The sequence below is a fragment of the Pyxidicoccus trucidator genome (assembly GCF_010894435.1).
GTDB classification, from domain to species: domain Bacteria; phylum Myxococcota; class Myxococcia; order Myxococcales; family Myxococcaceae; genus Myxococcus; species Myxococcus trucidator.
The window spans coordinates 57,672-115,042 of sequence record NZ_JAAIXZ010000027.1 but is presented as its reverse complement, the minus strand read 5'-3'; the positions used below and the strand labels follow the sequence as shown (position 1 = coordinate 115,042).

The window sequence follows — 57,371 nt, the reverse complement described above, 5'->3', positions numbered from 1 at the left end:
AGGCATGGTCACGCTTGATCGCCCGGGGGGCGACTGGTACTCCTGCTGATCGTTCCGGAGCCGAGTTTTCGGCCTCGCGCTCGTTTTATTCCCCCGTACTCCGTGCGTCTCCCAGGAGCCCGCTGGCATGCGAATCAAGCGGTTGGACATCACCGGCTTCAAGTCCTTCATGGAACGGAGCGTCTTCACGTTCGACGAAGGCGTGACGGGCATCGTCGGCCCCAACGGCTGCGGCAAGTCCAACGTCGTGGACGCCATCCGCTGGGTGATGGGTGAGCAGAGCGCGAAGAACCTCCGTGGCCGCGGCATGGAGGACGTCATCTTCAACGGCTCGGAGAACAAGCAGCCCCTGTCCATGGCGGAGGTGTCGCTCACCTTCCTGGTGGACGACACGGACCAGCTCGCGCCCCAGTACCAGGGCTTCTCCGAAGTCACGGTGACGCGGCGCCTGTTCCGCAACGGCGACTCCGAGTACCTCATCAACAAGACGCTGTGCCGCCTGCTGGACATCACCGAGCTGTTCCTCGGCACCGGCGTGGGCACCAAGGCCTACTCCATCATCGAGCAGGGCCGCGTCGGCCTCATCGTCTCCAGCAAGCCGGAGGACCGGCGCCACCTGCTGGAGGAGGCCGCGGGCGTCACCAAGTACAAGGCGCGCCGCAAGGCCGCCGAGCGGAAGATGGAGGCGACCGACGCCAACCTCCTCCGCGTCACGGACATCACCAACGAACTGGAGAAGCGGCTCGACGCGCTGTCCCGCCAGGCGAAGAAGGCGGAGAAGTACAAGAAGCTCAAGGCGCGCATGCGGGACATCGACCTGCACGCGGCCAGCCACCGCCACCTGGAGCTGCTGGCGGAGAAGCAGGTCCTCAAGTCCCGCCTGGAGAACCTGGGCACGGAGGAGCGCGAGAGCCTGGACCGGGTGAAGGACCTGGAAGAGGGGATTACGCGCCGCCGCGCCGAGCTGGAGGCCGAGGCCGCCGCCCTCCAGGCGCTCGCCGCCGAGGTGCACGCGCTGGAGAGCAGCGTGCAGCGCGACACGCAGGAGCTGTCGTACGGCAAGCGCGACATGGAGGAGACGCGCGCCCGCGTGGACGCGGCGAAGGTGGAGCTGGACGGGCTGCTGGCGCGGCAGACGGAGATGGCCGAGGCCATGGCCGCGCGCGAGGCGGAGCTGTCGGGCATCGCCGGCTCGTGGAAGGAAGACGAGGTGGCGATGCAGGTGGCGCAGGAGGAGCTGCGCCGCGTGTCCCAGCTCCAGACGGAGGTGGCGCTGCGCCTGGAGCAGGAGCGCGCCGGGCTGGTGGCCGTGGCGGGCCGCCTGGCCAACCACGAGAGCAACCTGGTCAACCTCGCCCGCCAGCGCACGGATTTGGAGGCCCGCCGGGCGAAGCTCCAGGGCGAGCTGGAGACGCTGCGCGCGCAGGAGTCGCAGCTGGAGGCGGTGCGCGGTGACGTGGCGAAGCGGGTGGAGGACACCCGCCACCTCGCGGCGGAGCTGGCCGAGCGCAAGGGGCAGGAGGAGGACGCCCTCAGCCGCACCCGGGCCGACTTCACGGAGAACGAAATCCAGGTCATCGCCCTGCGCGAGGAGCTGAGCGACAAGCGCAGCCGCCTGTCGTCCCTGGAGGACATCCAGAAGAACTACGACGGCTTCGACCGGGGCGTGCGCGCCGTCATGATGCGCGCCGGCACGGTGGCCCGGGAGCAGGGCATCTTCGGTCTGGTGGCCGACGTCCTCTCCGTCACCCAGCGCTACGAGCGCGCGGTGGAGGCCGCCCTGGGCGAGCGCCTCCAGCACGTCATCGTGGAGAGCCGCGACAAGGGCGTGGAGCTGGTGGAGTACCTCAAGGGTCACGCGGAAGGGCGGGGCAGCTTCCTGCCCGTGCCCGCGCTGGACTCGCTGCCGCCCGCGCTGGAGCCGGACTTCAGCCGCCCCGGCGTGCTGGCCCACGCCCCACGCGAGGTGACGTGCGAGGATTCGCTGCGGCCCCTGGTGCAGCTGCTGCTGGGCGACGTGGTCATCGTCCAGGACCTCGCCGTGGCGCGGGCGTACTCGGAGGCCGGTGGCCCCGCGTGCACGCTCGTCACGCAGGAGGGCGAGGTGTTCCGGCCGGACGGCACCATCGTCGGTGGTGAGCGCGAGGGCGCGGCGGTGGGCGCGCTCCAGAAGAAGCGCGAAATCGCCGAGCTGGCCACCGAGGTGGCCCGGGTGGAGGAGCGCTACAACGAAATCCTCACCCGGCACTACACGCTCCAGAAGCAGATGGGGCACACCGAGAGCGTCCTCAAGGGGCTGGCGAAGAACCAGCACGCCGAGGAGGTGAATCTCGCCAGCCAGGAGAAGGACCTGCACAAGGCGGGCGAGGACCTGGCCCGGGTGCGCGAGCGCGTGCGGGCGCTGGAGTCCGAGGACGCGCAGCTGGCGCAGAGCCACAGCGCGCTGGCCCACGAGGAGGAGACGAGCCGCGGCGAGGTGGCGCACGGCCAGGCGGACCGCGAGGGCCGCGAGGAGCGCGTGAAGCAGCTGGCGGGGGAGCAGGAGTCCCTGCGCCAGCGCTCGGAGACGGCCAACGGCGAGCTGACGGGCCTGCGCATCAAGGTGGCGGCCGGCAGCGAGCGCGGCGAGTCCGCGCGCAAGGAGCTGGAGAGCCTCGTCACCCAGCGCAAGGACATGGAGACGCGCATCACCCGCCTCCAGGCCACCGTGCTGGAGGGCGGCTCGCGCTCCGAGGAGCTGGAGCGGCGAATCACGGACACCGAGGGTGGCCTGGCGAAGCGCGCCGACGAGCACCGGCTGGCCGCCGAGGGCCTGGAGTCCCGCCGGGCCGCGCACACCACGGCCTCCGCCGAGGTGCGTGAGCAGGACGCGCAGTTCCGCGAGCTGCGCGGGCGCGTGGACGAGCTGATGCAGGGGCTGTCGCAGATTTCGCTGCGCGAGCGCGAGATTGCCCTGGAGCTGGAGCACCTGTCCGCGGGCATCCGCGAGCGGCACCAGGTGGACCTGGCGCTGGAGCTGCACAACTTCCACCTGCTGCCGGCGCTGGCTCCGGAGACCGAGGCCGAGCTGAAGGATTTGCGCGCCCAGGTGGAGAAGATGGGGGAGATCAACCTCACCGCCATCGACGAGCACGCGGAGCTCTCCAAGCGCTACGACTTCCTCGACGCGCAGAAGAAGGACCTGCAGGCGTCCATCGAGCAGCTCAAGGAGGCCATCCAGCGCATCGACGCCGCCAGCCGCGAGCGCTTCAAGCAGACCTTCGACGTGGTGAACGAGAAGTTCCAGGCCATCTTCCCGCGCCTGTTCGGCGGCGGGCGGGCCAGCCTCGTCCTCACCAGCGAGGGGCCCAACGCGGAGCCGGGCGTGGAAATCGTCGCCCAGCCGCCCGGAAAGAAGCTGCAGAGCATGAACCTGCTCTCCGGTGGCGAGAAGGCCCTCACCGCCGTGGGCCTCATCTTCGGCATCTTCCTCATCAAGCCCACGCCCTTCTGCCTCCTGGACGAGGTCGACGCGCCGCTGGATGAGGGCAACGTGGGCCGCTACAACGAGATGGTGAAGGAGATGAGCAAGCAGTCGCAGTTCATCCTCATCACCCACAACAAGCGGACCATGGAGATCTCCAACACCCTCTATGGCGTCACCATGGAGGAGCCGGGCATCTCCAAGCTCGTCAGCGTGCGCATGCGCGAGGCCGGCGCCGCCAACGACGACAAGGTCTCCGCGGCCTGAAGTCCCGGGGGCCCTTCGCGGGCCCCCTCCGGCGGGAGACAGCACCCCTGAAACACAGAAGGCGTGGGCGCCGGAATCCGGGCACCCACGCCTTCGTGCTTCTCCAGGCCGCGGTCCTGCCGCGGGCCCTGGCTACTTCTTGTAGCTCTTCTTCGGGCAGGCGCCCTTGTCCTGCGTGGCGATCTTCTGCGCCTCGGCGAGCTCCTTCTGCGTCTCGTCCAGGTTCTTCTGGGTGGCGGCCTCCGCCTCGGACCAGCCCTCCGCGTCCTTCACCTTCATCTCCTGGGCGATGGTCAGCGCGGCCTGCTCCGTCGTCAGGCGGCCCTGGGTGGCCTCGGTGACGCGGGTGTCCGCCGCCACCAGGGCGTTGCACGTGCGCTCGAGCTCGTCGAAGAGCTTCCAGTCCTTGGTCTTCTGGTAGCGGTCCACCACCGTGGCGAACGCCTGCGCCGCGGGGCCGCGGGCGCCGTCGGCCATGGCCTGGTCCGCCGCGCGCTGCGTGCGAACCAGGTCCAGCTGCAGGAAGCGCAGCTCGGGGGCCAGGGTGGCCGAGGACTCCTCGGAGGCCTGCGAGTTGAAGTGGACGAAGCGATAGCTGAAGCTCAGCTCGTCGGAGGACAGCTTCGCGGGCAGCGCGGCAATCTTCGGCTGGAGGCAGGCGGCCAGCTGGTCGCCCTCGGTGACTCCGGAGGGCTCGAAGGTGACTTCGGCCGGCGTCTGCTGCGCCTTCACCAGCTTCACCTTGGCCGTCAGCGTCGGGGGCACCTTGTCCTTGAAGTTGGCGTAGCACTCACACCAGCCCGGCTGCGCCAGGCGCACCGCGCCGGTGAAGTCCGAGCCCTCGTTGATGCCGAAGGTGACGGAGTTCAGGCCGCTGGCGGAGTGCTCGAAGGGGATGGTGGCCTCCACCGGCTGAGCGCCCTTGGCGAGCGCCGCTGGCTGTACCTGCGTGTCCAGCACCTTCTGGATACAGGCCTGACCCTCGGGGGTGAGGTTCTCCCCGGTGAGGGCGTGCGTGGCGCCCTGGTCGGTGAGGGTGGTCTTCACGCTCAGCTTCGTCGCCGCCGCGGGGCCGCGATTCTTCGGGTCGACCAGGCACTCCTGCACCTGCGGGCGCGCGGACAGCAGCGCGCCGAGCACCACGCCCTGGCTGCTCTGCTCCGGCATCTTCAGCTCGCGCGGGAAGCAGGAGACGAGGTCGAACGGCGGCTGGTTGGTGATTTTGACCCTCTCCTCCTTGGTCATGGGCTGCCCGTCCGCGCCGGTGACGGCGGCATCGGTCTTCTGCGTTCCGGCACAGGCGGCGGTGAGAGCGAAGGAGGCTACGGCAAGACGACGCAACATGCGGTTGTTCTCCCTGGGGGTGGGGACTGCGTCCGGGCTTCTACTTCTCCAGGCCCTCGGCGTTCTTGAGGTCCTTGAGGCGAAGCCCGTTTTTCTTCAAGAGTCGGTAGAGGCTCTGCATGGACAGGCCGGTGCGCTGCTCGGCGGCCTTCATGTCGAAGCCCACCGTGCGCATCACCTCGGCGAAGTACAAGCGCTCGAAGTCGGCGAGCACCCGGTCCTTGGCCTCGTGGTACGGCATGTTGGTGACGATGGCGGACACGTTGGTGGCGGGGGCCTGGCCCTCCTCCCGGCGCGACGGCTGCGCGAGGAAGTCCAGCCAGCTGCTGTTGCCCGTCTCCTCCATGAGGGCGCCGCGCTCCAGCACGTTGCGCAGCTCGCGCACGTTGCCCGGCCAGTCGTAGCCCTCGAAGAGGGCCAGCGTCTGCGGGGTGAGCGTCACGCTGGCGCGCAGCGTCTGGGACAGGGCCTGGGCCAGGGCGGGCAGGTCTTCCCGCCGGGTGCGCAGGGGCGGCAGGCGCACCCGCGCCACCGCCAGCCGGAAGTAGAGGTCCGCGCGGAAGCGGCCCTGGCGCACGTCCTCCTCCAGGTTGCGGTGCGTGGAGGCGATGACGCGCACGTCCACCGCCACCGGCTGCCCGTCCAGCGAGGGCACCTCGCGCGTCTCAAGCACGCGCAGCAGCTTGCCCTGCACCTGCAGCGGCAGCTCGCCCACCTCGTCGAGGAAGAGGGTGCCGCCCCGGGCCGCCTCGAAGACGCCGCGCGCCTCGCGGTCCTCGTTCTCCCCCGCGCGCAGGCCGCCGAACAGCTCGCGCTCGGCCTTCTCCTCGGAGATGAGGTTGCAGTCCACCACCTTGAAGGGGCCGTGCCGCCGCACCGAGTGCTGGTGCACCGCGCGCGCCGCCAGCTCCTTGCCGGTGCCCGTCTCACCCTCGATGAGCAGGCTCATGTCCTCGCGGGCGATGCGGCGCAGCTCCGCGAAGACCCAGCGCATCTTCTCCGAGGCGCCCACCAGCGTGCCGAAGGACTCGGCGCCGGCCACCTCCACCTCGGTGGGGCGGGGCGCCACCTTCACGGACAGCTTCGTCTTGCCCAGCTCCACCTTGTCTCCGCTGGACAGGTACGCCTGCACCACCTGCCGTCCGTCGAGGAAGGTGCCGTTGCGGCTGCCGGTGTCGCGCAGCAGCAGCCCCCGTGAGGTGCGCTCCACCTCCAGGTGGCGGCGGCTCACCGTGCTGTCGGTGAGCACCAGGTCGCTGGCGGGGTCCGAGCCCACGCGTACCAGCCCGTCCTGGCTGGTGACCTTCTTGCCTTTATCCGGACCGGCCACCACCTCCACGGTCCACTCGTGGATGGGAATGCGGGTGGTGCGGCCGTCCTGTTCCGTCTGGGCGGTCTGGGTGACCTCGGGCCTGGGTTCCATCATGGGTCCTCTTTAGGTGCGAGGGGACCAGGGGGGCAAGCACGACTCGCACCACGAAGTTTCAAGGCAGCAAGAGTGAAACAATCTGCCCGGAGGCCTTTCTTACCCGCGCTTCCACCGGGAGGGGGGCCAGCCGCGTCCGGGCGAGGGCCTGGGGTGGGGCGGGGCGGCCGTCGAGGGACAGCACCTGGTCCCCCGCCGCCAGCTTCGCGCCCGGGGGGGCCTCGCGGACGTACAGGCCGGCGGGCTGCCGGGCCAGGGCATCCAGGAGGGCGGGTTCCAGGCCCGGGTTGGCGAAGCGCAGGCGCTGCTGGCGAAGCACCTCCGCGTCGAGGACATCCCTCCCGGCAAGCTCGGGCCCCAGCTCCAGCGTCTCCCAGGGCAGCCACGCCACGGACGTGGCCACGGGCGGCGAGGGGGCGCGCGGCGGCTTCAGCGTGCCGGACAGCCCCTTCAGGGCCTCGCGGGTGAGCGTCTCCAGCAGTCCGGTCAGCTCCGGGGTGGGGTCCGCGCCGTCGTCGGTGGCTACCGCGAAGGGGTCCGCCGGGGCCTCGCCGGACACCTCCAGCACCACCGTCCGGCTGGCGGGGTGCAGCACCTCCACCGTGCCCAGGTACACCACCGCCTCGTTGACACTCTGGCCCACGCTGCGGCCGCGACTGTCCAGCATTTCACGTTGTCCGGCCTGGACGCGCCGCTCCGCCCGGGCGCGCAGCACCAGCGCCCCCTCCGGCCGCACGCCATACGGGGCCAGCACCGCCACCGCGTCGCTGGCGGCCCAGGCGTCGTCCGCTTCCGGGCTGTACACGCGCACCTCCGTGGGGCCGAAGAAGAGGGCCTCGGCGCTGGCCTCGGCCAGCGCCACGTCCACCAGCCGCTGGGACACCTCCACCGCGCGCCATGCGGGGGCCTCCCAGCGCAGGACTACCGGGTACACCACCACCGCGGCCACGCCGAGGTCCGCGGGCACGTCATGCTTCACCTGGAGGGACGGGCCCCGGCAGGCCAGGGCCACCAGGGCCACCAGCCCCAGGGCCGTGCGTGCGAGGAGGGACGTGCGAGTCACAGCCTCCATCCAAGACGAACGGCCCCGTCGAATCCAGAAACCGGCGCGGCCCTCATGCCCGGGGCCGCGCCGCCGAGGGCGCGCCGCCGCTCAATAGCGCGCGGGCGAGTCGCTGGCGGGGAAGGACTCCTTGGACTCCTCGTCCACGATGTCGTCCGTGGCGTTGCCGCCGGACTGGACGCCCGCGTTGCTCTGGGCCCTCGCCGAGCGCGTGGGGACACTCTTTCCGGTGCCCGCCCTGGCCTTGCGGCCGGTGCCGGCCTTCTCGCCGCCCAGCATCCGGGTCCCGAGCAGGTTCTTCGCGCGCTCGGAGAGGTTGCGCTGCTCCTCCTGCCAGTCGCGGAAGAACTGGGCGAGCTCCTGGTCGCCGGCTTCCTCGGCGTCGGCGATGTATTGCTCACCCGTCGAGGCGCCCTTGAGGAGGTGATACAGGGCGCTGATGAGGTTGTAGTGCTCGTCACGGGTGCCCGTCTGCGCTGCTTCGCCTGCCATTGCTACCTCCCGCGGAAAGGGGATGTGCCACGGGAGGGAAGGTAGGCACGGCACTTCGGGGCAGGCGGAGCATGGCGCCCGCCTGCCTGGCCGCCGGCTCAGGCCAGCATCGGGTCCAGCCGGCCCTCGGTGTCCAGCCGGGACAGGTCCGAGTAGCCCCCCACGTGCGTGTCGCCGATGAAGATCTGCGGCACGGTGCGCTGGCCGCCGCTCATCTCCACCAGCTTCGAGCGCATGGAGTCGTCTCCGGTGACGTCCACCTCTTCGTAGTCCACGCCCTTGCGCTTGAGCAGGTCCTTCGCGCGGACGCAGTACCCACAGTAGGTCGTCGTGTAGATCTTCACGGGCTTCACGGGCAGCACCTCCTTCTTGCCTACCAAACTAAGGGCCGGGAGCCCCCGCCGCCACCTTGCCTGGAAAACACAACGGCCCCCGGCTCCCTTGGGGAACCGGAGGCCGCTGTCAGGCAGTCACCCCGGCATGGGAGCCGGGGTGGGGGGCGACTACATGCCCATGCCGCCCATACCGCCCATGCCGCCCATGCCGCCACCGCCGGCGGGGGCATCCTTCTCCTCCTTCGGACGCTCCGCCACCATGGCCTCGGTGGTGAGCATGAGGGAGGCCACGGACGCCGCGTTCTGCAGCGCGCTGCGGCTCACCTTGGCCGGGTCGATGACGCCCGCGGCCAGCAGGTCCTCATAGGCGCCGGTGGCGGCGTTGAAGCCGAACGAGCCCGTGCCCTCCTTGACCTTGTTCACCACCACGCTGCCCTCGAGGCCGCCGTTGCCGACAATCTGGCGCAGGGGCTCCTCGACGGAGCGGCGGATGATGTCCACGCCGAACTTCTCGCCGGCGGTGAACTCATGGCCTTCCAGCGCCTTGAGGCACCGGATGAAGGCCACGCCGCCGCCGGGCACCACGCCCTCTTCGACGGCCGCGCGAGTCGCGTTGAGCGCGTCCTCCACGCGGGCCTTCTTCTCCTTCATCTCCGTCTCGGTGGCGGCACCGACGTTGATGACGGCCACGCCGCCCACCAGCTTCGCCAGCCGCTCCTGGAGCTTCTCGCGGTCGTAGTCGCTGGAGGTCTCCTCGATCTGCGCGCGGATCTGCTTCACGCGCGCCTCGATGTCCTTCTGGCCGCCGGCACCGTCGACGATGGTGGTGTTGTCCTTGTCGATGGTGATGCGCTTGGCGCGGCCCAGGTCCTGGAGCGTCAGCGTGTCCAGCTTGATGCCCAGGTCCTCGGCGATGAGCCGGCCGCCCGTCAGGGTGGCGATGTCCTCGAGCATGGCCTTGCGGCGGTCACCGAAGCCCGGCGCCTTCACCGCGCACACGTTCAGCACGCCGCGGATCTTGTTCACCACCAGGGTGGCCAGGGCCTCGCCCTCGACCTCCTCGGCGATGATGAGCAGCGGCTTCCCGGCGCGCGCCACCTGCTCCAGGATGGGCAGCAGGTCCTTCATCGACGAGATCTTCTTCTCGTGGATGAGGATGAGGACGTCGTTGAGGACGGCCTCCATGCGCTCCGGGTCCGTCACGAAGTACGGGGAGAGGTAGCCGCGGTCGAACTGCATGCCCTCGACCACGTCCAGGGTGGTCTCCAGGCCCTTGGCCTCCTCCACCGTGATGACGCCCTCCTTGCCGACCTTCTCCATCGCGTCCGCGATGATCTGGCCGATGGTGGCATCGCCGTTAGCGGAGATGGTGCCGACCTGGGCAACTTCCTTCTGGCCCTTGGTGGGCTTCGCCAGCTTCTTCAGCTCGGCGACGATGATGGCCACGGCCTTGTCGATGCCGCGCTTGATCTCCATCGGGTTGTGACCCGCGGCGACCAGCTTCGCGCCCTCGCGGAAGATGGCCTGCGCCAGCACGGTGGCCGTCGTGGTGCCGTCACCGGCGACGTCAGACGTCTTGGAGGCGACCTCCTTGACCATCTGCGCGCCCATGTTCTCGAACCGGTTCTCCAGCTCGATTTCCTTGGCGACCGTCACACCGTCCTTGGTGATGGTGGGCGAGCCAAAGCTCTTCTCGATGACCACGTTGCGGCCCTTGGGGCCGAGGGTGACCTTGACCGCGTCAGCCAGGATGTTGACGCCACGGAGGATGGCCTCGCGGGCGCGTACGTCGAACAGAATGTCCTTCGCCATGGGGATGGTTCCTTGAAGGAAAGAGGTGGGAAGGAAGGCGATTACTTCTCGAGCACGCCGAGCACATCCTCCTCACGGAGGATCAGGTGCTCTTCGCCGTCGAGCTTGATCTCGGTGCCGGCGTACTTGCTGAACAGGATGGTGTCACCGGCCTTGATGTCCATCGGACGGACCTTGCCGTCCTCGAGCACCTTGCCGTTGCCCACGGCGATGACCTTGCCCTCGAGGGGCTTCTCCTTCGCCGTGTCGGGGATGAAGAGACCGCCCTTGGTCTTGGTCTCCTCGGCGACGCGCTTGACGATGAGCCGATCCTGCAGGGGACGAATCTTCATGGTCGCTCCTTTATGTGGCGCCCGGCCTTGAGGTGACTGCCGGCCGGGACGCCGCTTGGGGGTTAATGGGTCGTGACGACCCGCGGCATTAGCACTCGCACCTCGCGAGTGCTAACGCCTAGGCGCGGCGGATAATAACCAGGGAAGTCGACCCGTCAAGCGATGCCGGACTGACGTCGCATTGGCTGCCAAATCCCTGGCATTGCTGTGCTTTTTCTATTCCCGACGTTGATTATTCCCGCCGGTCCGGCCGTGTGGCCGGTGGGCCCGGATTAGCACTCGCGGGGGGCGAGTGCTAACGCAAGTGCCTGGAATCATTGGAACTCACCTTTGCGAGCGTCGGGGCCCATTGGTACCCTTTCCTTGTCCTCCCGGGGGCACAGTGGCCCCCGGGTCAGGCGGGAGGTGTCAATGAGTGAACTGGTGGCGTCCCTGTCGCTGACGGAGTTCTTCAAGTCGCTCCTGGACGAGGTCATCGGGCGGCAGCGGGTGGTCATCACCGAGGTGACGGAGTTCTACCTGGTGAACCTGCTGTCGGAGTTCGCGCTCACCGACAAGCTGTTCTCCCGCGAGGAGGACGGCCGCAAGGGGCACGAGCCGCTGGCGGTGCTCTACCACCAGGCGCTGCAGCAGGAGCGCAACGAGCGCATCCGCACGCTGCGGCGGCTGGGGGACGTCTCGCTGTACACGGCGGGCTTCTTCTCCGGCGCGCTGCAGAGCGGGGTGGTGGGGCCCGACTACTACATCCAGATGGGCGGCACGGCGTACGGGCAGGTGGCGGAGCTGTCCCCGGCGGCGCAGGTGTACCGCGAGCTGCGCGACAAGTTCCGGGAGCTGGTGGAGGTCCTGGAGGAGATTGCCGCGCGCGGCATGGTGAAGGCCGGGCCGAGCGGCGCCCTGAAGGTCTACGAGTCCTGGTCTCGCACCGGGAATGACCGGCTGGAGCGGGTGCTGGCGGACGCGGGGATGGTGCCCCCGCCCAAGGGGCTTCCCAACTAGCGGGCGCGACACGTCACGGCACGTCACGGGAGGCGGCGATGATTGGTCGCGTGCAGGACCACCTGGAGGCCATCTACGGCTTCACGTGCGAGGCGAGGGCGGAGGTCTTCGTCGTGGACACGGAGGCCGCGGTGCAGCTGGGCGGCACGGGGCGCGGCGAGGAGGAGCTGCTCGTCCACGAGGACGGGGAGGACCTGGAGCTGGCGCTGTACCTGTCCCCCGCGCTGCTGGACCGGCTGAAGCCCTATGAGGTGGGCCCGCTGGGGTACCTGCTGGACGGCGACCTGGACGGCTACTGCCAGGTGGCCGAGGGCGTCAGCCACTTCCTCTACGTGGCGCACACTGCGGCGCACGGGCGGACGGTGTCGCTGCTGGAGCTGGAGGCGCAGGCGGAGGTGGACAAGTTCGCCGTGTGCCTGCTGCACCGCTGGGGCGAGGGCGTGGGCGCCTGGGCGGAGGAGCTGCTCTCGCGCCTGTTCCAGCGGGTGTCCTACCGGGAGCGGCTGTCCGCGCAGGAAAGGTGGCGCTACCAGGAGGCCAACCGGCTGTCGCGCCTCTTCTGTACCCGGCTGATGGGGCACGTCACGGGGCGGCGGTTGGATCGGCTGCTGGGGGACCTGCGCTACGCCTACCGGCTGGGGGCGGAGGCCAAGCTGCGCCATTTCGCGCACGGAGGGTGAGCACCCGCACGCCGGCTTCAGGTAGGGTGGCCAAGCATGCCACGCGAGGCGTCCGCAGGAGGGGTCGTCATCCGGGAGAGTGCCGGCACCTGGGAGGTCGCCGTCATTCGTCCCCATGGGCGACCCTTGTGGGCGCTGCCCAAGGGGCACGTGGACCCGGGTGAGAGCCCGGAGCAGACGGCGAGCCGCGAGGTGCACGAGGAGACGGGGCTCACCGTGACGCTCATGGCGCCACTGGGGGAGATCCGCTACGTCTACCAGTTCCGGGGACAGCGCATCTTCAAGCGCGTCCACTTCTTCCTCTTCCGCTACCAGGAAGGCGCGCTGGGGCCGCTGCCGGGGCCGCGCGTGGAGGTGGACGAGGTGCGGTGGGTGCCGATGGCACAGCTGGTGCCCATGCTCGGCTACAAGGGGGAGAAGGCCGTGGCGTCGCGCGCGGTGCGCTGGCTGCGCTCACAGGGCCTGCTCCCGGAAGCCCCCCTCCCGGTGAGGACACCCGGGAAGGAGTAGGACTTCGAAGGGCTTCCGGAGCCCGGAAGCTCAGGGCTTCTCGACGGTGTACTTGCCGGACAGCGCCTCGCGCACGTCACGGTCGAACTTCACGTGGCCGGTGGCCACCTCGCGCAGCGAGAGCACGGGGGGCTTGTTCTTGGAGGACTCGATGATGGGGCGGGCGCCCGCCATGAGCTGGCGCGCGCGCTTGGCCGCGAGCAGCACCAGCGCGAACCGGTTGTCGACGAGGGGGAGGCAGTCTTCGACGGTAACGCGAGCCATGGAACGTCCTTCGGATTTCGGTGGGGCTACTGAAAGCGGTGAAACCTAAAGAGCGCCCCCCGTCGAGTCAAGGAAGGACGCACCGGCAGGGCCGGCGGGCGGACAGGCGCTCCCACCCGGGGTGGGGGCGGGGCAGGGAGCTCCCGCCGCCAGTGCGCGCGCCTGCCCATCCACGTCCGTGGGGGGCTCGTAGTCCCTTTTGAAACGCAGCCACGGCCCGCCAGTCGCGGGCCGCAAGCCAGAAAGGGACACGGACATGAGCAGCCATCGCGATGAGTACACGGGCCTGGAGTCGAGCGAGGACCTGGAGGTCCGCGAAGAGGCCGGGACGGAGCGGCGCTCCTACTCGCTACTGGGGGACGACGAGCTGGAGGAGGCGAAGATCACCTGCCGCACGGGCAGCGCGCTGCCGGCCGAGCCCGACATCGTCAGCGGCAAGATCCTCACGCCGCTGAGCTCCCGCAGCGCGGCGGTGGACCTCCGGCTGGGCCCGAAGGTGACCTTCAACCCCGGACAGGCGCCGCAGGCGTGCGTCATCAGCGCCGACGACGCGCAGCTGCTGCCGGCGCGCTACGTGAACCTGCTCGGCGCCATGCGCGTCGTGCAGCTCCCCGGCCGCATCGTCTTCCAGGTGGACCTCCAGGACACGAACCGGACCGGCGTGCTGGCCTTCCGGCTGAAGTTCGAGGAGCAGCGCACCCAGCCGAAGCGCGCCGTCATCCTGGCGACCATCGACCTGCGCAACCGCACGGTGATGCTCTCGCGCGGTTGAGCACGTCCCTCGGGCACACCCGGGCTTGCTAGCGGCTCAGGTGTACCACCAGGCCCAGAGGATGAGGACGCCCTGCAGGGGCAGCCGCAGCCAGAGCAGCGCGGGGTGCAGCTTCTTGAAGCGCTCCGGATTCATCGTCATGTAGAGGTTGGCGGGGAACACGGCCACGAAGAGGGCGATGAGGCCCCACGCGGCAAGCCGGCTCGTCTGCGGCACCACCAGCCCCACTCCCAGCACTACCTCCGCCACGCCACTGAGGAACACGAGCGGCCCGTGCCATGGCAGGTACGGCGGCATGATGCGCAGGTAGAAGCGCGGGTTGCGGAAGTGGTTCACCCCCGCGGCCACCATCAGCAGGGCGAGCACGTACTGCAGGACGAGCTTCACGGTTTCCATGGGCGGGAGCGGCTCCTCCGGCCCATGCAAGCGCGCGGAGGAGTCCGGGTCCAGCCTTGAATCCGCTACTTCGACGCGAAGGCCGCGTCGACGATGCCCTTGGCCTCCTGGACGATGGCCTGAAGGTGCGGCTCGCCGAGGAAGCTCTCCGCGTAGATTTTGTAGACGTCCTCGGTGCCGGAGGGGCGGGCGGCGAACCAGCCGTTCTCGGACACCACCTTCAGCCCGCCGATGTCCGCGTTGTTGCCGGGGGCGCGGGTGAGGCGCTGGAGGATGGGCTCGCCCGCGAGCATGGTGGCCTTCACCGAGTCCGGCGACAGCTTCTTGAGCGCGGCCTTCTGCGCGGGCGTTGCCGCCTGGTCGATGCGCGTGTAGTGCGGCGCGCCGAACCTCGCGGCCTTCTCCTTGTAGTGCTCGCCCGGGTCCTTGCCGGTGACGGCGAGGATTTCCACCGCGAGCAGGTCCATGATGATGCCGTCCTTGTCCGTGGTCCACACGGTGCCGTCGCGGCGGAGGAAGGACGCGCCGGCGCTCTCCTCGCCACCGAAGCCGAGCGAGCCGTCCGCCAGCCCATCCACGAACCACTTGAAGCCCACCGGCACCTCGACGACGCGGAGGCCCAGCTCCTTCGCCACGCGGTCGATGAGGCTGCTGCTCACCAGCGTCTTGCCCACCGCGGTGCCAGGCTTCCAGCCGGGCCGGTAGTGGAAGAGGTAGCCGATGGCCACCGCGAGGTAGTGGTTCGGGTTCATCAGCCCGATGCTGCGGGTGACGATGCCGTGCCGGTCCGAGTCCGCGTCGTTGCCGAAGGCGATGTCGTACTGGTCCTTCAGCCGCACCAGGTTGGCCATGGCGTACGGCGACGAGCAGTCCATGCGGATCTTCCCGTCATGGTCCAACGTCATGAAGCGGAACGTCGGGTCCAGCGTGGGGTTGACCACGTGCAGGTTCAGCCCGTACCGCGTGGCGATGGGCTCCCAGTAGGCCAGGTTGGAGCCGCCGAGCGGGTCCGCGCCAATCTTCAGCTTCGCGCCGCGCAGGGCCTCCATGTCCACGACGTTGCCCAGGTCCTCCACGTACGGGGTGATGAAGTCGTACGGCTTCACCGTGGGGGCGGTGCGCGCCCGCTCGTAGGGGACGCGCTGTACGCCCGCGTTGCCGCTGGCCAGCAAGTCGTTGGCGCGGCGCTCGACGCCGCCGGTGACATTCGTGTCCGCGGGGCCGCCGTTGGGCGGGTTGTACTTGATGCCGCCGTCCTCGGGCGGGTTGTGGGACGGGGTGATGACGATGCCGTCCGCGAGCCCGGAGGTGCGCCCCTGGTTGTAGGTGAGGATGGCGTGCGAGATGACGGGCGTGGGCGTGGCGATGTCGCTGAAGCGCACCTGCACGCCGTTGGCCGCGAGCACCTCCATCGCCGTCTGCTGGGCCGGGTCGGAGAGCGCGTGCGTGTCCTTGCCCAGGAACAGCGGGCCGTCGATGCCCTGCTGCTTGCGGTACTCGCAGACGGCCTGCGTCACCGCGACGATGTGGGCCTCGTTGAAGCTGCGGCGCGCGGAGGAGCCGCGGTGGCCGGACGTGCCGAAGGCGACGCGCTGCTCCGGTACATTCACATCCGGACGCTCGGCGTAGTACTGGGCGCGCAGCTTCTCGGGATTGATGAGGAGTTCTTCCGGTGGGGGCTTGCCAGCGAGAGGGTGGGCCATAGCGCCGCCCACCATAGGCACGCCGCGCGGCGGATGGATCCACCATGTGACGTGCCTGTACTCCGGTACACCGTGGCGGAGGCCTTCCGCGCTGCGTCAGGCAATACCCACGCCGCCGGGGAGGGCGGCTGTGGACTCGCGAGCAGCCGCCCGCGCCCCGGATGCCTTCAGCGGGCCTCGGCCGCGCCCGGGGTGGACGTGGGCGGGGCCTCCTCCTCGGGGATGTAGAAGGCGCCGGAGCGCGCGGCGAGCGCGGCGGCGGTGAGCAGCCCCACCACCAGCCCGAAGATGAAGATGCCGGCGAGCGTCACCCAGTCGGTGACGGACGCGGGCTGGAACATCGTGGACAGGGCCGCGCCGAAGTCGAACCCCGCCTCGGGTTTCGTGCGCACGGCCTGCATCGCGCCGAGCAGCGCCGTCGTCAGGCCTCCCAACAGGATGCCCGCCACGCCCGAGAGCACGGCGGCCGTCGTCAGGGCCCCCCGGCTCATCGCCCGGGTGGCCGGACGGACCTGGGCCTCGACGTCGAAGTTGGGCTCCTTCACGCCGATGGGCACGAAGCGCGCGAGCAGCAGCAGGCCTGGGACTCCCGCCACCATGGTGAACCAGAAGAACTGCTCCCAGCCCATGGCATGGACGGCGAAGCCGCTGATGGGGCCGGCCACCACGCGGGGGATGGAGAAGAGGCTGGAGAGGAGCGCGAACTGGGTGGCGGAGAAGCGCTTCTGGGTGAGCCGCAAGAGCAGCACGGAGAATGCGCCGGTGCCCAGGCCCTGCGTCACCTGCTCGAAGCCGATGGCCGAGTACATCAGCAGCTGATTCGGCGCCCCGGCGCGCGCCACGAGGACGTAGCCCACGTTGGAGACAATCTGCACCACGCCGAATACCCACAGCGCCCGGCCCAGCCCCAGCACCGTGGTCCACGCGCCGCCCACCAGCGTGCCGGCAATGGTGCCGAACAGGCCGATGGTGCCCAGCGCCACGCCGCGGTCGGTGGCGCTGTAGCCCATGTCCACCAGGAAGGGGCGCAGCAGCGAGCCGCCCAGGTTGTCCGCCAGCTTGTACGCGAAGACGAACGCCAGGATTTCCAGCGCGCGGTGCCTCTGGAGGAAGCCCACGAAGGGGTACCAGACGGCGTCCTTGAGCGAGCGCGGGGGCGGCACACGCTCCTCGGGCTCCGGCGCAAAGCGGGTGACGAGGAGCAGCGGGATGTAGAGCACCGCCAGTCCCACGACGACCAGGCTCCACGAAATCCGTCCCGCGAGCGTAATGGCCGCCGAGCCGGCGATGAACATGGCCGCGCGGTACAACGCCACGCGCGCACCCACCGCGACGCCCTGCTCCTCCTTGCGCAGCACCTCCACCGAGTACGCGTCGATGGCGATGTCCTGCGTGGCCGCGGAGAAGGCCACCGCCATGGCCAGCGCGCCCACCACCCACGCGGCCTCCGGGTGGCCGCCCACGCCCGCCACCGCCAGCGTGGTGATGAAGAGGGCCACCTGTGCCAGCGCCATCCACCCCCGCCGCCGGCCCCAGAAGGGCGGCACGTAGCGGTCCATCAGCGGGGACCAGAGGAACTTGAAGGACCAGGGGGCCTGGGCCAGCGTGACGAGGCCCACCACGCGGATGTCCACGCCGGCGCTGCGCAGCCAGTCGGGAATCGCAATCCAGACGAGGCCCAGCGGCAGGCCCGACGAGAACGAGAGCAGCGTCACCGAGGCCGTTCGCCAGGAGGCCATGGCCAGCGCCAGGCTCTTCAGTGTCCCCGGACGCTTTGCGCGCTCCCCGGACTTCTGCCCATCACTCATGGCGCGCACTATACCAGTGACGTTTCACGCCAAAGGTTTCACATTCGCCCTCGCCTGACAGGCTGCCAGCCCGTTGACAGGCCGTGGCCGCCAGCCTGCTTCCCGGCTACTCGTCCAGCGCGGAGAAGTCCGGGCAGGTGGCGCGGACGCCCTCCGTCGGGTTGAAGAAGTCCCAGCTGCGCGAGAGGAAGGTGACGCGGCCCAGGGCGTTCCAGCACTCGGTGTACTTCGCGCCCTTGATGTCCCCGTCCAGCACCTCCAGCACCCCCATGCCCCGGCCGTCCGGGGCCCAGCGGGTGGTGAGCTCCACGTCCTCCAGGCGGCCGCCGACGACCAGGTCCGTGTCGGGCAACTGGAAGCGCATCTCCCCCAGGTTGCCCTCCGCCTCGCGGTACCTGTAGCGGACGGGCGCCGTCAGGCCTCCCCGGGGGGTGAAGACCATCTCCACCCGGGTGGGCAGGGTCTTCGTCTGGTAGTCGATGTCCAGCCGGTCCAGCACCGACAGGCCACTGGAGGGGAAGTCCTCCTGCACCGCCCGCTTCACGTCCAGGTGGAGGGCGCCCACGCCCTTGCGGATGCCCGAGTCCGCCTGGAAGGTGCCCGACAGGAAGGCCCACCACGCCTGGTCGTCCTCGCCCGTGCGGCGGTACTCCAGCTGGTAGTCGAAGCGCAGCTCCTGGCGCTCCATGACGAAGCGCACGTCGAAGCCCGGGTTGTCCTTGTCCTTGAACGGCCCCCACACCCGCCGGTCCGGCTCACGCGTCGTGGGCGACACGGAGCGGATGTTCTCCAGCAGCGTCAGCAGCCCGTCCACCGCCGTGTTGAAGTTGAGCCCCGTCTCCTCGGTGTCGGTGACAAGCTCGGACACCTCGCCCAGGTTCACCACGAGCCCGGCCTTGCGCGCCGTCAGCCCACCGCCCGAGCGCCCCTCGCTGCTGGTGGGCAGCTTCGCGGCCAGGTCCTCGCGGCGCGGCAGCGCGTTGAGGAACTCCAGGTCGTCGTTGGAGAAGTCGCCGCCGCACGCGGCCGCCGCCAGGCACAGACAGGCCATCGCCAGATGTCGCATCGCGTGCTTCCTCATGGCTGGTAGGTGAGGAGCGCGCCCAGCTCCCAGTAGCCCAGCGAGCGCTGCTCATCGACGGTGTATTGGAGGTAGTGGAGCCGGGCCTGCCCGGTGAGGTGCACGCGCGACAGCGGCTTCCAGCGCAGCCCCGTCACCAGGCCCGGGGAGAACATGGAGAACTTCTGGTCCGGGAACGCGTCGTCGTCGAAGTCGCGCCGGAGGATGAGGTACGCCATCCGCCCGCCCACGAAGGGAGTGATGCGGCCCTTCGGCCACTCGGCGGTGAGCGTGGTGCCCAGGCTCGTCACCGAGTAGCGGTAGGCCGGCCCGGCCAGCGTGGGCAGCGCCAGCACCGCCTGCTTCCCGCCCACCGCCACGTCCACGCCCCACACCCAGTCCCGGCGGAAGTAGTCGTGAAGCTGCGCCTCCGCGCCCAGCAGGCCCACGGAGAGGAACAGCGTGTCGCGCGTGGGCGCGTCGAGGAAGGACTGCACGCCGCCCGACAGCCCCACCGTCCACCACGCGCCGCCGTCCCGCGCCTCGCCCTTCACCGGGTCGTCGGAGAAGGGGGCGTCGCGCAGCCGCGCTTCCTCCAGCACCGTCGCGCGCCCGCGGGGCACTTCCACCTCGCCGATGCGCAGCCGGTCCTGAAGGCGGCGCTTCACCCGGTACGTCCCCGGCGCCAGCGCCACGCGGCGCTCCACGTCCACCGTCTTGTCCAGCTCCGCCACCACCATGCCGCCCGGGTCCACGAAGTAGTACAGGCCCGCGGGGGCCGCGCCCGGCACCAGCAGCCCCTCGCCGCTGGCCCGCAGGTCCGTCAGCACCAGGTCCCCGTTGCCCGCGAGGTCGTAGCTGAAGGTGGGGTGCTGCGGGCCCGCGCTGCTGGCCGCCGTGTCCGCCACCGTGCGCGCGTACGCATGCGAGTACGCCTCGAACAGCGTCACCCGGCCGTCGCCGCTGCGGTCCGCGTCGCCCAGCAGGCCGCTGGCCAGGTGGTGCGAGAAGTAGCTGCCGCCCAGCGCGTCCGACTCCTGCGAGTCCTCGTCCGCCGCGCTCGAGGTGAGGATGACCAGGCCGCGCGCGTCCCGTGCAGCCCCGGACTCGATTTCGAAGGCCGGGGCCCGCCGCGCGCCCTTCGTCCGGGTCAGCGTGCCGGAGCGGCACGAGTCCAGGATGGCGATGCGCATGTCCGCGGGCGCCTCCGACAGCCGGCGCTTCAGGTCCTCGAAGCCCAGCCGCGAGTCGCCCAGCCGCAGCGAGCCGTCCTTCGCGTGGCCGGAGTAGTAGACGATGAGCGCGGTGCGCTCGCCCCGGGCGCGGGCCTCGCGAGTGCGGGCCTCCAGCTCCGCCAGCGCCTTGAGGAAGTCCTTCGAGTCCTCGTTGAGCAGCAGCTTCGCGTCACCCGGGGCCACGCCGCCCAGCCGCTGGAGCAGCGAGTGGAATTTCCGCGCGTCGTCCTGGGCGAAGCGCAGGGGGCGCGTGTCGCCGCCGCCCTCGTCGTTGCCGGCCACCAGCGCGAAGCGGCGCAGCACGTCGGCGTGCGCGGCTGTCGCCACCAGGGCGAGCGCCACGGCCAGGGCCCGGAGGGTGGAGGGGAGGGCGCTCATGGCTTCAGCAGCACCCAGTGCGTCTGCTCACCCGGCACGTCGAGCGGCGCCATGTGCTCCACGTCGCCGTTCGCCGCCTGGAAGGCGCGCTTCGCCGCGTCCACCAGCGTGTCCACGGGCAGGGGCGCGTCCAGCAGCACCAGCACCACACGCTCGGCGCCGGAGCCCGTCAGCTCCCAGCTGTCCGGCAGCCAGTGCATGTCCGTCCCGGACTCCACCGCGGGGCTGGTGCCCGACTCCGGGTGCAGCGGCGTCACCTCGCCGATGGCGTCCACCGACACCGCCGCCACGTACCGGTGCCCATCCGCCTGGTAGCCCAACATCACCCGCTCGCCCGGCTCCAGCGCCTCGGGCGCGTCGGGGCGGGCCTCGCGCTGCGGGCCCAGGCCACCGCCGATGCGCAGCTCCGCCACCGCGCCGCCCTTGATTCGATTGGTGCCCGTCTCCCGGCCCACGTCACCCAGCAGGGGCCGGACCAGGAGCACCACCAGCACCGAGGCGGCCATCGCCACCGTCGTCGCCACCCAGCGGCGAGGGGGCGCGCGGAAGGACTCGCTCCGCCGCTGCCGCTGCACCGCGCGCTCCACGCCTGCCTCGAAGCGCTCGAAGGGCACCGCCGTCTCGAAGCGGGCCTGCTCCTGCTGAAGCTCGCGGAGGGCCGGGCCACACACCGTGCAGGAGGTCGCATGGGCCTGGACCCGGGCGGCCTCGGCGGCGGCCAGCTCTCCGGCGCTCAGGCGGCGCAATGTCCACTCCGACTCGTGCGCGCTCATGGAACCCTCAGCTCCTCTCCGCCCAGTTCGGCGAAGCGCTCCAGCCTCTTGCGGATGGTGGGGACCGAGCGCCCCAGCATCGCCGCCACCTCTTCCAGTGTCATCCCGTCCACGTGGTAGTGGACCACCGCCGCCTGCGTCTCCACATCCACCTTCGACAGCAGCCGGCGCACCAGGTCGCGCGTCTCCATCTCGCCCTGGCCTCCATGCCCTTCCGAGCGCGCCGCCTCGTCCCGCTCGAACCACCGCCGCCAGCCCGCCTGTTCGGAGCGGAGCTGGTTGAGGCAGTGATTCGTTGCAATCTTCATCAGCCACGTCAGCGGCGAGGCCTCCGCACGGAAGTCCTCGCCATGGGTGAGGGCGCGGGCGAACACGTCGTGCATCGCGTCCTCTGCCTTCGTCGCGTCCTTCAGCAGGTAGCGGCAGCGTCCCATCACACTGCCGCCGTACTTCGTGTACAGCTCGCGCATGAGGGCCCGCCGGTCCGGGTGGGCTCCACCTGGAATCACCTTGAGGACCGGCTGGCTCGTTCCTGTCACGCGCCGCAGACTACCGCGAGCCGCTCACAGCGTGGAGTAGACCGCGGTGCTGAAGCTGCCGCAGGCGCTCACCGTCCCGTACCCGACAGCGGGGTTGAAGCTGACCGCGAAGTAGCCGCTGAGGAAGTTGCTGTCCCAGCACTCGCTCACGGTCGCCTCACCGAACAGGTCCCCGCCCGACAGCTTGATGTCCGAGCGGCCAGCCCCCGTGGCCTCCCAGCGGCTCTTGATGGCCAGGTTTTCAATCTTCGCGCGGACGGGGTCCGTGTCGATGTCCTTCTTGATGACGAAGTCCAGCTCGCCCCCGGCGCCCGGGGCCTGCTTGAAGCGGTAGTTCGCGTCGATGCGCGTGCCCGGCGCGTCCTCGTCGCGAATCTGACGGAACTCCGCGTCCACCGAGGCCACCGCCTTCGCGTCCGTGCGCGAGTAGCGAATCTCCGCGGTGCCCATCTCCTCCTGGTTGGAGTCAGGCAGGGTGCGGATCTTCTCCCAGTCGATGAGGAACTCGCCGGCGCCGAAGCCCTTCACGCGCTCGCCGTCGTCATCCACCGCCACCGTGTGCGTGCCGGACAGAATCGCCACGAAGGCCGCGTCGTCCGCCGTCTTCGCCTTGCCCTCCAACACCCAGGAGTAGCTGTCGTCGTCCGAGCGCGTGACGGTCAGCTTCCACGTGGTGGGGCTGAGCGCGTCCGTGTGCGGCCCCCACACGGCCACGTCTCCCTCGATGGTGGTGGGCGTGTGCTTGACGATTTCCTCGATGAGGTTGAGCACCCAGGCGGTGCCGCCGTTGACCGTCGCCGCCGCGCCCACGGTGAGCGCGAGGTACTCCGCCGTCTGGCCCTGGCCGTAGAACGCCGTCAGCCCCTGGCCGTTCTTCTTCGGCGTCTTCATCTCCACCATCTCCTTGGAGGGAAGGCCGTCACGGAACGAGTCCTCGTCGTTCTTCGTGGAGTCACAGCCAACGAACACGAGGGCGGCGGCACACAGCAGGCTCTTGCGCAGCATGGTCCAGCTTCCTTTCCGCGCGCCCCGGGGGGCCGTGCGGCAGTGGGTTCGCCCCTATGGACACAGCCCCGCCCGAAAACAGAAAAGGCGCCTGCTGGAAGGTAGAAAGCATTGGAAATTCAACAGCTTGGCGGTCGGCTGTCCGCTCCCCAGGCATTTTCACCCGGCCTTCGCACGGCGGAATTCCGGCGTCCCTACCTTTCGCGCATGGAAAAGAGACACCCCAACCATCCCGGGGACATGGGCACGGATGCGTCGCTGGCCGAGCGAGCCCGGGCTCCGGACGAGATCAACGCCCGCGCCAGGGCGATTGGGCTGCTCGCGGACGCGGGGGTGCCTTTCGTGGTGGGTGGGGCGTACGCGTACGCCACCTATACCGGCATCTACCGGGACACGAAGGACCTGGACCTCTTCCCGCGCAAGCGCGACGCGCTCCGAGCGCTCGAGGTGCTGGAGAAGGACGGCTGGCGCACCGAGCGCGCGGACGAGGTGTGGCTCTACAAGGCCTTCAAGGGCGAGTACTTCGTCGACTTCATCTTCTCGTCCGGCAACGGCGTGGCGGTGGTGGACGACGAGTGGTTCACCCATGCGAAGACGGCCACCATCTTCGGGCACGAGTGTCTGGTGGCTCCCGCCGAGGAGATGATCTGGTCCAAGGCCTTCGTGAATGAGCGCGAGCGGTATGACGGCTCGGACGTGAATCACCTGTTCCTCAAGGCGGGGCAAGCCATGGACTGGGAGCGGCTGATGCGCCGCTTCGACCGGTACTGGGAGGTGCTGCTCAGCCACGTGATGATGTTCCGGTTCTCCTACCCGTCCGAGAGGGACCTGATTCCGGACTGGGTGATGGCGGAGCTGATGAGCCGCACGCTGCACACCATCCGTGACGGGCACTGGGAGGACAAGCTGTGCCGCGGGAATCTCATCTCGCGGGTGAACTATCACGTGGACATCCACCACTGGGGTTTCCGCGACGGGCGGGCCTGGGACGAGAACGAACGACAGCAGGGAGACGAGCGTGGCGCGCGATCCGAGTTCGAAAATTCGGTTGGCGGCAGTCGGTGACCTTCACTGCCGCGAGGACCAGCACGGACGCTTCAGACAGCTCGTCAAACAGGTGAACGCCACGGCGGACCTGCTCGTGCTGTGCGGGGACCTCACCGATAGGGGAATGATTGAAGAGGGCAAGGTGCTGGCGGAGGAGCTGTCCGCCCTGCGCGTACCGTGTGCCGCGGTGCTGGGCAACCACGACTACGAGCACAACCAGTCCAAGGAGATCTGCAGCGAGCTGTCCAAGGCCGGCGTGCACCTGCTCGACGGGGACCACTTCATCTTCGAGAAGGTGCTGGGCGTGGCGGGGGTGAAGGGCTTCGGCGGGGGCTTTGGCAATGCCACGCTGCAGGCGTTCGGCGAGGGCCAGACGAAGGCCTTCGTGCAGGAGGCCGTCACCGAGTCCCTCAAGCTGGAGGCCGCGCTGAGCCACCTCGACACGGAGAAGAAGGTGGTCATCATGCACTACTCCCCGGTGCCGGAGACGCTGGACGGGGAGAACATCGAGATTCGCCCGTTCCTCGGGACGAGCCGGCTGTCGATGCCGATTGACCACTACGGCGCGGAGGCCGTCTTCCACGGGCACGCGCACCATGGCGCGCGCAACGGGAAGACCAAGAGCGGCATCCCCGTCTACAACGTGGCCATGCCACTGCTGGCGAAGCACACCCCGGACCAGCGGTACGTGCTGCTGGAGGTGTGAGCGGGGGATGCAATGGGGGGCGGGGTGGCCCGTACACGCGGGACCCATGCTGCACATCCGCGCCGTGTCGAAGACCTATCCGAATGGGGTGCGTGCGCTCCAGGGCATCGACCTGACGATTGAGCGGGGCCTGTTCGGGCTGCTCGGTCCCAACGGCGCCGGGAAGTCCACGCTCATGCGCATCCTGGCCACGCTCCAGGAGCCGGACGCGGGGGCGCTCACCTTCGACGGGGCCAACGTGCTCGCGGACCCGCGGGCGCACCGTCAGCGCCTGGGCTATCTGCCGCAGGACTTCGGCGTGTACCCCGGCGTGTCCGCCAGCGAGTTGCTGGACCACCTGGGCGTGCTGAAGGGGCTGACGGACCGGCGGCGGCGCCGGGAGCAGGTGGACGCGCTGCTGCACCAGACGAACCTCTACGCGCACCGGAAGAAGGCGGTCAGCGGCTTCTCGGGAGGCATGCGGCAGCGCTTCGGCATTGCCCAGGCCCTGCTGGGCGACCCGCGGATGCTCATCGTCGACGAGCCCACGGCGGGGTTGGATCCGGAGGAGCGCAACCGGTTCCACAACCTCCTCGGCGAGGTGGGGGAGAACGTCGTCGTCCTCCTGTCGACGCACATCGTCGAGGACGTGCGCCAGCTCTGCCCGAGGATGGCCATCCTGTCCGAGGGCCGGGTGCTGCGGGAGGGCGCTCCCGAGACGCTCGTCGCGGAGCTGGCCGGACGCGTGTGGCGCAAGACGGTGGAGAAGCAGGAGGTCGCCGGGCACCGCGCCTCCCTCTCCGTGCTGTCCACGCAGCTGTCCGGGGGGAAGACGGTGCTGCGCGTGCTGTCGGACGGCCCACCGGGCGCGGGCTTCGAGCCGGTGCCGCCGGACCTGGAAGACGTCTACTTCTCCGCCCTCGCCGGGCGGAGCGCGGCCTGAGGGGGCACCATGCTCGGCGAAGTGCTGCGCTTCGAGTGGCGCTACCAGACGCGCCAGGTCGCCTTCTACGTCGCGGTGGCGGCCTTCCTGGGGCTGGCCTTCCTCTTCGTGGGGACGGGCTACGGCCCGGACAATGTTCACATCAACTCGCCGCACTCCGTCATGCAGTCGATGGGGTTGCTGTCGCTGTTCTCCATCTTCGCGCTCAGCCTCTTCTGTGCGAACGCGGCGCTGCGGGACAGCGAGCACAAGATGGAGGAGCTGGTCTACGCCACGTCCATCGGCAAGCCCATGTACCTGTTCGCGCGGTTCGCGGGGGCGCTGCTGGCGGCGCTCACGGTGTTCGCCGTCACCGCGCTGGGGCTGATGCTGGCGCCCCGGGTGATGGCCGTGGACCCGGAGCGGCTCGGGAGCACGGAGGTGCTCCGCTACGTGTGGGCGCTCGCGGTGATGGTGCTGCCCAACCTGCTCTTCGCGGCGTCGCTGCTGTTCGCCATCTCGGTGCTGACGCGCAGCGCGCTGGCCAGCTACATCGGGGCCGTCTTCCTGTACGCGCTGTACTTCGTGGGGTCCATGCTGGGGGACTCGCCGCTGATGGCGGGGGCCGCGCCACAGACTTCCGAGGCGATGACGCGCGCCTCGCTGCTGGACCCGTTCGGCCTGTCCGCCTTCTTCGCGCAGACGCGGTACTGGACCGAGCATGAGCGGAACACGCGCCTGCTCGCACTGGAAGGGCCGTTCCTGCTGAACCGCCTCCTGTGGCTGGGCGTCTCGGCTGGCGTGCTGGGGCTCGTCTATCGGTGCTTCGCCTTCCGCGTGGCGGCCGGGACGAAGACGGGTAGGGGAGAGACCTCCACGGCGGCGCCAGTCTCAGCCGCGTACCGCCCGGTGGCGAGCGCGAGCGGTGCTGCCTCGCTATCGTGGGCCGCGCTGAAGTCCGCCGTGGGGCTGGAGTCGCGCTACGTCCTGAAGAGTGGCGCCTTCCTGTCGCTGCTGGCGCTGTGGGTCGTCGTGGTGGGCATGGACGTCGCCGCCGGAGCCACCCGCACGGAGTACGGCACGCAGTTGCTGCCCACGACGGGGCTGCTGCTCCCGGGCCTCCAGCAGGCGCTGTCCCTCATCGGCACGCTCACCGTCGTCTACTTTGGCGCCGAGCTGGTCTGGCGGGAGCGCGTCGTCGGCATGAGCGCGCTCCTCGACGCTACGCCGGTGTCCAGCGCGGTGTTCTACCTGTCGAAGCTCTTGGTGCTGGCCGTGCTGACGTGCGTGCTGGCCGCCACGGCGGTGGGCATCGCGGTGCTGTTCCAGCTCTCGCGCGGCTACCACCACCTGGAGCCGGGGCTGTACCTGTCGCTTCTGTACTTCACGGGGTTGCCGCTGCTGCTGTTCGCGGTGGCGGCGCTGTTGCTCCAGACGCTGAGTCCCAACCGGTACGTGGGGATGTTCCTGGCCCTGCTCCTCGCGCTGGTCGTCCGGCAGGGCGAGCTGGTGGGGCTGGAGCATGGCCTCGTGCGGTTCGCGAGCGTTCCGGCCCCGCGGCACTCGGACCTGGATGGCTTCGGGGCCGCCGTCGGGCCCTTCTCCGCGCTCATGGTGTACTGGAGCGCCCTGGCGGGCCTGCTGGGGCTCATCACGTGCGGCCTGTGGCGGCGCGGCGTCAGTCCTCCTCTGCGTGCGCGCCTCGCGGCACTGCCCCGGATGTGGGGACGGAGCGGCCGGGTGGGAGCGGTGGCCTGCCTGGGCGTCTTCGGAGTGACGGGAGCCGTCATCTTCCACGGCACCAACGTGCTGAACATCTACGAGACGCGCTCGGGGCTCGCCGACTGGAAGGCGGACTACGAGAAGGCGTACCAGCGCTACGAGACGCTGGCGCAGCCGAGCGTCGTGGCGGTGAAGTCCACCGTCGACCTCTTCCCCTCGGAGCGGCGTTACCAGGTGGCCGGCACGTACCAACTGGAGAACCGCACCTCGGAGGCCATCGAGACGGTCTGGCTCTCCGTGCGTCGCGACGTGAGCCTGGCCGCGCTGATGCTTGTGGGCGCGCGGCTGCACTCGCACGACGCGCGCTTCGGGATGTACGCGTTCAAGCTGGAGCGCCCCCTGCCGCCCGGCGCACGGGTCGAGCTGACCTTCGCCATCGATGTGGCGCGACGGGGCATCCAGGTCTCGGAGCTCGATTCCTCCATCGTCGAGAACGGCTCGTTCATCACCAACCTGGAGGCGTTCCCTTCCATCGGCTACCGGAAGGGGTACGAGCTCAAGGACGCGCGCGAGCGACGCAAGCGGGGCCTCCCCGAGACGCCGGCAATCGAGGCGGCGGCCGAGGGGGACCTGGGGCTCGCGGAGGGCAGCAGCGCGCGGGCGTGGACCACCCTGGAGACGACGCTGTCGACCTCGGAGGACCAGCTCGCGGTGGCGCCCGGTGTCCTGCGGAAGGAGTGGCGGGATGGCGGCCGACGCTACTTCCACTATGTGATGGACCGCCCCATGCTCAACTACTTCGCCTTCGTGTCCGCCCGCTACGCGGTGGAGAAGGTGCGGCACCGGGGCATCGACGTGGAGCTGTATTACCACCCCGCGCACGCGCACAACGTGGCCCGGATGATGACCGCGGCGACGCGATCGCTGGACATCTTCGGCGAGCAGTTCGGCCCCTATCCCCACGAGCAGCTGCGCATCGTGGAGGTGCCCTCCTCCTGGAGTTTCGGCGCGCTCGCGCTGTCGAACACCATCTACTACCCGGAGCACCGGGGCTTCCTGTCGGATGCGAGCCATGACGGCGTGGACCTCATCACCCGGCGCATCGCGCATGAGGTGGCCCACCAGTGGTGGGGACACCAGGTGGACCCTGCGAACGGTCCGGGGGCCGCGACGATTACCGAGGCGCTGGCGAAGTACTCCGAGCAGCTGGTGGTGAGGGCCACCCATGGGGAGCCGCACCTGCGCGACGTGCTGGCCTTCGACCTGGACCGCTACCTGCGGGGACGGGCCGCCGAGGCCGCCGAGGAGCCGCCGCTCACCGAGGTGAAGGACCACCCGTACCTCTACTACGGCAAGGGCGCGGTGGTGATGAACGCCCTGAGAGACCTCCTGGGCGAGACGGCGATGAACCGGGCACTGCGACGGCTCGTGCGGGAGCGGGCCTGGCCGAACGCGCAGCCGACGACGAGAGACCTGCTGGCCGCGCTGCACGCCGAGGCCCCCGAGGCCCACCACCTGCTCATCGACCAGTGGCTGAAGGAGGTCGTGCTGTACGACCTGAAGGTGGAGTCCGCGACGTACGAGTCCCTGGCGGACGGGCGCTACCGCGTCACCGCCCGGATTGCCGCGGCGAAGACAGCCCGACGTGGCGGCGAGCATGTCCCGCTGGAGCTGGATGAGGAGCTGGACATCGGCGTGTTCTCCCAGCACCCGGAGGCCCTGTCCGGGGAGGACTCCCCGCTGTACGCGGCGAAGCATCGCTTCATGGGCGCGTCGACCGAGGTGTCCGTCATCGTGAACGCGCGGCCCGTCTACGTCGGCGTGGACCCGTTCCTCCGCCGCGTCGAGCTGGAGCGGACGGACAACGCCGTGAAGCCCGTCGCTGCCACCCAGCGGGGCGGCCCTGGCGATTGATGCCGCACTGTGTCAATGTTGGGCCACGAGGCCCCTGTGACTCCTATCGAAGCGATGGATGTGCCGGCCTCCGCGCCGGAAGCCCCCGTGGTTCCTCCAGCGCGTGCGAGCGGTGGCGGGGTGGAGTTCGCCATCGGCGTCCTCAATGGCGTGGTGGGGGACTACCTCCACCGGCAGGACAACGGGCTGGCCACGCCGATGGAGTTCTTCCATGACGGGCGCCCGCTCCGGCTCGACCGCGAGTCGCTCCAGCGGGCGTATCCCCACTCGCGTGGCCGTCTGGCGCTCTGGGTCCACGGGCTGGCGGTGACGGAGGCCGTCTGGTCCTTCCCCTCCGAGCCGGCGGTGACCTACGGCTCGTTGCTGGAGCAAGACGCGGGCTTCACTCCGCTCTACCTTCGCTACAACACGGGCCTGCACATCTCCGACAACGGCGAGTCCCTGGCGCGGCTGCTGGAGGAGCTCGTCGCCGCGTTCCCGGTGCCCGTCGAGGAGCTCGTCCTGGTGGGCTACAGCATGGGCGGGCTCGTTGTGCGCAGCGCGTGTCACGTGGCCGCCGAGGCGGGCCACACGTGGCTGTCCCACGTCCGCCGTGCCGTCTACATCGGCGTGCCGCACCTGGGCAGCCCGCTGGAGCGCGTGGGCCGCGCCGTCTCGTGGGTGCTGCGCAAGGTGCCCAATGCGTACACGCAGCTCATCGCGGACGTGGCGGACCTGCGCAGCAGCGGCGTGAAGGACCTGGGTGTCGCCCGCCTGCTGCGACGGGACTGGGAGGACGGGGACCCGGACGTGCCGCTCCAGAGTCGAGCGCATCCCGTGCCGTTGCTTCCTCGCATCTCGCACCACCTGGTCGTGGGCGCGCTGGCCGCGCAGGAGCGCCACCTGCTGTCCATGCTGTTCGGAGACGGAGTGGTCCCCCTGACGAGCGCCGCGGGCAGGGCCGGAGGCGCGGTCCACGACCTCCTCGTCCCGCCGGAGAACGTGCGGGTAGTCACCGGCATCCACCACGTCGCGCTGGCGCACGACGCACAGGTCTACGCCCGGCTCCGGGCCTGGTTCGAGGAGGCGTCCCCATGAAGCGCTGGCGCGGGCTGAAGGCCCTGGTGCAGGACGTGGTGGACAAGGGCGCGACGGCCGTCGAGGGCGTGCACAAGCGCACCGCCGCGGTGCCCTTCCGGCTGCTGCGGAAGATACGTCCGCTGGAGGCCCCCGTCCGCCGCGTGCACGAGCTGCACGACCTGGCCGTGTCGACTTCGTACGCGATGGTCCGTCTGGTGAACCGCGTGGCGGGGAAGACGGTGGACGTCACGCTCGACGTGCTGGAGAAGCGCTCGGGCAAGGCACGCATCCGGGACGTGAAGCCCCCGGCCTCGCTGCCACCTCCCGCGCCCTGAGCCACGGGGAGCACGCGGCGACGGGACGCAGGGCAGGCAGGCGGGCAGCGCTCCCCAGGTCGGGTGCTTCCGGTCCCCACGGTCCAGCCCCAGCTTCCCAGGGAGGAGCGACCGCCATGGACCCGGAGCACCCATCCGAAGAGCTGGGGGCCGCGAAGGTTCCCCTGGTCTCCGCCGAGCGGCAGCAGCAGGTCCGCCGCGCGCCCCGGGGTCGGAAGCCCTCGCTGCTCTCCCGGGGGGACTTCCGGAGCGTCGACGAGCGCATGGCGGCGGGTCGGGCCCTGCGCAAGCGCTGTCCGCGAAGCGCCCATGCGAAGTGGAAGCCCTTTCGCGGGCGCGCCCCCCTGGAGCAGCTCCGCCGCTCGGACGCGACTCGGCTGCCGTGGCTGGTGCCCGTGCGCCACGAGCGCATGGCCGAGTCGAGCTTCGCCTTCCTGCGGGGCACTCCGTTCGTCATGGCCCGGGACCTGTCCCACACGCCGGTGAGCGGCCTGCGCAGCCAGTTGTGTGGTGACGCGCACCTGGCCAACTTCGGACTCTTCGGCACTCCGGAGCGCCGCCTCATCTTCGACCTCAACGACTTCGACGAGACGCTGCCCGGCCCCTTCGAGTGGGACGTGAAGCGGCTGGCCGCGAGCTGCGTGGTGGCGGCGCGGCAGAACGGGCTCGGCTACGGGAGGAAGGCCGCCCGTCATGCGGTGAAGGCCTACCGGCTGATGATGCGGGAGCTGGCCCCGCAGGGTCTGCTGGAGGTGTGGTCGAGAGGCGTGGACGCGAAGCAGCTCATGCGCGACTGTCATGGCGCGAGCGGGCTGGCGGCGGAGGCGGTGGAGAAGGCCCGCCGCCACACCAGCGCGCACGCCGTGGAGAAGCTCACCGAGGAGCGAGAGGGCCGCCGGCACCTCGCGTATCAACCTCCGCTGCTCTTCCCGCTCGCCTCGGTGAAGATGGGCATCTCCGCGGCGGAGCTGCGCCGTCGGATGAAGCGGCTGGCCGTGGGGTACCTGACCTCGCTGGACGGCGCCATGCGGGACCTCTGCCTGCGGTACCAGCAGCAGGAGTGGGGCTTCAAGGTGGTGGGCGTGGGCAGCGTGGGGCTCCAGGCGTACGTGGTGCTGTGCCAGGGCAACGGTGGCGATGACCCGTTGGTCCTCCAGGTGAAGGAGGCGCAGGCGTCCGTGCTGGAGCCCTACCTGGGCCCGAGCGGCTTCCGAAGCGCCGGAGAGCGCGTGGTGGTGGGCCAGAAGCGGATGCAGGCCTTCTCGGACCTCTTCCTCGGGTGGACGGAGGTGGAGGGGATGGGGGCCTTCTACGTCAGGCAGTTGCGCGACATGAAGGGCGCGCTGGACGTGGAGAAGATGGAGCCGGCCATGTTCCTCGAATACGCGGAGTCCTGCGGCGCCACGCTCGCCCGGGCCCACGCGCGCACGGGAGATGCCGCCGCCATCGCCGGCTACCTGGGGAGCGGCCCGTGCTTCGAGCAGTCGGTTGCCGACTTCGCCTGTGCCTACGCGGACCAGGTGGACCAGGACTACGAGCGCTTCATCGATGCGCCGGTGCCCCAGGTGGACGTGGGCTTGCTGCACTGAGTGGACCTCGGTCGGAGACTCACGCGAGGTAGCCGGCTGCCCACCGGAGTGGGGGCTCCCGGGTGGGTCTTCTCCTGGCGCCCTGCATAGATACTTTTGTGCATGGAGGCGCGGACCGGACGGTGCCAGGGCATCGGGGCCCGGCGAGTCGAGGGCACTCACCATGCTGCGCGTGAAGGCGTACATCGCTCAGTCTGGCATCCACGGCATCGGTCTCTTCGCGGGCGAGCCCATCTCGAAGGGCTCGGTCGTCTGGGGGTTCGACCCGCCAGTGGACCAGCGCTTCACGCCCGGGGAATTGAAGGCGATGCCTCCGATGATGAAGGCCTTCCTGTCGCGCTATGCGTACAGCGACCGGGGCACGCTGGTGCTGTGCGGTGACCACGCGCGGTTCATGAACCACTCGCTCAGGCCGAACTGCGGCAACGACCCGACGCGGCAGTACACGCTCGCGCTCCGGGACATCGCCGAGGGCGAGGAGCTCACCGACGACTACGTCACCATGGAGGACAGCTGGGAGCCGTTCGCGGGCATCATCGAGCCCGAGCGGATGTGAGGCGCGGCTCCCCAGGACTCACGGCGTGGGCGTGGCCGTCGCGTCCGGCCCACCGTCGGTACCGGCGGGGGAGGGCGGGGGCTGTAGCAGGTCCTCCGGCTTCGTGGGCAGCTCCACCCACGTGGCGGACACCTCCAGCACGTCCGGCCCGGAGCCGCGCGCGTACACCGTGCCGGGCTTGTCCTTCACCTCGTTGCCCAGCCACAGCCGCGCCAGCTCCTTCCCGTCCGCCCCGTGCAGCACCGCGCCCTTCGACGCGTCGGTGAGGCCGTACTTCGCCCAATTCTTCGGCTTCGCCTCGCCAAAGCCCGACGCCTTGAAGGTGTCCAGCGAGCCCAGCACCGACACCACCCTGAAGTGCTGCGCCTTGCCGCGCTTCGGAGACTCCACCTCCCACACCCCGGCGCCGCCGTCCGTGCCGGACACGCTCACCACGGTGATGGGCTCCGCGCCGCCGCCCGGGTGGAACACCGCGCGCTTCACGTCCTCGCGACGGAAGTCCAGCACCCGCTTGTCCTTCAGCTCCGGCACGCCCACGTCCAGCAGCGTCAGCGCGTGCTCGGGAACCTCGCCCAGCAGCGCGTGCGCGCCCTGCTCGCGCAGCGCGTACACCCTCGTGGCACCGTCTTCGGACACCGCGGACAGGCGTACCCGCACCGGCTCGCCGGTCGTCGGCGTGAAGCGCGCGTCCACCACCGGCGCCTCCAGGCCCAGCTTCCTGCGAGCCTCCGCCGTGTCGGTCGGGAAGGACAGCGCCCGCTGCTCCTTCAGCCCCGACAGCAGGTCCGCCACCTTCACCTCGTCCGCGCGCACCGCCACCGGCTTCACCAGCCGCCACCCCGTCCCAGCCGTGTCGCGCGCCAGCAGGTACGCGTTCGCCCTGGCCTTCACCTCGATGCTCTGGAGCGAGGGCTCCTCCAGCGGCCCGAGGAACTCCTTCGAGCGCAGCGTGAAGGTGTCCTTGTCCAGCGACCAGCGCACCGCGCCCGGCGCGGCATACACCTTCGGGTCTCCCTCGCGCCGCACGTAGACGGAGCCGTCGAAGGTGTTCTCGATGCCACCGTACAGCGTCACCGTGCGCTCCCGCGACGGGTCGCTCACGTACGCCTTCGCCGTCACGGTGAAGACCGGCGTCTTCAGCCCGTACTTCTCCAGGTCCGCGTTGGTGGGCGCCTCCTCCACGGTGGCGGCGAACTTCGACGACGCCAGCGTGCTCGTGATGGCCTCCACCACGGACGCCTCCGCGCGGGCGGACACGGGGGCAGTGACCTTCCAGGTGCCGTCCTTCTCGCGCACCAGCTCCGTGGTGCCGCCGCTCGCCTTCACCGTGAGCTGCGTGAAGACGGGCGCCGGCGGAGCACCACCGTCCTCGCCCTTCTCGCCGGCCTCGTGGGCGGCGAAGAGCTGCTCCGTCACCTCCTTGTGCTCGGCCTTGCGCTCCTCGGGCTCCTTCACGCCGTACCACGCGTAGAGGCCCAGCCCCGCCGCCGCGGCGGTGAGGGCCAGCAACGTCACCAGGTTCTTCTGTGTCTGGTTCACTTGTTGCGCCTCGAGAGCCAGATGGCCAGCCCCATGCCCAGCAGGGACAGGGGCAGCAGGTCCGTGGACACGAAGCGGATGCCGTCCATCGACGCCTCGTCCAGCTCCAGCGTGGACACCTCGCGGTCCGGCGGGCGGATGGTGATCTTCTGTATCTGGTTGGACGCCCAGCCCAGCGAGTTCATCACCAGGTTGCGGTTGGGCTCGTGCCCCCAGTTCGGGTCCAGGAGGATTTCGGAGTCACCCACCACCACCAGCCGCGCCTGGTCGAAGCGCTTGTCCTGCGACTCCTTCGTGTCCCGCGTGACGGCCACCACCAGCGTGAGCTGGCCCGTCTTCTCGCCGTCCGACGGCATGGCGTTCTCGTCCGGCTTCGTCTCCACCCAGCCGTACTGCGAGGTGTGCACGACCGGCTCCACCTTCACGCCCGGCGCCAGGCCGCCACGGAGCACGGACAGGCTGCGCGCGGTGGGGAACTCGATGTTCAGCCCGCGCGCCCGCATCGGCTTGACGATGTCGTGCTCGCTGTAGAAGGGCGACAGCACCACGTACGGGTTGCCGCTGTTGAACTGCGTGTCCGCGGCGATGCCCTCATCCACCTGCACGCCATGCTCGGCCAGCAGCGCGTCCAGGCCGTCCTGCAGCCCCGCGTCCGCGAAGTAGAGCATCCGTCCACCCGTGGACAGGTACCGCTGAAGCGTCTCCACCTCCGGCTTCGCGAACGGCGCCCTCGCTCCGGCGATGATGACGAGCGAGGCGTCCTTCGGCACCTCCGTCTTCCCCGCGAGGTTCAGCGCCTCCGGGGTGTAGCCCTCCTGCCGGAGCTGGCGGATGAGCTCGGACAGGCTGGCGCCCGGGTCCGTGGGCGACGCCTGTTCCTTCTGGAGAGGCCACTCGCCATGGCCGGTGACGAAGTAGACCTTCTGCGAGCCCACCGCGCTGAGCTTCACCAGGGCGTTGGTCAGCTCCTGCTCGGACAGGGTGTTGAGCGTGGTGTGCGCCGCGGTGTCGCCCTCGCCACGCACCAGCACCACCGTCGTCTGGCCCTCCTTGAGCTGGTACTTCGCGGCCAGGTCCGGGCTGCGGCGCGGGTCCTTGAAGGAGTACTCGAACTTCTCCGGTGCCTCCGCGTGGTAGCGCTGGAACAGCTCCTCCAGCAGGCCGTAGTACGGGTGCGAGGGCGGGATGAAGCCGAAGGCACGCACCTTGTCCGGCAAGGCCCCCAGCGTGGCCGTGGTCTGCGGCGCCAGCGTGTAGATCTTCTCCTTCGTCAAATCCCAGCGCTGGTTCTTCTTGAAGGCGATGTAGTTCACCGCCACCAGCCCGGCGAGCACCACCGCCGCGGTGAGCACCGTGGTGGCGAAGAAGAAGCTCGACTTGCGCGAGGCGAACTGGCCGAACTGCTTGAAGTTGGTGGCGAAGTACGCCCCCAGCAGCAGCAGGCCGAGGCCCGCCTTCACGCCAGCGGCCATGAGGCTGCCCGACGTGACGAACAGGGTGAACGGGCTCGACAGCAGGAGCAGGAGCCCGAAGGCCCCGAGCCCCTTTCCAACGTTGGACGCGTTCATGGCGGTCCTCAAGACCAGCGCTGCGCTTCCACCGTGCGGTGGGTGAGCAGCAGTGAGAAGACGATGACCGAGGCGAAGAACACCAGCGACTGCACGTCCATCACCCCCTTGAGCATGTTCTGGAGCTGCGCGTCGAAGGAGAGGTACGCCAGCACCGAGCGCAGCGGCTCCTCCACGCCCTGAGACACGCCGGACAGCAGCATCCACGGCAGCAGCACGGAGAAGGTGAGGAAGGCCGCCAGCATCTGGCTCTCCGTCAGCGCGGAGATGAACAGCCCCACCGCCATGCAGGTGGCGCCCCACACCAGCAGCCCGCCATAGCCCAGCAGCACCGTGGACCACTCCAGCGCGATGCCGGACTCGGCCTTGCCGAACGCGGCCAGAATCAGCGGGAAGACGATGGTGAGCCCCAGGGTGGCGGAGATGATGCCCAGCCCACCCAGGTACTTGCCCAGCACGATTTCGATGGGGCGCACCGGCGCCGTCATCAGCAGCTCGAAGGTCTTGTTGCGCTTCTCCTCCGCGAACAGCCGCATGGAGAGGAAGGGCGCCACGAAGAGGGTGACGATGAGGACGGTGCCCCACAACTGCACCACCACCCCGTCCGTGAGGTTGCGGTACACGCTGAAGTCCGGGGGCATCTGCTCCCAGCCCATCACCCGCGCCATGTCCTGCACCTGCTTGAACTTCTGCAGCAGGTCCACGAAGAAGAACGACGACAGCGCCACCATCGCCGTGAAGACCGCGTAGGCCCACGGGGTGGTGAAGTAGATGGACAGCTCCTTGCGGGCAATCGCCAGGGCGGTGCGCATGGATGGATTCCTTGGGCCGCTCAGGCGGCGGTCAGCTTGATGAAGATCTCTTCCAGCGACACGCTCTCCGCCTGGCCGTGGAGGCTGGCCAGCTTGCGGATCTCGTCGTAGGCGACGATCTTCCCCTGGTTGATGATGAGCACCTTCTCGCACGTCATCGTGACTTCCGGGAGGATGTGCGTGGAGAGGATGACGGTGTGCTTGCCGGCCAGCCCCTTGATGAGGGCGCGGACCTCGGCGCGCTGCGTGGGGTCCAGCCCTTCGGTGGGCTCGTCGAGGATGAGCACCGGCGGCGAGCCGAGCAGCGCCTGCGCAATGCCGACGCGCTGCTTGTAGCCCTTGGAGAGGTTCTGGATGACGCGCTCCAGGACGTGCGTCACCCCGGTGAGGCCGGCCACCCGCTCCACCTCGGCCTTGAGGCCCCGTCCGGGCAGTCCCTTCAGGGACGCCACGAACTTGAGGTACCCGCGCACCGTCATCTCCGGGTAGAGCGGCGGCGTCTCCGGCAGGTAGCCGATGCGGCGCTTCACCTCCAGCGGCTGCTCGAAGACGTCGAAGCCCCCCACCCGGGCCGTGCCCGCCGACGGCGGCAGGAACCCGGTGAGGATCTTCATGGTGGTGGACTTGCCCGCGCCATTGGGGCCGAGGAAGCCGAGAATCTCACCCTCTTCGACACTGAAGGTGAGGTCCTCCACGGCCACCCGGTCGCGGTAGCGCTTGGTGAGGTGCTGCACCTCGATCATCGGCATGGGAAGGCTCCCGTGAAGAAGCGATCTACCAAGGGCCGTCGGCCGTTGAGCGGGATCGCCTGACGGCCTCGGAAAAAGGCGCGCGAATATAAAAGCTGACTTTCGCCTGTCAAGGCGAGCGCCGCCACCCGGGCGCGGGCACTCTCGGCTGGCCGGACTCCTGCATAAAGGGGCTCCGGTGTGGTTTTCCGGCCACGCCAACAGGGGTAGTGAGGCGTCCATGCCAATCGTGGTGCAGAAGTACGGCGGTTCCTCGGTCGCCGACGTGGAGAAGATTCGCAAGGTGGCGAGGCGCGTGAAGGACAAGCGCGACGGGGGCTACCAGGTGGTGGTGGTGGTGAGCGCCATGGGCGACACCACGGACGAGCTGCTGGCGCTGGCCAAGGGCGTGTCGGCGGACCCGCCGCGGCGCGAGCTGGACATGCTGCTGACGTGCGGGGAGCGCATCTCCATGGCGCTCCTGTCCATGGCGCTCCAGGAGATGGACGTGCCGGCCATCAGCTTCACCGGCAGTCAGAGCGGCATCATCACCACGGATGCGCATTCACAGGCCCGAATCGTCGAGGTGCGGCCCTTCCGCATCCACGACGAGCTGGCGAGGGGGAAGGTGGTCATCGTCGCGGGCTACCAGGGGGTCTCCCACAAGAAGGAGGTCACCACGCTGGGGCGCGGCGGCTCGGACACGACGGCGGTGGCGCTGGCGGCCGCGCTGGACGCGGAGGCGTGTGAGATTCTCTCCGACGTGGACGGCGTCTTCAGCGCGGACCCGAGGGTGGTGCCGGACGCGCGCAAGCTGGAGTCGCTGAGCTACGACGAGATGCAGGAGCTGGCGAGCGCGGGCGCCAAGGTGCTCAACGCGCAGGCGGTGGAGTGGGCCAAGGCGCGGGGAATCGCCATCCTCGCCCGCACCGCGCACGGGCAGGGGACGGGCACGGTGGTGCAGGAGCTGTCCGGCCCCGCCGACTCCCGGGTGAAGGGCGTCACGGCCGAGCCGGAGATGGCGGTGCTGTCCGCCACCGAGCAGGTGCCGCTGGCGGAGCTGCTGGAGTTCCTGGATGCGCGCGGCGTGCGAGGCCGGACGCTGGGCTTCGACGGGCCGCCGGAAGGTGCGAGACGCACCTCCATCGCCGTGCCGCTGGCGGACATCCACGGGGTGGATGCGCTTCGCAAGGACCTGGCCACGCGCTTCGGCGAGGCGGTGGCCTGGCGGGAGGACCTGGGCACCGTCACCTGCGTGGGCGTGGGGCTGAACGCGGACTGGGTGCCCCTGCGGCAGGCGCTGGCGGCGGCGGAGGAGCTGGGAGCGCGGGTGTACGCCGTGCACACCTCGCCGCTGCAGCTCACGCTGCTGGTGGAGAAGGCCCACCTGAAGCCCCTGACGGCGAGGGTCCACCGGGAGCTGCTCGGAGGGTAGGCGGGTTCCCACGGGGGGGCCCCGGAGGGCCGGAGTGTTGATCCGTACTCCACGGGTCTGGCACGCCGCTTCCCTCCCTGGGGTTCGTGCCTACCCTGGCGTCCTGGACACCGTGAGGTGGAGGACGGGATGGTACGGGGAAGCCGGTGGTGGATGGCGACGTGTGGGCTGGCCCTCCTGTTCGCGTGGGGTGGCTGCCAGGAGCAACCCGCTCCCGAGCGCCCGGACATGGGCGACCGCCACGACACTCCACCGTTGAATGACGGACACGACGGAGGGGACGGCGGGTTCCACCCGGGCCTCATCGACGCGGGCACCGACGGTGGCGAGCTCGAGCCGGACGCGGGCGCCGAAGCGCCGGATGCCGGGCCTCCGCCGGAGCCGCCTGCACGCGACGCGGACGCGGTGCGCAAGGAGAACCAGCGCCCGGGGACGACGGCGTGGCGCATCGTCAGGGAGGAGACGGGCGAGCGCGTCGCCAACAACCGCGAGGTGGAGGGCTACGCGCTCGAGGCCACGGTGAAGCAGGGCGAGCTGCTGCGCGTGGCGGTGTCCATCTCCGAGACGGAGCCGAAGAGCTTCCGCTGGTACGTGTACCGGCTGGGGCACTACGGCGGCGCGGGGGCGCGCGAGGTGGCGCGCGGCGGCCCGGTGAAGGGCGTGCGGCAGGGGGACTGCCCCGCGGACCCGGCCACCGGCGTGATTGCCTGCGCGTGGGCACCCTCCCTGGAGATTCCCGTCAAGGAGGACTGGGTGCGCGGCGTGTACGTGGTGAAGCTGGTGCGCGAGGACCGCTACGCGCGCTACGTGCCCTTCTTCGTGCGCGATGCGAATCCGCGCGCGGAGGTGGCGGTGCTGATGCCCACCGCGACGTGGGCCGCCTACAACACGTGGGGCGGTACCAGCCTCTATGACGACAAGCACCAGGTGATGAAGCCGCACGGCGTCACCCGCGCGTTCCAGGCGTCGTATGACCGGCCCTACCACCGGGGGCAGGGCACGGGACATCTCCTCTCGGACGACGTGAGCCTGGTGCAGTGGCTGGAGGCGCAGGGGCTGGACGTGGGCTACTTCACCGACGAGGACCTGGACGCGAGCTACGACTTCGTGGCCGGGGCGAAGGTGCTCTTCATCTCCGGGCACGACGAGTACTGGTCCACGCGCAACCGGGACCACGCGGACCGGGCGCTGGCCGAGGGCCGCTCGCTCATCAACCTGGGCGCGAACAATGCGTACTGGCACGTGCGGATGGACGCGGCGGCGGACGGGCGGCCCCGTCGCATCATCACCTGCTTCAAGGGGCATGAGGACGACGCGCACCGCGACTCGCGGCGCACGGTGAAGTTCCGCGAGGGCCCGGTGGGGCGGCCGGAGAACGCGCTGTTTGGCGTGCAGTTCTCCAGCCGCTGGCACCAGTTCGGCTTTCCCACCGTCATCACCGCGCCCGGCCACTGGGCGCTGGCTGGCACGGGGCTGAAGGCCGGGGACACGCTGTGGATGGCGAACGGCTACGAATTGGACCAGGTCGTCGACAACGGCCGCACGCCGCCGGGCGTGGACGTGCTGGCGGAGTCCCCGGGTCTGTCGCTCCAGGGAGCCTTCGGCTTCGGGCACATGGTGGTGCGCAAGCAGGGCAGCGCGTACGTCTTCTCCGCGGGCGGGGTGGACTTCGTACGCACGCTGGCCTCGGAGGACATGGCGGATCCGCGCGCCGCGCGCATCGTCGCCAACGTGCTCTACAAGGCGCTGGGCCGGTCGGTGCCGGAGAAGCTGGTGGAGTTCCGCCGCAAGCACGTGGCGCAGCCTCAGGGGCCCTACTCACCCGGCGTCCACACCGTGGCGGGCCGGCCCGGGCAGCGGCCCCGCGCGGGGGCGCAGGTGGCCGCGGACGGGCTCGGCGCGCCCATGGCGGTGGCGGTGCTGCCGAGCGGCGGGTGGGCCGTGGCGGACGCACTGGCTGACGCGGTGAAGCAGGTGTCGGCGGACGGCAGCGTGCGGACGGTGCTCACGGGGCTCAACGGGCCCATGGGCATCGCCGCGGACGCCGCGGGCAACATCTACGTCGCGGACACGGACGCGCACGTCATCCGCCGCATCCCCGTGGAAGGGAAGGCGGAGGTCTTCGCCGGCTCGGAGCCGGGCATGCGTGACGGGGCCGGGAAGGACGCGGCCTTCAACCAGCCCGCGGGCATGACGCTCACGCCGGACGGCACCGCGCTGCTGGTGGCGGACATGAACAACGGCGTCATCCGCCGCATCGACCTGGTGGCCCCGGGCAATCCGGTGACGACGTTGCAGGGGGCGTGGATGTACCGGCCCTCCGCGGTGGCGGCGTCGGCGGATGGCGCCACCCTGTACGTGGTGGAGACGGGCATGGCCCGCGTGGTGCGCATCCGCGATGGCGTCACCTCGGTCGTGGCGGGCAAGTCGCCTGGCTTCCAGGACGGCAAGCCGGAGTCCGCGCTGTTCCTGCCGTACCTCGGAGTGGCGGTGCTGCGGGACGGCTCCCTGGCGGTGTCGGACCCGGGCAACTACCGTGTGCGGCGCATCCTCTTCAACTCTGACGGCACGCCGAGGACGGTGACGACGATGGCGGGCAGCGGGCGCTACGGCCACCGGGATGGGCCGGGGGAGCACGCGGACCTCGTGCTCCCGGCCGGCCTGACGGTGGGGCCGGATGGCCGCCTCTACGTGGCGGACTCCGGAAACGGCCTGGTGCGCGCCATCACTCCATGCGCGCAGCACTGACGGTGGGCGCGGGGCAGCCGGACTCCACCGCGCCGATGTCGGGCGCGGCGCCGCAATAGGGCAGGCCCAGGTCCATGCCCTGGTCCACCGCGCCGAGGCCCGGCGTGAAGTCGACGGCGTCCGCCAGCGCGCTCGCGCTCTCCTTCGAGCCGACATCCCGGCCCGCGGCCTGCCACGTGGCAAGCGTGCCACCCACCCAGGACACGACGGGGACGAAGAAGCTGCCCGTCGCGAAGCCCGAGCCCGGCAGGTAGACGTTGGACTCCATGCGCAGGCCGGGAGCGTGGGGCCCCAGGTTGACGGCGTTGCGGGTGGCGATGAGGTTGTTGCGCACCACCACGTTGCTGGAGTCTCCGCCCGTGCCATGGCCCAGCACGAGGCCGAAGCCGTCCGTGCCGCTGAGGGTGTTGTGCAGCACGCGCACGTCGGAGCCGTTCTCGATGCGGATGGCCGAGCCTTCCGGCGTCTTCAGCCCGTGGATGCGGTTGCGGCGGATGGAGACGTTGGTGGGGGGCGCGCCCACGCGGTTGCCGCCCACGGCGACGCCCAGCGAGGCGTTCGAGATGTCGTTGTCCTCCACGATGATGTTCTTCGCGGAGTAGTGCACCACCAGCGCCTCGCCCCGGGACGTGGAGGACTTCGCGAAGCCGTGCATGCGGTTGCCTCGCACGGTGACGTCGTGGCACGTTTTGATGTCCACCGCGTTCTCGCGGTTGTTGTACATGCGGTTGTCCTCGACGAGGACGCCGCGCGCGGGGGTGTTGTTGCTGAAGCCCTCGGGCCCCAGGCACTGCACGGAGTCACCGGAGTTGTCGTGGATGTCGTTGCCGCGCACGGTGATGTCGCGGGACGTGGGCGCGATGACGACGCCGTGCGAGTCGTCGGAGCCCCGGGCGAAGTGGTGGATGTGGTTGTCCTGGATGGTGACACCGCGCGCGCCCGAGTCCGTGCTGATGCCGCTGCCGAAGGCCCCGTGGTGGAGGTGGTTGTTCGCGAGCACCGTGCCCTCGGTGTCACCGGAGAACGTCACGGCGACCTGCCGCTGGCCGCGGACGTCCAGCTCGAAGCCCTCGATTCGCCAGTGGGGACGCTGCACGTGGACCATGAACCAGCCGCTGGAGGTGGGGACGAGCTTCGGATTGCCCTCGCCGCTCAGGGTGATGGGCGCGGCGGCGGTGCCGGCCTTCACGCGGGTGTCGAGCTCCAGCTTCTCAGTGTAGGTGCCCGCCTGTACGCGGACGATTTCTCCCGGGCCCACCAGCGTGAGCGCCTTGGAGATGGTGCGCAGCGGCTTCTGCCGGGTGCCCTGCGCGGTGTCGCTGCCAGAGGGGCTGACGAACCACTCGCGCGAATACCGGGGCGGAGGTGGCTCCTCGATGGGAGCCGGGGTGGGCGCCGGGGTGGGCGCGGGCACTGGCACGGGCTGCTCCGCGACGGGCGTGTCGGGCGTCGGGGCGGGCTCGTCTGGTGTGGGGGAGGGCGGTGTCTCGGGTCGGCCGGAGAGGTCGGTGGTGCCGGAAGTCGGAGCGAGCTCCTGAGGGCTTCCGTTACAGGCGAGGCCTCCCACGGACATGAGTCCGATGAGGCACAGGCTGCGCAGCGTGGACATGGGGGGCGGCTCCTGAGGGGGATTGAGCGAGCCGAGAACGTTCGAGGGACCGAGCCCTATTCTGGTCGTCCGCTCTGTCCGTGCCCTCGTGGAGCAGGCGACCTGGCGTTGCTTCACGTCGGGATAGAGGTACCGACGGAGTCCGCGCTCACGGCGTCACCGCGCGGACGGCGGTGACGCGCGAAGCCCGTTTGCTATCACGGCAACGAGGGTGCGCGGAACGCGTGGCCCGCCTGCCCGCCCGTGGGGGGGACGGCGCTCATGGGCTCACGGGGAGAAGCGGGCGTTGTCACGCACCCACGCCAGGTAGGGCCCGTGGCCGTCGGTGATGTCGAGGCGGAGCACCTCCGGCACCTGGTAGGGATGCAGCTCGACGACGCGGGCGCGCAGCGGCTCGAAGAGGACGTCCCGTGTCTTGAGGATGAGCAGCACCTCCGACTCGTCATGCACCTTGCCCTCCCATCGGTAGATGGAGCGCAGGGCCGGGACGATGTTGCCGCACGCGGCGAGCTGCTCCTCCACCAGCGTACGGGCCAGCTCGGCGGCCTTGTCGACGGAAGGGGCGGTGACGAGGACGAGGATGACGTCGGTCATGGGGCGCGAGGATGCGTGATTCGTGCGCCCGACGTCGAGAAGCCCCGTGCCTCGAAGGCGGGGCCTACCGCCCCATGCCGCGCATCCCGCCCGGCGAATGGTGCATGGGCGAGTCCATCTCCTGCCGCGTGCGGCGCCGGTCCGGCGTGTCCCGGGGCAGCTCCACGAAGGTGCACATCTCGCAGAGCCGGCTGTAGATGCGCTCACCCACGCGCTCGCGCAGCAGCTCCGCCTCGCGGGCCGCGTTGCGCGAGTCCTCCGTCGTCCGGTAGCCGGCGGGCGCGGGCGCCCGCACGGCCTTCTTCTCCGGCTCCAGCGAGTAGTTCGTCGCGAAGAGCGTGGTGCGCCCCGCGTTGTAGCGGCGGGCGATCAGCTCATCGAGCGTCTCCATCTCGAACGGGCTGCCACGTCCCTTGCCCAGCTCGTCGATGGCCAACACCTCCACGTCCGACAGCGGGCCGATGATTTCTCCGCCGCTCTTGCCGTCCTGGAAGCCTCGCCGGATGGTCGCGTACAGCAGGGAGATTTCCACGTACCGGGCCCGGATGCCGACCTCCAGCACCAGGTGCCCCAGCGTGGCCCCCATCAGGTGCGTCTTCCCCGTGCCCACCGGCCCGCTGAGGATGAAGCCCTTTGCCGGGCCTCCCTTCGCGTCCGTGCCGCCCTTCGTGTACTGGTGGGCGAAGGTCATGGCCACGCCTCGACCCCGGTCCTGCGCCTCGTTGAAGGCCCGGTAGTTGTCGAAGCTCGCGTGAGCCACCACCCCGGGCAGCCCCACGTCGTTGAAGAGGGACACGCGCCGCCGCCGCCGGGTGCACACGCACGGCTCCATCACCTCATAGCGCCGCGGCCCCATCTTCTGGCTGAAGGTGCCCTCACGCTCCACCAGCACGTGCCCACGCCCACCGCACACGGAGCAGCTCTCCGAGCACGCGCAGATCCTCGCCTGGGCCTGGTCTCCATGCCGCTCGAGCACATAGGTCCGCCCACCGCACACGCCACATGCCGCCTCGCCCATCGCCTTCGCACCCGTGTCGCGCATCGCCATAGCAGAGCCTTCCCCTGCCCATTCGCCAACTGAACGGGTGAGCAGGCGGGCCTCCCTCTCACACTTCCTTCACGCCCAACCGCCGCCTCACCGCCGCCAGCACCCGGAAGCGCCGTGACACCCGCCGCGCCCGCGCCGACATCACCTGCTGCTCCGCTCCCGCCCCGTGCGCCTCGCGCCACACCGCCCGTCGCTCCGCGAAGGGGAGGGCGCGCAGCAGCAGCAGGAAGGCCAGCGCCTCCTGGGCGTCCATGGCCGCCGGCTCCTCGGGGACGTGGGCCAGCACGGTGATGCGCAGGTGCCGCACCCGGGCCGACAGGGCCTCTTCCCGCCCCGCCAGGTCGTCCAGGACCGTGCACAGCCGCGCGTGCCGCGTCTCCTCCCAGGAGCGGGCCCGCTTCTTCCGCGTGTGCGACTCCGGCGCCCCGGCGCCCGCCGCCAGCTCGCGGTACTTCTTGATTTCCGCCTCCACCTGCCGCCGGCACGCGCGCAGCGAGCGCAGCACCGGCTCCCCGGGCCGCGCGTCCCACAGCGCCTTCTCCGCCGAGCGGTTGATGCCGCGCGCCACCACTTCGAAGGGAACTCCCTCCCGGGCCCAGGTCGTCAAAAGCTCCGTGTCCAGCGCGGACAGCATCAACCCCGCGCCACGCACCGCGAGGAAGTAGTCCTGCACCAGCTCTTCGAAGCTGGCGCTCTCGGGGAGGAGACTCATGATCCGACACGTACTCCAGTGCAGGGCAGCCGAGCAGCCGGCCGTCTGCTCCCCCATACCCGCTGGGTCCGACAAGGCAACTCCAGAACCCCCTTTTTCACAGCGCTTCTGGAAGATTTCCGGCTTGCTTTCCAACAAGGAAGCAGCCGGCCAGTCAGGGTTGACCCGCTACGGGAAAACCGCGCATAGTTGCGAGCCCCGAATGGAAATTCCCGAAGATTCCCGGATACTTGCCGAGCAGGCAAGCTACCGGGGACGCCGGTCCCCCTCCCTTAGGAAGACCATGCGCCGTTCGCTTCTCGTCTGCCTCGTGCTCCTGGCCACGGCCTCCGCCGCCCAGGAAAAGAAAGCCACGCGCGATGCCGATCTCGGCCGGAAGTCCGCCACTGCGGTGGACAAGTCCCTGGCTGGCGACATCACCCGTGAAAAGAAGAAGGAAGAGGTCGCCCCAGCCCTCCAGTACGACCAGTTCCGACTGGGCGTGGAGCTGCAGGTGGCCTCCAAGCGCCGCGAGCAGATCCAGTCGCTGAAGAAGATCATCTCCCTGTCGCCGGATCCGAGGGAGGTCCCCAGCCTCCTGTTCCGCCTGGGCGAGTTCTACTGGGAGGAGTCGAAGTTCTACTTCTTCGAGGCCAACCGGAAGGACGACGAGCTCCTCAAGGCGATGAACCGCAACGACGCCATGGGCCAGCAGCGCGCCAAGGCGGAGAAGGCGGAGCTGACCGCGAAGCAGAAGGAGTACGGCAAGCTCGCGGTGGAGCAGTACACGAAGATCGTCCAGGAGCACCCGAAGTTCGAGCGCACCGACGAGGTGCTCTTCTTCCTCGGCCAGTACCTCATGGAGGAGGGGCAGGATCGCAAGGCGCTGGTGGCCTTCAAGCGGCTGGTCGAGAAGTACCCCAAGTCCAAGTACATCCCCGACGCGTACCTGGCGTTCGGCGAGTACTACTTCAACAACTCGAAGGGAAAGCGCCCGGAGCTGGAGAAGGCGCTGGCCGCCTACAAGAAGACCGCCGAGTTCCCCGAGAGCCAGGTGTACGCCTTCGCCCTCTACAAGCAGGGCTGGTGTCACTACAACATGGGCGACTACGAGGCCGCCAAGGACAAGTTCAAGACGGTGGTGCTCTACGGCGAGCTGGCCGGCGCCAACGCGGTGGAGAAGGACGGCGGCAAGAACGGCAAGAACTCGCTGGTGCGCGAGGCGCGCACCGACTACGTGCGCGCGTACGCCCACCAGGGTGACGTGGCGCAGGCCCGCGCGGACTTCGGCAAGGTGGCCACCAACCCCGACGACCGCTTCGCGATGATGAAGCAGCTGGCCAACCTCTATTACGGGGACGGCAAGGACCGCGAGGCGGCGATCACCTTCAACGCCCTCATCAAGGAGAAGCCGCTGTCGCCCGAGGCGCCCGGCTTCCAGGGGAAGATCGTCGACTGCATCCTCCGCATGGGCAACAAGGAGCGCACCGTGGCCCAGGTGCGCCGGCTCGTGAAGATCATGAAGGAGGTCGAGTCCTCCGGCGTCATCAAGGACGACAAGGACAAGAAGCTGCTGGCGGAGGCGAAGGAGCTGTCCGAGCGCACCCTGTCCAACCTCGCCGTCACCTGGCACAACGAGGGCAAGAAGACGCGCAACGAGGAGACGTTCCGGTACGCGGACGCCGTGTACAGCGACTACCTCACGCTTTTCCCGGAGAACCCCAAGGCGTACGACCTGCGCTTCTTCTGGGCCGAGCTCCTCAACGACAACCTGCAGAAGTACGACAAGGCCGCCGCCAACTACACGCTCGTCGTCCTCCAGGACGCGAAGGTGCTGGAGGCCAAGGACGACAAGGGCAAGCCGAAGCCGGGCAAGCCGGGCAAGTGGCTGCAGAACGCCGCCTACAACGCGGTGCTCGCCTATGACGAAGTCGTGAAGGCCGGCGAGGCGAGCGGCGAGAGCAAGACCGAGGCGGTGGGCACGGACATCACCAAGAAGGCCACCATCCCCACGCTGAAGAAGGCGCTGCTCGACGCGTGCGAGCGCTACCTCAAGTACGTGCCCAAGGGCGACAAGCGGGTGGAGATCGCCTTCAAGGCGGCCAACATCTACTACCGCCACAACCACTTCGACGAGGCGGTGCTGCGCTTCAGCGAAATCGCGCTGGGCTACCCGGACTACAAGTTCGAGACCGGCGAGCGCGCGTCGGAGATCGCCGCCAACCTCATCCTCGACTCGTACAACCTGCTGCAGAACTTCGCGAAGGTGAACGAGTGGGCGCGGCGCTTCTACGCCAACGACAAGCTGGCGGTGGGCAAGTTCCGCGACGACCTGGCCAAGCTCATCGAGCAGTCGTCCTTCAAGCTCGTCAGCCAGCTGGAGGAGAAGAAGGAGTTCGAGAAGGCCGCCGAGGCGTACCTGTCCTTCGTGAAGGACTTCCCTCAGACGGAGATCGCCGACCTGGCGCTCTACAACGCGTCCGTCGACTACTACAAAGCGAAGATGCTCGATAAGGCGATTGACGTGCGCAAGCGCCTGTTCGCGCAGTACCCGCGGTCCAAGTACGTGCCGGACTCCATCTACGCCAACGCGGAGGCGCTGGAGGCCATCGGCGACTTCGAGGACGCGGCGGGCACCTACGAGGCCTACGTGCGTGGCTACGAGCGCAGCGTCACGGAGAAGGGCGCTGGCAAGTCGCGCAACAAGAAGGGCGACGACAAGCCGGCCGTCCCGCAGAAGTGGGAGGAGTCCAAGGCGCAGGTGGCGCTGTTCAACGCCTCCACCTACCGCGCGGGGCTGGGCCAGACGAAGGCGGCGCTGCGCAACCGCGAGCGCTACCTGGAGTTGTGGCCCAAGGCGAAGGACGCGGATGAAATCCGCATGTCCATCATCGACCTGACGGGCAAGAGCGGCGGTGGCATGCGCGCCATCAAGATGCTGGAAGAGTACGAGCGCGACAACATGCGCTCGGCCAGCAAGTTCCTGTCGGCCGAGGGGCGCATCATCGACCTCTACAAGAAGATGGGGAAGTCGCGGGACGTGTCGCGCATGTACAAGCGCGTCTACGAGCACTTCGACCAGCTGCCCCGTCGCGTGCAGTCCTCGCTGGAGAAGCCGGCGCTGGCCACCTCTGCCCAGGCGCAGTTCCTGGCGGTGGAGCTGGACTGGCAGGAGTACAAGCGGCTGAAGCTGTTCTGGGGTGCTCCGCCGTCGCCGGACCGCTTCCGGGGCAGCATCCAGGACAAGAGCCGCGCGCTGCAGGTGGTGGAGAAGAAGTACGTGCAGACGGTGGCCCTGGGCGCGCCCGAGCCGGCCATCTGCGCCCTGCACCGCATCGGCCTGGCGTATGACCACTTCGCCGACCGCGTCATCAACGCGCCCATGCCGCGAGGACTGGACGAGGAGGCGCAGCAGGCCCTGCGCGACGAGTTCGCCAACCAGGCCCAGCCGCTCAAGGACAAGGCCACCGAGGCGTTCGCCGCCACGGTGACCAAGAGCCGCGAGCTGGACGTGTACAACGACTGCGCGGCGGAGAGCCTGAAGATGCTGCGCACCACGTACGCGCCGGACCGCTTCCCGGACATGCCCGAGGAGAAGGTGGCCCTCAAGGGCCGCGCCCAGCTCATCGGCGGAGACCTGCTGGCCTCCATCCAGGACGTGCCCCCGCCGGCGCCCAAGGCCGTGGCCGAGTCGCAGAAGACGAAGGCGGCGGAGCTGAACGAGGACCTGACGGACCTCACCCAGCAGCTGCGCTCGCAGACGGAGACGCAGGTGGACTCCAAGCCCGCCGCTTCCAAGGACGGCACCACACCCGCGAAGCAGGGTGGGGCTGACGAGGAGCCGGAGGACTTCCTTTAATGAACCGGACCACGACCCGTACCATGCGCCTGTTCCCCCTTCTGGTCGCCACGTCGCTCGTGGCCGCCGGCTGCACGGCCTCCAAGGCCACCGGCCCCACCACGCCGACGAAGTCCCCCACGACGGCGCAGACCGGCAAGGAGCCGGCGGCGGCGCCCATCTCCAACACCGCAAAGGCCCGCTTCGAGGACGCCGTGAAGGCGTTCGACGCGCAGAAGAAGGCCAAGGCCTTCGACTACCCGTCGCTGGAGCGGAAGTTCAAGCTGGCCCTGGAGTCCGACGCCAACCTGGCGGAGGCCGACTACAACCTGGGCGTCATCGCCGAGCGCCAGGGCAAGGCCAACGAGGCGCGCGCGCACTACAAGGCGGCGCTCGCCAAGAAGCCCTCGCTGCGCCAGGCGGCGGAGAACATGGCCGTCATGGAGCAGAACGCCGGCAACGTCGCCGGCGCGGTGGCCCTCTACCAGGAGGTGCTGCAGCGCTACCCGGACGACGCCCAGTCCCGCGCCCGCCTGGCGGAGATCTACCGGCAGCAGGGAGACCACGACAAGGCGATGGACCTGTCGCGGGGCGCGCTGATGCGCGACCCCAACTCCACCACCGCGCTGAAGGTGATGATCCGCAGCTACCTGGACCGCAAGCAGCTGGCCATGGCGAAGCTGGTGGCGCTGCGGGGCGTGAAGCTGGACGCGGCGGACCCGGAGCTGCACCACGCGGTGGGCCTCATCCTCCTCAAGGAGAACAACAAGGACGAGGCGCGGCTGTCCTTCAAGAAGGCGCTCGAGGTGCGTGACGACTACGTGCCCTCGCACGTGGAGCTGGCGCAGCTGTCGCTGGAGGCCGAGGACTTCCCCGAGGCCGAGGAGCACCTGCGCCGCATCCTCCAGGCGGACGGGAAGAGCGCCACCGCGCACCTCAACCTGGGCATCGCCTACAAGGGCCAGGGCCAGTTCGACAAGGCCATGCAGGAGTACGACGAGGCCGAGAAGCTGGACCCCGAGCTCGCCGCGGTGAATCTCAACCGCGCCGTCCTCCTCCACAAGGTGAAGGACGCCCCCGAGCGCGCCGTGGAGCTGTACAAGAAGTACATCGCCATGGCCGGCGGCGACGTGGCCCTGTCCGCCGAGTCGCCCGTCTTCGGGCTGCTGCGCGAGGCGGAGGCCATCGTCAACGCCAAGCGCGAGGCGACGCACGCCGAGGAGCAGGCGAAGCAGATGGAGGCGCTGCAGAAGAAGCAGCAGGCGCAGATGCAGGCCGCGGAGAAGACCGCTCCGCCGGCCCCGCAGCCCGCGGGCACCGTGACGCCCGCCTCCGCCACCGGCACGCCCGCGCAGGTCACTCCGGCCGGCGGCGCCGCGGCCCCGTCCCCGTCAGGTGGGGCGCCCGAGAAGAAGAATGAAGCCCCGGCGGATCCTTCGGAGCCTGAAGACGACCTGCTGTGAAACGTGCGACCTCCCCGGGTGCCTTCGCTGTGGCGGGGCCCCGGGGGATGATGCGAACCTTGAGCGTCCCCTTTATTGGGGGATGCGATGCAGCACGGGCCCGGCGGGGCCCTCGTGGGAGGCAGTGATGCGGAAGGCTCTGATGCTGTGCGCGGTGCTCTCGGTGACTCCGGCCTTCGCCCAGGACGAGGGCGGCAAGGCCGAGGGTGGGGGCGGGGAGGGCAATGTGCGCTACTCCAAGACCACCAACATCGACTTCGAGGATGACACCATCGAAGGCGACCTCACGAAGCCGGACGGCGAGTACATCGAAGCCCGTGACAAGGTGAAGCACTCGAACCTCATCCGCATCCGCGAGGACTTCGAGGACAAGGTGATGCAGTCCGTGGGGGAGCTGTAGGCCGCGTCGACGCTCCGGCGGGAACCTGCCGGAGCGAGCGTTGTCTGTAGCCCATACCCACCCTACGCAGGAGCCCTCATGGCCGTTCCTCTGACACTCAAGGTCTTCAAGGGCGACTCGCTGGTCGCCTCCAAGGACTACGAGCGCGACATCATCAAGATTGGCCGTCTCTCTTCCGCGCACCTGTGCCTGGAAGACGAGAAGGTCAGCCGAATCCACTCCGTCATCGAGGTCGCCACCGACGGCGCCATGTCCATCATCGACATGGGCAGCGTCGAGGGCACGTACGTCAACGGGAAGCGCGTCAACAAGGGGCAGCTGACCTTCGGTGACGAGATCCGCGTGGGTGGCACCACCATCCGCCTGGAGAACCCGGCCGCGGTGGCCGCCGCCAACCTGGCCGTGGCCGTCGCCGGCACGGACGAGACGACCGAGAAGAACCCCGTGGTGGGCGCTCAGCCTCCCGCGGTGGGCCTGGCGCAGGCCGCCGCGGCCGTGCCTCCCGCCGCCGCCGCCGAGGGCGCGCTGGACGCGTCGTTCGCCGCCACGCAGCAGAACGCGGTGGTGGCCGCCGCCGAGCCCGCTCCCGCCGCCGTGGTGGAGGCCGCGCCGCGCGTGCGCACCGTGCGCAAGACGAAGTCCACCGGGCCGCTCGGCCTGGGGATGCGCTTCGCCTGGGGTGACCAGCGCGTGGGCGAGTTCTTCGTTGCCCCGGGCATGAAGCGCACGTTCACCGTGGGCAGTGCCGCGGGCGTGGACTTCATCATGGGCGACTCGAAGCTGGGCGCCCCGAAGTTCGAGGTGGTGCGCTCGGACGGGCAGTCCTTCTCCGTGCGCTTCACGGGCAAGATGAAGGGCGAGCTCACCCGGAAGGGCGACACGAAGGACCTCAAGGAGGTCATCGAGTCCGGCAAGGCCTCGCACGAGGGCGACGCGTACACGCTGACGCTGGACGCGGACGACTTCCTCTGGGTGGACCTGGGCGGCGTCACGCTGGAGCTGGCCTTCCAGCCGGTGCCCAAGCGCGTGGTGGTGCCGCTGGGCGAGTCGCTGGACTACACGGCGCTCAACATCTTCCTGGTGATGTTCTTCGTGGCCTCGGTGTTCGTCATCGGCGCGATGAACCGCCCCGGCGACGACGACGAGTACTCGGACGAGCTGTCGGCCGACAACGCCCGCATCGCCAAGCTCATCATCAAGCCCCCCGAGGTGCAGAAGAACAAGTTCCTCGAGCGCCTCAACCAGCAGAAGGAGGCGAAGAAGAGCGGCGAGATGGCGGCCAAGAGCCGCGGCGACGAGGGTCAGATGGGCAAGAAGGACACGCCCAAGACCAACAACCGCACCGCGCCCAAGGGCGACCCGAACAAGAAGGACGAGGCCCGGGCGCTGACGGCCAAGATCTTCGGCGGCGGCAAGGGCGGCATCTCCACCGTGTTCGGCAAGAGCGGACTGGGCGGCGACCTGAAGAGCGCCATGGGCAACATGTTCGGCGCCAAGGCGGGTGACTCCGGCGGCTTCGGCGGCCTGGGCCTGCGCGGCTCCGGCGGTGGCGGTGGCGGCACGGGTGACACCGTCGGCATCGGCGGCATCGGCACCAAGGGCCGTGGCGGCGGCACCGGCACCTACGGCAGCGGCGTGGGCGTGCTGGGCGGCAAGCAGAGCGTGGACGTGGGCATCACCTCGTCCGAGCCGGAGGTCATGGGCTCGCTGGACAAGGAGCTGATCCGCAAGGTCATCCAGATGAACCGCGGGCAGATCCGCTACTGCTACGAGAGCCTGCTCAACCGCTTCCCGAAGCTGGGCGGCAAGGTGGCCATCAAGTTCGTGATTACGGCCACGGGCTCGGTGGCGTCGTCCTCGGTGGCGCAGTCCACCGCGGGCAACGCGGACCTGGAGACGTGCGTGGCGGGCCGTGTCCGCACCTGGAAGTTCCCCGAGCCGAAGGGTGGCGGCGTGGTGGTCGTCACCTATCCGTTCATCTTCAAGCAGGCCGGCGAGTAGCGCCGGGCTGCCAGTCTGTGCCGCGGGCGGACTCCGAAAGAGTCCGCCCGTGCTGTCTCCACCGGCTCCCATCCCCCATGGAAGCCGCGCTAACGTCAGGACCGCATGAAAGCCCTCGCCCCCCTTGCCCTGTGCGCCGCGTTCGTCCTCCCCCTGGTCGCGAGCGCCCAGCAGCCCACCTCCGCCAACGGGGACCGCCCCGCCGTCACGTTCGATGAAATCGAGCGGGGCGTGTACTTCGCGGTGATGGGTGGCCCGCTGTTCCTCACCAACCCGCCGGCCCCCGAGGGTACGCCGCGGCCCTTCTCCTCGGGCCCCATGGCGCAGGTGGAGGTAGGCGTGGACCTGGGTGAGCGGCTCTCCGTGGGCCTGTTCATCATGGGCTCCAGCATCCGGACGAGCGCCGAGTACGTCGGCAACTCGGGCGGCGCGGTGTCCGGGGACTTCTCGTCGATGGTTCCCGGCCTGGCGCTGCGCGCGCGCCTGCTGGGCCTGGCGGACAGCCAGGAAACGAAGCGCACGTGGTTCTACCTCCGCGCCGGCGGAGGCCTCGCGATGTTCTCGCCGAAGCGTCTGCTCCCCGATTCCGACATTCTTGTGTTTGCCGGGCCCGGAGTGGAGTACTACACAAGGCTGCGCCACTTTTCCGTGGGGCTCGAGGTAACGGGGAACTATCTCGTTAGCGGAGGCTCCTTCGGGTTCGCGGTGGCGCCGAATATTCGCTACGCGTTCTAGCGGGAGAAAGACGTGCCTCAGGAGAATGGAAGCGGTGGGCCGCGCCCCGGTGGGCGTGGTCGTGATGGGGGTGCGCCGGGCCAGGGCCCGCGCCGTGATGGCCCGGGTGGCGGTGGTTTTGGCGGCGGGGGCTTCGGTGGCCGTGGTGGTGGCCCCGGTGGTCGTGGCGGTCCCGGTGGCCCTGGTGGGCGTGACGGAGGCCGCGGCCGGAGAGATCGCGACGAGGGCCCTGTTGGCCCCGGCCAGCGTGTCATCTCCGAGCTGAGCACCCTGGAGAAGGCGCTCTCGAAGACGGACTTCGTGGCGGAGAAGGGGCCCCTGCAGGCCATCGTCCGCTCGCTGCGGCCCATGCGCCTGAAGTCCCTGGACGACCTGGACCTCAACACGCGTGGCCGTCTCATCACCACGCTGCTGCGCGTGCAGCGCCAGCCGAAGCCGCCCGCCCCCGAGGCGTCGGCTGCTCCGGCCGAGGGTGCTGCCGCTCCGGCGGAGGCCGCTGCTCCGGTGGAGGCTCCCGCCGAGGCCGCTGCTCCAGCCGAGGGTGAGGCCGCGGCTCCGGCCGAGGGCGAGGCTCCGGTCGAGGGCGCTGCCCCCGCCGAGGCCGCTGCCCCCGCGGCGCCCGGGGTGGACCTGGCCAAGGAGAAGTTCGACGCCTGGACGGACGTGATGTTCCTGGTGGGCCAGGCCTGGCGCGCGGCGGGTGACCGCGAGCGCGCCGAGACGGCCTTCGCCGCCAGCGGCCGCCAGCCGGGCCCGGAGACCGAGGAGGCCGCGCCGGCGCCCCGGTCCGAGGAGCGCCGTGAGCGCGGGGCCCGTCCCGAGCGGGGCGAGCGACCCGAGCGTGGGGCTCGTCCTGAGCGGGGCGAGCGTCCCGAGCGCGGTCCGCGTCCGGAGCGTCCGCCCCGGGGCGAGCGTCCCGAGCGCGGCCCCCGGCCTGAGCGCCCCGAGCGCCCCGAGCGAGGTGAGCGACCGCTGCCCGAGCTGACGGGCACCTGGCAGGAGCAGGTGGCACAGCTGGAGGCCATGGGCCGCACCCGCGACGCGGGCCGGCTGCATGAGCGCAACAACTCGTTCGCGGACGCCGCGCGCCTGTTCGAGGCGGGCGGGGACCTCAAGAGCGCCCTGCGCAACGCCCTGGCCGCCGGCGACAACGACATCGCGCGCCGGCTGGTGGGCACGCTGCCCCCGGACCAGCTCGCTCCCACGCTGGAGAAGGCCGGTGCCTACGAGCTCCTCATGGAGCACTACGTGGGCAAGGGCGACTTCGAGAACGTGGCCCGGCTGTACGAGCGCGCCCGCCAGTTCGACCAGGCGGCGCTCGCCTACGAGCGTGCCGGCAAGCTCACCCTGGCGCGCAAGTCGTACGAGCGCTCCCGGGACATGGCCAGCGCCAACCGCATCCGCGGCCTGGAGGTGAAGGGCCTGGTGGAGCGCGGTGACAGGCTCGGTGCCGCCACCCTGCTGGTGGCGGTGGGCCAGCGCCGTGAAGCGGTGGAGGTGCTCAGCCCCCTGCCGCCGCCCAAGGCCTTCCACTTCATGCAGCGGCTGAAGCTGGACGACGAGGCGAAGGAGCTGGCCCAGCGCGAGCTGGCCCGTGCCGAGGCGGAGCAGAAGCCGGCGGGCCGTGCCCGGTGGCTGGAGCTGCTCGGCGAGACGGCCTCCGCCGCCGAGGCCTGGGAGGGTGCCGGCCGCAAGGACAAGGCGCTCCCCCTGCACGAGAAGCTCGGCAACACGGCGCGCGCCGCCCAGCTCGCGGAAGAGCTGCAGCAGCGTGACAAGGCCATTGCCCTCTACACGCAGCTGGGTGACACCGCCGGTGTGGAACGGGCCAACGCCCTTCCGGAGACGCCGACGGTGGCCCCTCCTCCCGCTTCTGACGCGGCGGACGGTGGAGAGTCGGGCGAGGGTGGTGAGACGCCCCCGGCCGCTCCCTCGGCTGAGTAGCAAGAAAGCCAATAATTCCCGCCGTTTGGCGGGTTTTGCATGATTGCTCGGGGGCGCTTGTGACCGGTAGAGTTCCGGTCGCTGGCGCCCCCGCTGCGTTCCATTCCATTCCCAAGGCCCGCCTCCCCATGCAACAGCCCACGCCCCCGCGCCCCACGCTCCGAGTGTCCGATGACCGGACCTTCGTCGAAGCTGAAGCCGCCCTCGAGAAGGCCGGCCGTGTGGAAGAGCTGATCCGCCTCTACGAGGGGCGCTCCCGAGACGTCCCCGCCGATGAGGCGGTTCGCCTGCTGTGCCGCGCGGCGGAGCTGGCCCACGAGCGGCAGCGCAACGCGCCCCGCGCCGAGGAGCTGCTCAAGCGAGCGCAGCTGGTTGCCAAGGACCCGCTGCCGGCGCTGCGGGGCCTGAAGCGGCTGCACGAGACGCGGCAGGACGCGGCGTCGCTGGCGGACGTGCTCGAGCGGCTGGGCGCCGCCACGCAGGGCGAGGAGGGCGCGGGCCACTACCTCAAGGCGGCGGACCTCTACGAGCAGAAGCTGTTCCGCCGCGACAGGGCGGTGCTGTGCCTGCAACGCGCGGCGCGGGCGAAGCCGGACCGGGCCATCTTCCGGCGCGTGCGCCAGCTGCTGCTGTCCGAGCAGCTCTTCCAGCCCGTCTTCGAGGCGCTGGAGCGCGAGCGTGAGGCGCTGGGCGACGCGGGCATGGCCGAGGAGTACGCGGCGCTCGCCGAGAAGCTGGTGGACGACCCCACCGAGCACGCGCTGGCGCACAAGGTGCTGGAAGTCGCCCGGACGCTGGAGCCGCAGAACGCGCGCGTGGAGAAGGCGACGCGCGCGCTGCAGCGCTTCGAGCACACGTGGCGAGACCGCGTGCGGATGCTGCGCAGCATGTCGCTGGAGGAGCGCGACCGGAAGAGCGCGGCCCGGCTGTCGCTCCTCGTGGCGAAGCTGTTCGCCTGGTACGACGCGGGCGCGACGGGCAAGGTGAAGGAGGCGTTGGACCGCTGCTTCCTGCTGTGGCCGGGCATGCCGGAAGGCCTGTCGCTGATTGAGAAGCTGGCCGAGCGTGCCGGCGGCGACTTCGCTCCGGCGATTGCCCAGATTGAGGCGATGGCGGGCGAGGTCAAGGACCGCGGCGCGCAGGTGGACCTGTGGCTGCGCGTGGGCACGCTGCGGCTGGGCAAGCTGAACGACGGGGACGGCGCGCTCGCCGCCTTCGAGAAGGCCGTGGCGGCGGACCCGTCCCGCGTGGACGCGGCGAGCCTCACCACCGAGCTGCTGCTGGAGAAGGGGCGCGCCTCGGACGCGGTGGCGGTGCTGGAGCGCTACCTGGCCACGGTGAAGGACAAGGGGGCGCAGGCGGCCATGCGGCTGCGCCTGGCGGAGCTGTGCCTGACGCAGCTGAAGGACGCCACGGCGGCGCGCACGCACCTGGAGGCGGCGCTGAAGCTGGACGCCACGCAGGCGCTGGCGGCCTTCCAGCTGGCGCGGCTGCTGGCCGAGGACGAGGAGCTGGAGGCGGTGGTGCCGCTGCTGGACCTGGCGCTGCTGGCGCCGCGTCCGCGCTCGGAGCGGGTGGCCTTCTGCGAGGCGCTCGCGCTGATGTTCGAGGAGAAGGACGACGCGCGCGGCGCCTTCGAGGTGCTGGCGCGGGCGCTGGAGCTGGACCCGGGGCGCCCATTGCTGCTCGGCTCGGTGATTGAGCACGCGGAGAAGGCCCAGGCGCAGCCCGCG

46 protein-coding genes (1 of these 46 only partly in view) are annotated in these 57,371 nt (G+C 69.9%); 22 read left to right on the top strand and 24 right to left on the bottom strand.

Features of this window, described 5'->3' with window-relative positions:
• Nucleotides 1-127: 127 nt before the first annotated feature.
• Entirely contained in the window at nt 128-3,730 is a 3,603-nt protein-coding gene (smc, locus tag G4D85_RS44495; protein WP_164020454.1) for a chromosome segregation protein SMC, read from the top strand.
• A gap of 132 nt (nt 3,731-3,862) precedes the next feature.
• On the opposite strand, the gene G4D85_RS44490 is transcribed toward smc, so the two are convergent.
• The 7 genes from G4D85_RS44490 to groES all read right to left on the bottom strand — a co-directional run bounded on the left by G4D85_RS44490 (nt 3,863) and on the right by groES (nt 10,534).
• Complete coding sequence (locus G4D85_RS44490; protein ID WP_164020452.1) at nt 3,863-5,074, bottom strand: hypothetical protein; 1,212 nt, start codon at nt 5,072-5,074, stop codon at nt 3,863-3,865.
• Between the two features lie 40 nt (nt 5,075-5,114).
• The gene (locus G4D85_RS44485; protein WP_164020532.1) at nt 5,115-6,497 is read right to left on the bottom strand and encodes a sigma 54-interacting transcriptional regulator; all 1,383 of its coding nucleotides are present in this window, start codon (nt 6,495-6,497) and stop codon (nt 5,115-5,117) included.
• Nucleotides 6,498-6,558: 61 nt separating this feature from the next.
• Nucleotides 6,559-7,563 (bottom strand): hypothetical protein, encoded by a 1,005-nt coding sequence (locus G4D85_RS44480; protein WP_240359877.1) that lies wholly within the window; start codon nt 7,561-7,563, stop codon nt 6,559-6,561.
• 90 nt (nt 7,564-7,653) lie between these two features.
• Nucleotides 7,654-8,055 carry a hypothetical protein gene (locus G4D85_RS44475; RefSeq protein WP_164020450.1) on the bottom strand — a complete coding sequence of 134 codons (402 nt, stop codon included), beginning with the start codon at nt 8,053-8,055 and terminating at the stop codon, nt 7,654-7,656.
• A 98-nt stretch (nt 8,056-8,153) separates the two neighbouring features.
• Nucleotides 8,154-8,408, bottom strand: coding sequence for a glutaredoxin 3 (gene grxC / locus G4D85_RS44470; protein WP_164020448.1), 255 nt, complete (start codon nt 8,406-8,408; stop codon nt 8,154-8,156).
• A 150-nt stretch (nt 8,409-8,558) separates the two neighbouring features.
• Nucleotides 8,559-10,202 (bottom strand): chaperonin GroEL, encoded by a 1,644-nt coding sequence (gene groL, locus G4D85_RS44465; protein ID WP_164020446.1) that lies wholly within the window; start codon nt 10,200-10,202, stop codon nt 8,559-8,561.
• A gap of 41 nt (nt 10,203-10,243) precedes the next feature.
• Nucleotides 10,244-10,534, bottom strand: coding sequence for a co-chaperone GroES (gene groES, locus G4D85_RS44460; RefSeq protein ID WP_164020444.1), 291 nt, complete (start codon nt 10,532-10,534; stop codon nt 10,244-10,246).
• A gap of 411 nt (nt 10,535-10,945) precedes the next feature.
• Here groES and G4D85_RS44455 point away from each other — a divergent pair, with 411 nt between their 5' ends.
• From G4D85_RS44455 to G4D85_RS44445, 3 genes are read left to right on the top strand one after another with little or no spacing between them, the layout of a single operon-like run.
• Nucleotides 10,946-11,533, top strand: coding sequence for a hypothetical protein (locus G4D85_RS44455; protein ID WP_205525983.1), 588 nt, complete (start codon nt 10,946-10,948; stop codon nt 11,531-11,533).
• 38 nt (nt 11,534-11,571) lie between these two features.
• A complete protein-coding gene (locus tag G4D85_RS44450; protein ID WP_164020440.1) occupies nt 11,572-12,213 on the top strand; it encodes a hypothetical protein in 642 nt (213 codons plus the stop codon).
• Nucleotides 12,214-12,249: 36 nt separating this feature from the next.
• A complete protein-coding gene (locus G4D85_RS44445) occupies nt 12,250-12,723 on the top strand; it encodes an NUDIX hydrolase (RefSeq protein WP_164020437.1) in 474 nt (157 codons plus the stop codon).
• A 30-nt stretch (nt 12,724-12,753) separates the two neighbouring features.
• Here G4D85_RS44445 and rpoZ read toward each other — a convergent pair whose 3' ends face one another.
• Nucleotides 12,754-12,987 carry a DNA-directed RNA polymerase subunit omega gene (gene rpoZ / locus G4D85_RS44440; RefSeq protein WP_164020435.1) on the bottom strand — a complete coding sequence of 78 codons (234 nt, stop codon included), beginning with the start codon at nt 12,985-12,987 and terminating at the stop codon, nt 12,754-12,756.
• A 256-nt stretch (nt 12,988-13,243) separates the two neighbouring features.
• Between rpoZ and G4D85_RS44435 the strand changes: the two genes are divergently transcribed.
• Nucleotides 13,244-13,759 carry a hypothetical protein gene (locus G4D85_RS44435; protein ID WP_164020433.1) on the top strand — a complete coding sequence of 172 codons (516 nt, stop codon included), beginning with the start codon at nt 13,244-13,246 and terminating at the stop codon, nt 13,757-13,759.
• A 36-nt stretch (nt 13,760-13,795) separates the two neighbouring features.
• On the opposite strand, the gene G4D85_RS44430 is transcribed toward G4D85_RS44435, so the two are convergent.
• From G4D85_RS44430 to G4D85_RS44395, 8 genes are all read right to left on the bottom strand, one after another.
• Nucleotides 13,796-14,155 (bottom strand): DoxX family protein, encoded by a 360-nt coding sequence (locus G4D85_RS44430; protein ID WP_164020431.1) that lies wholly within the window; start codon nt 14,153-14,155, stop codon nt 13,796-13,798.
• Between the two features lie 65 nt (nt 14,156-14,220).
• Nucleotides 14,221-15,858, bottom strand: coding sequence for a phosphoglucomutase (alpha-D-glucose-1,6-bisphosphate-dependent) (gene pgm, locus G4D85_RS44425; RefSeq protein ID WP_164020429.1), 1,638 nt, complete (start codon nt 15,856-15,858; stop codon nt 14,221-14,223).
• A 167-nt stretch (nt 15,859-16,025) separates the two neighbouring features.
• On the bottom strand, nt 16,026-17,597 hold the full coding sequence (locus tag G4D85_RS44420) for an AmpG family muropeptide MFS transporter (RefSeq protein WP_205525982.1): 1,572 nt from the start codon (nt 17,595-17,597) through the stop codon (nt 16,026-16,028).
• Nucleotides 17,598-17,772: 175 nt separating this feature from the next.
• A complete protein-coding gene (locus G4D85_RS44415) occupies nt 17,773-18,732 on the bottom strand; it encodes a hypothetical protein (RefSeq protein WP_240359876.1) in 960 nt (319 codons plus the stop codon).
• Between the two features lie 11 nt (nt 18,733-18,743).
• A complete protein-coding gene (locus G4D85_RS44410) occupies nt 18,744-20,339 on the bottom strand; it encodes a caspase family protein (protein WP_164020423.1) in 1,596 nt (531 codons plus the stop codon).
• Nucleotides 20,336-21,112 carry an ACP synthase gene (locus G4D85_RS44405; RefSeq protein WP_164020421.1) on the bottom strand — a complete coding sequence of 259 codons (777 nt, stop codon included), beginning with the start codon at nt 21,110-21,112 and terminating at the stop codon, nt 20,336-20,338. The genes G4D85_RS44410 and G4D85_RS44405 overlap by 4 nt, the downstream gene beginning before the upstream one ends.
• Entirely contained in the window at nt 21,109-21,651 is a 543-nt protein-coding gene (locus tag G4D85_RS44400) for an RNA polymerase sigma factor (RefSeq protein WP_240359875.1), read from the bottom strand. The genes G4D85_RS44405 and G4D85_RS44400 overlap by 4 nt, the downstream gene beginning before the upstream one ends.
• 24 nt (nt 21,652-21,675) lie before the next feature.
• Nucleotides 21,676-22,656 (bottom strand): hypothetical protein, encoded by a 981-nt coding sequence (locus tag G4D85_RS44395; protein ID WP_164020419.1) that lies wholly within the window; start codon nt 22,654-22,656, stop codon nt 21,676-21,678.
• A gap of 207 nt (nt 22,657-22,863) precedes the next feature.
• On the opposite strand from G4D85_RS44395, the gene G4D85_RS44390 reads away from it, so the two are divergent.
• The 8 genes from G4D85_RS44390 to G4D85_RS44355 all read left to right on the top strand — a co-directional run bounded on the left by G4D85_RS44390 (nt 22,864) and on the right by G4D85_RS44355 (nt 32,485).
• Entirely contained in the window at nt 22,864-23,721 is an 858-nt protein-coding gene (locus tag G4D85_RS44390) for a nucleotidyltransferase (RefSeq protein ID WP_420821751.1), read from the top strand.
• A complete protein-coding gene (locus tag G4D85_RS44385) occupies nt 23,705-24,409 on the top strand; it encodes a metallophosphoesterase family protein (RefSeq protein WP_164020417.1) in 705 nt (234 codons plus the stop codon). Before G4D85_RS44390 ends, G4D85_RS44385 begins: the two co-directional genes overlap by 17 nt.
• Nucleotides 24,410-24,455: 46 nt before the next feature.
• Entirely contained in the window at nt 24,456-25,331 is an 876-nt protein-coding gene (locus G4D85_RS44380) for an ABC transporter ATP-binding protein (protein WP_164020414.1), read from the top strand.
• Between the two features lie 9 nt (nt 25,332-25,340).
• Nucleotides 25,341-28,946: an ABC transporter permease/M1 family aminopeptidase gene (locus tag G4D85_RS44375; protein ID WP_164020412.1), complete on the top strand. Its 3,606-nt coding sequence runs from the start codon at nt 25,341-25,343 to the stop codon at nt 28,944-28,946.
• Nucleotides 28,947-28,982: 36 nt separating this feature from the next.
• A complete protein-coding gene (locus tag G4D85_RS44370) occupies nt 28,983-30,023 on the top strand; it encodes an esterase/lipase family protein (protein ID WP_240359874.1) in 1,041 nt (346 codons plus the stop codon).
• Entirely contained in the window at nt 30,020-30,340 is a 321-nt protein-coding gene (locus G4D85_RS44365) for a hypothetical protein (protein WP_164020410.1), read from the top strand. Before G4D85_RS44370 ends, G4D85_RS44365 begins: the two co-directional genes overlap by 4 nt.
• 116 nt (nt 30,341-30,456) lie before the next feature.
• Nucleotides 30,457-31,929 carry a DUF2252 domain-containing protein gene (locus G4D85_RS44360; protein ID WP_205525981.1) on the top strand — a complete coding sequence of 491 codons (1,473 nt, stop codon included), beginning with the start codon at nt 30,457-30,459 and terminating at the stop codon, nt 31,927-31,929.
• Between the two features lie 163 nt (nt 31,930-32,092).
• Complete coding sequence (locus tag G4D85_RS44355) at nt 32,093-32,485, top strand: SET domain-containing protein (protein ID WP_164020408.1); 393 nt, start codon at nt 32,093-32,095, stop codon at nt 32,483-32,485.
• A gap of 18 nt (nt 32,486-32,503) precedes the next feature.
• Here G4D85_RS44355 and G4D85_RS44350 read toward each other — a convergent pair whose 3' ends face one another.
• From G4D85_RS44350 to G4D85_RS44335, 4 genes are read right to left on the bottom strand one after another with little or no spacing between them, the layout of a single operon-like run.
• Complete coding sequence (locus G4D85_RS44350) at nt 32,504-34,024, bottom strand: DUF4340 domain-containing protein (protein ID WP_164020406.1); 1,521 nt, start codon at nt 34,022-34,024, stop codon at nt 32,504-32,506.
• A complete protein-coding gene (locus tag G4D85_RS44345) occupies nt 34,021-35,592 on the bottom strand; it encodes a GldG family protein (RefSeq protein ID WP_164020404.1) in 1,572 nt (523 codons plus the stop codon). Before G4D85_RS44345 ends, G4D85_RS44350 begins: the two co-directional genes overlap by 4 nt.
• Before the next feature lie 8 nt (nt 35,593-35,600).
• Entirely contained in the window at nt 35,601-36,404 is an 804-nt protein-coding gene (locus G4D85_RS44340; protein WP_164020402.1) for an ABC transporter permease, read from the bottom strand.
• Between the two features lie 20 nt (nt 36,405-36,424).
• Complete coding sequence (locus G4D85_RS44335; protein WP_164020520.1) at nt 36,425-37,147, bottom strand: ABC transporter ATP-binding protein; 723 nt, start codon at nt 37,145-37,147, stop codon at nt 36,425-36,427.
• 226 nt (nt 37,148-37,373) lie between these two features.
• Between G4D85_RS44335 and G4D85_RS44330 the strand changes: the two genes are divergently transcribed.
• Nucleotides 37,374-38,567 (top strand): aspartate kinase, encoded by a 1,194-nt coding sequence (locus G4D85_RS44330; protein ID WP_164020400.1) that lies wholly within the window; start codon nt 37,374-37,376, stop codon nt 38,565-38,567.
• Nucleotides 38,568-38,720: 153 nt separating this feature from the next.
• Complete coding sequence (locus G4D85_RS44325) at nt 38,721-41,315, top strand: N,N-dimethylformamidase beta subunit family domain-containing protein (protein WP_240359873.1); 2,595 nt, start codon at nt 38,721-38,723, stop codon at nt 41,313-41,315.
• Here the strand turns inward: G4D85_RS44325 and G4D85_RS44320 are convergent.
• The 4 genes from G4D85_RS44320 to G4D85_RS44305 form a co-directional block, all read right to left on the bottom strand.
• Nucleotides 41,293-42,924: a right-handed parallel beta-helix repeat-containing protein gene (locus G4D85_RS44320; protein WP_164020396.1), complete on the bottom strand. Its 1,632-nt coding sequence runs from the start codon at nt 42,922-42,924 to the stop codon at nt 41,293-41,295. The two genes, G4D85_RS44325 and G4D85_RS44320, sit on opposite strands and share 23 nt — an antisense overlap.
• Nucleotides 42,925-43,191: 267 nt before the next feature.
• Entirely contained in the window at nt 43,192-43,518 is a 327-nt protein-coding gene (gene cutA, locus G4D85_RS44315; RefSeq protein ID WP_164020395.1) for a divalent-cation tolerance protein CutA, read from the bottom strand.
• Between the two features lie 64 nt (nt 43,519-43,582).
• Nucleotides 43,583-44,566: an ATP-binding protein gene (locus G4D85_RS44310; RefSeq protein WP_164020393.1), complete on the bottom strand. Its 984-nt coding sequence runs from the start codon at nt 44,564-44,566 to the stop codon at nt 43,583-43,585.
• A gap of 58 nt (nt 44,567-44,624) precedes the next feature.
• Nucleotides 44,625-45,278, bottom strand: coding sequence for a hypothetical protein (locus G4D85_RS44305; protein WP_205525980.1), 654 nt, complete (start codon nt 45,276-45,278; stop codon nt 44,625-44,627).
• A gap of 283 nt (nt 45,279-45,561) precedes the next feature.
• On the opposite strand from G4D85_RS44305, the gene G4D85_RS44300 reads away from it, so the two are divergent.
• The 7 genes from G4D85_RS44300 to G4D85_RS44270 all read left to right on the top strand — a co-directional run.
• The gene (locus G4D85_RS44300) at nt 45,562-49,116 is read left to right on the top strand and encodes a tetratricopeptide repeat protein (protein WP_240359872.1); all 3,555 of its coding nucleotides are present in this window, start codon (nt 45,562-45,564) and stop codon (nt 49,114-49,116) included.
• Complete coding sequence (gene gltE / locus G4D85_RS44295) at nt 49,116-50,558, top strand: adventurous gliding motility TPR repeat lipoprotein GltE (RefSeq protein ID WP_164020389.1); 1,443 nt, start codon at nt 49,116-49,118, stop codon at nt 50,556-50,558. Before G4D85_RS44300 ends, gltE begins: the two co-directional genes overlap by 1 nt.
• A gap of 127 nt (nt 50,559-50,685) precedes the next feature.
• Nucleotides 50,686-50,958: an adventurous gliding motility protein CglF gene (cglF, locus tag G4D85_RS44290; RefSeq protein WP_164020387.1), complete on the top strand. Its 273-nt coding sequence runs from the start codon at nt 50,686-50,688 to the stop codon at nt 50,956-50,958.
• 78 nt (nt 50,959-51,036) lie between these two features.
• Nucleotides 51,037-52,959, top strand: a complete 1,923-nt coding sequence (gene gltG / locus G4D85_RS44285; protein ID WP_164020385.1) for an adventurous gliding motility protein GltG — start codon at nt 51,037-51,039, stop codon at nt 52,957-52,959.
• 105 nt (nt 52,960-53,064) lie between these two features.
• Nucleotides 53,065-53,694 (top strand): adventurous gliding motility protein CglE, encoded by a 630-nt coding sequence (gene cglE / locus G4D85_RS44280; protein ID WP_164020383.1) that lies wholly within the window; start codon nt 53,065-53,067, stop codon nt 53,692-53,694.
• Between the two features lie 12 nt (nt 53,695-53,706).
• The gene (locus G4D85_RS44275) at nt 53,707-55,638 is read left to right on the top strand and encodes a DEAD/DEAH box helicase (protein ID WP_164020381.1); all 1,932 of its coding nucleotides are present in this window, start codon (nt 53,707-53,709) and stop codon (nt 55,636-55,638) included.
• A gap of 128 nt (nt 55,639-55,766) precedes the next feature.
• On the top strand, nt 55,767-57,371 hold the beginning of the coding sequence (locus G4D85_RS44270) for a tetratricopeptide repeat protein (protein ID WP_164020379.1). It continues 10,674 nt past the right edge of the window; 1,605 of the gene's 12,279 nt are visible here — the first part of the coding sequence; its start codon is at nt 55,767-55,769; its stop codon lies beyond the right edge, outside the window.

Bases quoted from the DNA above. Each gene is read 5' to 3' on its own strand.
- G4D85_RS44405 (WP_164020421.1), bottom strand. From the start codon at position 21,112: ATGAGCGCGCACGAGTCGGAGTGGACATTGCGCCGCCTGAGCGCCGGA.
- G4D85_RS44330 (WP_164020400.1), top strand. From the start codon at position 37,374: ATGCCAATCGTGGTGCAGAAGTACGGCGGTTCCTCGGTCGCCGACGTG.
- cglF (WP_164020387.1), top strand. From the start codon at position 50,686: ATGCGGAAGGCTCTGATGCTGTGCGCGGTGCTCTCGGTGACTCCGGCC.
- groES (WP_164020444.1), bottom strand. From the start codon at position 10,534: ATGAAGATTCGTCCCCTGCAGGATCGGCTCATCGTCAAGCGCGTCGCC.
- G4D85_RS44375 (WP_164020412.1), top strand. From the start codon at position 25,341: ATGCTCGGCGAAGTGCTGCGCTTCGAGTGGCGCTACCAGACGCGCCAG.
- G4D85_RS44380 (WP_164020414.1), top strand. From the start codon at position 24,456: ATGCTGCACATCCGCGCCGTGTCGAAGACCTATCCGAATGGGGTGCGT.
- G4D85_RS44325 (WP_240359873.1), top strand. From the start codon at position 38,721: ATGGCGACGTGTGGGCTGGCCCTCCTGTTCGCGTGGGGTGGCTGCCAG.
- gltG (WP_164020385.1), top strand. From the start codon at position 51,037: ATGGCCGTTCCTCTGACACTCAAGGTCTTCAAGGGCGACTCGCTGGTC.
- G4D85_RS44410 (WP_164020423.1), bottom strand. From the start codon at position 20,339: ATGAGCGCCCTCCCCTCCACCCTCCGGGCCCTGGCCGTGGCGCTCGCC.
- gltE (WP_164020389.1), top strand. From the start codon at position 49,116: ATGAACCGGACCACGACCCGTACCATGCGCCTGTTCCCCCTTCTGGTC.
- G4D85_RS44345 (WP_164020404.1), bottom strand. From the start codon at position 35,592: ATGAACGCGTCCAACGTTGGAAAGGGGCTCGGGGCCTTCGGGCTCCTG.
- G4D85_RS44490 (WP_164020452.1), bottom strand. From the start codon at position 5,074: ATGTTGCGTCGTCTTGCCGTAGCCTCCTTCGCTCTCACCGCCGCCTGT.
- G4D85_RS44395 (WP_164020419.1), bottom strand. From the start codon at position 22,656: ATGCTGCGCAAGAGCCTGCTGTGTGCCGCCGCCCTCGTGTTCGTTGGC.
- rpoZ (WP_164020435.1), bottom strand. From the start codon at position 12,987: ATGGCTCGCGTTACCGTCGAAGACTGCCTCCCCCTCGTCGACAACCGG.
- groL (WP_164020446.1), bottom strand. From the start codon at position 10,202: ATGGCGAAGGACATTCTGTTCGACGTACGCGCCCGCGAGGCCATCCTC.
- G4D85_RS44485 (WP_164020532.1), bottom strand. From the start codon at position 6,497: ATGGAACCCAGGCCCGAGGTCACCCAGACCGCCCAGACGGAACAGGAC.
- G4D85_RS44355 (WP_164020408.1), top strand. From the start codon at position 32,093: ATGCTGCGCGTGAAGGCGTACATCGCTCAGTCTGGCATCCACGGCATC.
- G4D85_RS44360 (WP_205525981.1), top strand. From the start codon at position 30,457: ATGGACCCGGAGCACCCATCCGAAGAGCTGGGGGCCGCGAAGGTTCCC.
- G4D85_RS44430 (WP_164020431.1), bottom strand. From the start codon at position 14,155: ATGGAAACCGTGAAGCTCGTCCTGCAGTACGTGCTCGCCCTGCTGATG.
- G4D85_RS44415 (WP_240359876.1), bottom strand. From the start codon at position 18,732: ATGCGACATCTGGCGATGGCCTGTCTGTGCCTGGCGGCGGCCGCGTGC.
- G4D85_RS44310 (WP_164020393.1), bottom strand. From the start codon at position 44,566: ATGGCGATGCGCGACACGGGTGCGAAGGCGATGGGCGAGGCGGCATGT.
- G4D85_RS44390 (WP_420821751.1), top strand. From the start codon at position 22,864: ATGGAAAAGAGACACCCCAACCATCCCGGGGACATGGGCACGGATGCG.
- G4D85_RS44450 (WP_164020440.1), top strand. From the start codon at position 11,572: ATGATTGGTCGCGTGCAGGACCACCTGGAGGCCATCTACGGCTTCACG.
- G4D85_RS44455 (WP_205525983.1), top strand. From the start codon at position 10,946: ATGAGTGAACTGGTGGCGTCCCTGTCGCTGACGGAGTTCTTCAAGTCG.
- smc (WP_164020454.1), top strand. From the start codon at position 128: ATGCGAATCAAGCGGTTGGACATCACCGGCTTCAAGTCCTTCATGGAA.
- pgm (WP_164020429.1), bottom strand. From the start codon at position 15,858: ATGGCCCACCCTCTCGCTGGCAAGCCCCCACCGGAAGAACTCCTCATC.
- G4D85_RS44435 (WP_164020433.1), top strand. From the start codon at position 13,244: ATGAGCAGCCATCGCGATGAGTACACGGGCCTGGAGTCGAGCGAGGAC.
- G4D85_RS44300 (WP_240359872.1), top strand. From the start codon at position 45,562: ATGCGCCGTTCGCTTCTCGTCTGCCTCGTGCTCCTGGCCACGGCCTCC.
- G4D85_RS44305 (WP_205525980.1), bottom strand. From the start codon at position 45,278: ATGAGTCTCCTCCCCGAGAGCGCCAGCTTCGAAGAGCTGGTGCAGGAC.
- G4D85_RS44420 (WP_205525982.1), bottom strand. From the start codon at position 17,597: ATGGCCTCCTGGCGAACGGCCTCGGTGACGCTGCTCTCGTTCTCGTCG.
- G4D85_RS44340 (WP_164020402.1), bottom strand. From the start codon at position 36,404: ATGCGCACCGCCCTGGCGATTGCCCGCAAGGAGCTGTCCATCTACTTC.
- cglE (WP_164020383.1), top strand. From the start codon at position 53,065: ATGAAAGCCCTCGCCCCCCTTGCCCTGTGCGCCGCGTTCGTCCTCCCC.
- G4D85_RS44365 (WP_164020410.1), top strand. From the start codon at position 30,020: ATGAAGCGCTGGCGCGGGCTGAAGGCCCTGGTGCAGGACGTGGTGGAC.
- G4D85_RS44320 (WP_164020396.1), bottom strand. From the start codon at position 42,924: ATGTCCACGCTGCGCAGCCTGTGCCTCATCGGACTCATGTCCGTGGGA.
- G4D85_RS44475 (WP_164020450.1), bottom strand. From the start codon at position 8,055: ATGGCAGGCGAAGCAGCGCAGACGGGCACCCGTGACGAGCACTACAAC.
- G4D85_RS44445 (WP_164020437.1), top strand. From the start codon at position 12,250: ATGCCACGCGAGGCGTCCGCAGGAGGGGTCGTCATCCGGGAGAGTGCC.
- G4D85_RS44335 (WP_164020520.1), bottom strand. From the start codon at position 37,147: ATGATCGAGGTGCAGCACCTCACCAAGCGCTACCGCGACCGGGTGGCC.
- cutA (WP_164020395.1), bottom strand. From the start codon at position 43,518: ATGACCGACGTCATCCTCGTCCTCGTCACCGCCCCTTCCGTCGACAAG.